The organism is Luteimonas saliphila (genome assembly GCF_016774335.1).
Lineage (GTDB): Bacteria > Pseudomonadota > Gammaproteobacteria > Xanthomonadales > Xanthomonadaceae > Luteimonas > Luteimonas saliphila.
This window is the reverse complement of the sequence record NZ_JAETWA010000046.1, coordinates 302,465-343,748: the sequence shown is the minus strand read 5'-3', so window position 1 is coordinate 343,748 and position 41,284 is coordinate 302,465. Positions and strand designations below refer to the sequence as shown.

44 protein-coding genes and 1 pseudogene are annotated in these 41,284 nt (G+C 66.7%); 33 read left to right on the top strand and 12 right to left on the bottom strand.

Annotation, left to right across the window (positions count from 1 at the left end):
- Nucleotides 1-525: 525 nt before the first annotated feature.
- From JMO03_RS18490 to JMO03_RS21690, 5 genes are all read left to right on the top strand, one after another.
- On the top strand, nt 526-906 hold the full coding sequence (locus JMO03_RS18490; protein WP_202845224.1) for a GFA family protein: 381 nt from the start codon (nt 526-528) through the stop codon (nt 904-906).
- Nucleotides 907-1,345: 439 nt separating this feature from the next.
- Nucleotides 1,346-1,828, top strand: coding sequence for a hypothetical protein (locus tag JMO03_RS18485; protein ID WP_202845223.1), 483 nt, complete (start codon nt 1,346-1,348; stop codon nt 1,826-1,828).
- 21 nt (nt 1,829-1,849) lie between these two features.
- Nucleotides 1,850-2,200, top strand: a complete 351-nt coding sequence (locus JMO03_RS21695) for a DUF3024 domain-containing protein (RefSeq protein ID WP_202845222.1) — start codon at nt 1,850-1,852, stop codon at nt 2,198-2,200.
- 194 nt (nt 2,201-2,394) lie between these two features.
- Nucleotides 2,395-2,937 carry a hypothetical protein gene (locus JMO03_RS18475; protein ID WP_202845221.1) on the top strand — a complete coding sequence of 181 codons (543 nt, stop codon included), beginning with the start codon at nt 2,395-2,397 and terminating at the stop codon, nt 2,935-2,937.
- Nucleotides 2,938-3,498: 561 nt separating this feature from the next.
- The gene (locus JMO03_RS21690; RefSeq protein ID WP_202845220.1) at nt 3,499-3,909 is read left to right on the top strand and encodes a GFA family protein; all 411 of its coding nucleotides are present in this window, start codon (nt 3,499-3,501) and stop codon (nt 3,907-3,909) included.
- 595 nt (nt 3,910-4,504) lie between these two features.
- Here JMO03_RS21690 and JMO03_RS18465 read toward each other — a convergent pair.
- Nucleotides 4,505-5,557, bottom strand: a pseudogene (locus tag JMO03_RS18465) (IS110 family RNA-guided transposase).
- A 182-nt stretch (nt 5,558-5,739) separates the two neighbouring features.
- On the opposite strand from JMO03_RS18465, the gene JMO03_RS18460 reads away from it, so the two are divergent.
- The 22 genes from JMO03_RS18460 (at nt 5,740) to JMO03_RS18350 (ending at nt 21,155) form a co-directional block, all read left to right on the top strand.
- Nucleotides 5,740-6,084: a VOC family protein gene (locus JMO03_RS18460; RefSeq protein ID WP_202845219.1), complete on the top strand. Its 345-nt coding sequence runs from the start codon at nt 5,740-5,742 to the stop codon at nt 6,082-6,084.
- 95 nt (nt 6,085-6,179) lie between these two features.
- On the top strand, nt 6,180-6,875 hold the full coding sequence (locus tag JMO03_RS18455; protein WP_273544289.1) for an ankyrin repeat domain-containing protein: 696 nt from the start codon (nt 6,180-6,182) through the stop codon (nt 6,873-6,875).
- A gap of 76 nt (nt 6,876-6,951) precedes the next feature.
- Nucleotides 6,952-7,449, top strand: a complete 498-nt coding sequence (locus JMO03_RS21685; protein WP_202845217.1) for a DUF2199 domain-containing protein — start codon at nt 6,952-6,954, stop codon at nt 7,447-7,449.
- Nucleotides 7,450-7,616: 167 nt separating this feature from the next.
- Nucleotides 7,617-8,084 carry a hypothetical protein gene (locus JMO03_RS18445; RefSeq protein WP_202845216.1) on the top strand — a complete coding sequence of 156 codons (468 nt, stop codon included), beginning with the start codon at nt 7,617-7,619 and terminating at the stop codon, nt 8,082-8,084.
- Nucleotides 8,085-8,288: 204 nt separating this feature from the next.
- Nucleotides 8,289-9,029 (top strand): alpha/beta hydrolase, encoded by a 741-nt coding sequence (locus JMO03_RS18440; protein ID WP_202845215.1) that lies wholly within the window; start codon nt 8,289-8,291, stop codon nt 9,027-9,029.
- A 590-nt stretch (nt 9,030-9,619) separates the two neighbouring features.
- Entirely contained in the window at nt 9,620-9,976 is a 357-nt protein-coding gene (locus tag JMO03_RS18435; RefSeq protein WP_202845214.1) for a hypothetical protein, read from the top strand.
- 56 nt (nt 9,977-10,032) lie between these two features.
- Nucleotides 10,033-10,404, top strand: coding sequence for a hypothetical protein (locus JMO03_RS21680; protein ID WP_202845213.1), 372 nt, complete (start codon nt 10,033-10,035; stop codon nt 10,402-10,404).
- 40 nt (nt 10,405-10,444) lie between these two features.
- Nucleotides 10,445-10,927 (top strand): hypothetical protein, encoded by a 483-nt coding sequence (locus tag JMO03_RS18425; protein ID WP_202845212.1) that lies wholly within the window; start codon nt 10,445-10,447, stop codon nt 10,925-10,927.
- 110 nt (nt 10,928-11,037) lie between these two features.
- Nucleotides 11,038-11,343, top strand: a complete 306-nt coding sequence (locus JMO03_RS18420; protein ID WP_202845211.1) for a YciI family protein — start codon at nt 11,038-11,040, stop codon at nt 11,341-11,343.
- Between the two features lie 206 nt (nt 11,344-11,549).
- Nucleotides 11,550-11,861, top strand: coding sequence for a carboxymuconolactone decarboxylase family protein (locus JMO03_RS18415; protein ID WP_202845210.1), 312 nt, complete (start codon nt 11,550-11,552; stop codon nt 11,859-11,861).
- A gap of 514 nt (nt 11,862-12,375) precedes the next feature.
- A complete protein-coding gene (locus tag JMO03_RS18410; RefSeq protein ID WP_202845209.1) occupies nt 12,376-12,903 on the top strand; it encodes a Cif family virulence factor in 528 nt (175 codons plus the stop codon).
- 680 nt (nt 12,904-13,583) lie between these two features.
- Nucleotides 13,584-14,294 carry a hypothetical protein gene (locus tag JMO03_RS18405; protein WP_202845208.1) on the top strand — a complete coding sequence of 237 codons (711 nt, stop codon included), beginning with the start codon at nt 13,584-13,586 and terminating at the stop codon, nt 14,292-14,294.
- Nucleotides 14,295-14,374: 80 nt separating this feature from the next.
- On the top strand, nt 14,375-14,842 hold the full coding sequence (locus JMO03_RS18400) for a GNAT family N-acetyltransferase (protein ID WP_202845207.1): 468 nt from the start codon (nt 14,375-14,377) through the stop codon (nt 14,840-14,842).
- Between the two features lie 964 nt (nt 14,843-15,806).
- Nucleotides 15,807-16,160 carry a GNAT family N-acetyltransferase gene (locus JMO03_RS18390; RefSeq protein WP_202845205.1) on the top strand — a complete coding sequence of 118 codons (354 nt, stop codon included), beginning with the start codon at nt 15,807-15,809 and terminating at the stop codon, nt 16,158-16,160.
- Nucleotides 16,161-16,501: 341 nt separating this feature from the next.
- The gene (locus JMO03_RS18385; protein WP_202845204.1) at nt 16,502-17,272 is read left to right on the top strand and encodes an SDR family oxidoreductase; all 771 of its coding nucleotides are present in this window, start codon (nt 16,502-16,504) and stop codon (nt 17,270-17,272) included.
- Between the two features lie 142 nt (nt 17,273-17,414).
- The gene (locus JMO03_RS18380; RefSeq protein WP_202845203.1) at nt 17,415-18,008 is read left to right on the top strand and encodes a class I SAM-dependent methyltransferase; all 594 of its coding nucleotides are present in this window, start codon (nt 17,415-17,417) and stop codon (nt 18,006-18,008) included.
- A 157-nt stretch (nt 18,009-18,165) separates the two neighbouring features.
- On the top strand, nt 18,166-18,690 hold the full coding sequence (locus tag JMO03_RS18375; protein WP_202845202.1) for a GNAT family N-acetyltransferase: 525 nt from the start codon (nt 18,166-18,168) through the stop codon (nt 18,688-18,690).
- A 69-nt stretch (nt 18,691-18,759) separates the two neighbouring features.
- Nucleotides 18,760-19,239, top strand: a complete 480-nt coding sequence (locus JMO03_RS18370; protein WP_202845200.1) for an SgcJ/EcaC family oxidoreductase — start codon at nt 18,760-18,762, stop codon at nt 19,237-19,239.
- Nucleotides 19,240-19,349: 110 nt separating this feature from the next.
- A complete protein-coding gene (locus tag JMO03_RS18365) occupies nt 19,350-19,691 on the top strand; it encodes a DUF1330 domain-containing protein (RefSeq protein ID WP_202845196.1) in 342 nt (113 codons plus the stop codon).
- Between the two features lie 33 nt (nt 19,692-19,724).
- Nucleotides 19,725-20,078 (top strand): DUF2200 domain-containing protein, encoded by a 354-nt coding sequence (locus tag JMO03_RS18360; protein ID WP_202845194.1) that lies wholly within the window; start codon nt 19,725-19,727, stop codon nt 20,076-20,078.
- Nucleotides 20,079-20,208: 130 nt separating this feature from the next.
- Nucleotides 20,209-20,724, top strand: a complete 516-nt coding sequence (locus JMO03_RS18355) for a DUF1993 domain-containing protein (protein WP_202845192.1) — start codon at nt 20,209-20,211, stop codon at nt 20,722-20,724.
- Nucleotides 20,724-21,155 (top strand): VOC family protein, encoded by a 432-nt coding sequence (locus JMO03_RS18350; protein WP_202845191.1) that lies wholly within the window; start codon nt 20,724-20,726, stop codon nt 21,153-21,155. The genes JMO03_RS18355 and JMO03_RS18350 overlap by 1 nt, the downstream gene beginning before the upstream one ends.
- 64 nt (nt 21,156-21,219) lie before the next feature.
- Here JMO03_RS18350 and JMO03_RS18345 read toward each other — a convergent pair whose 3' ends face one another.
- Nucleotides 21,220-22,101 carry a transglutaminase family protein gene (locus JMO03_RS18345; protein ID WP_202845189.1) on the bottom strand — a complete coding sequence of 294 codons (882 nt, stop codon included), beginning with the start codon at nt 22,099-22,101 and terminating at the stop codon, nt 21,220-21,222.
- 328 nt (nt 22,102-22,429) lie between these two features.
- Nucleotides 22,430-24,811: a circularly permuted type 2 ATP-grasp protein gene (locus JMO03_RS18340; RefSeq protein WP_202845188.1), complete on the bottom strand. Its 2,382-nt coding sequence runs from the start codon at nt 24,809-24,811 to the stop codon at nt 22,430-22,432.
- Between the two features lie 295 nt (nt 24,812-25,106).
- On the opposite strand from JMO03_RS18340, the gene JMO03_RS18335 reads away from it, so the two are divergent.
- Nucleotides 25,107-26,351 (top strand): DNA/RNA non-specific endonuclease, encoded by a 1,245-nt coding sequence (locus tag JMO03_RS18335; RefSeq protein WP_202845186.1) that lies wholly within the window; start codon nt 25,107-25,109, stop codon nt 26,349-26,351.
- Nucleotides 26,348-26,734, top strand: a complete 387-nt coding sequence (locus tag JMO03_RS18330) for a hypothetical protein (RefSeq protein WP_202845184.1) — start codon at nt 26,348-26,350, stop codon at nt 26,732-26,734. Before JMO03_RS18335 ends, JMO03_RS18330 begins: the two co-directional genes overlap by 4 nt.
- A gap of 325 nt (nt 26,735-27,059) precedes the next feature.
- Here JMO03_RS18330 and cyoE read toward each other — a convergent pair whose 3' ends face one another.
- The 4 genes from cyoE to JMO03_RS18310 all read right to left on the bottom strand — a co-directional run bounded on the left by cyoE (nt 27,060) and on the right by JMO03_RS18310 (nt 30,766).
- Nucleotides 27,060-27,998: a heme o synthase gene (gene cyoE, locus JMO03_RS18325; protein ID WP_202845182.1), complete on the bottom strand. Its 939-nt coding sequence runs from the start codon at nt 27,996-27,998 to the stop codon at nt 27,060-27,062.
- 265 nt (nt 27,999-28,263) lie between these two features.
- Nucleotides 28,264-29,484, bottom strand: a complete 1,221-nt coding sequence (locus tag JMO03_RS18320) for a COX15/CtaA family protein (RefSeq protein ID WP_202845180.1) — start codon at nt 29,482-29,484, stop codon at nt 28,264-28,266.
- Nucleotides 29,484-30,053 (bottom strand): hypothetical protein, encoded by a 570-nt coding sequence (locus tag JMO03_RS18315; protein ID WP_202845177.1) that lies wholly within the window; start codon nt 30,051-30,053, stop codon nt 29,484-29,486. Before JMO03_RS18315 ends, JMO03_RS18320 begins: the two co-directional genes overlap by 1 nt.
- The gene (locus JMO03_RS18310) at nt 30,050-30,766 is read right to left on the bottom strand and encodes an SURF1 family cytochrome oxidase biogenesis protein (RefSeq protein ID WP_202845176.1); all 717 of its coding nucleotides are present in this window, start codon (nt 30,764-30,766) and stop codon (nt 30,050-30,052) included. The genes JMO03_RS18315 and JMO03_RS18310 overlap by 4 nt, the downstream gene beginning before the upstream one ends.
- A gap of 65 nt (nt 30,767-30,831) precedes the next feature.
- Between JMO03_RS18310 and JMO03_RS18305 the strand changes: the two genes are divergently transcribed.
- Nucleotides 30,832-31,062 (top strand): twin transmembrane helix small protein, encoded by a 231-nt coding sequence (locus tag JMO03_RS18305; RefSeq protein WP_202845175.1) that lies wholly within the window; start codon nt 30,832-30,834, stop codon nt 31,060-31,062.
- Nucleotides 31,063-31,298: 236 nt separating this feature from the next.
- On the opposite strand, the gene JMO03_RS18300 is transcribed toward JMO03_RS18305, so the two are convergent.
- The 5 genes from JMO03_RS18300 to coxB are packed head-to-tail and all read right to left on the bottom strand — an operon-like array spanning nt 31,299 to nt 35,537.
- Nucleotides 31,299-32,198, bottom strand: coding sequence for a cytochrome c oxidase subunit 3 (locus tag JMO03_RS18300; protein WP_202845174.1), 900 nt, complete (start codon nt 32,196-32,198; stop codon nt 31,299-31,301).
- A gap of 25 nt (nt 32,199-32,223) precedes the next feature.
- A complete protein-coding gene (locus tag JMO03_RS18295; protein ID WP_202845173.1) occupies nt 32,224-32,799 on the bottom strand; it encodes a cytochrome c oxidase assembly protein in 576 nt (191 codons plus the stop codon).
- Nucleotides 32,796-32,933, bottom strand: a complete 138-nt coding sequence (locus JMO03_RS18290) for a hypothetical protein (RefSeq protein ID WP_202845172.1) — start codon at nt 32,931-32,933, stop codon at nt 32,796-32,798. Before JMO03_RS18290 ends, JMO03_RS18295 begins: the two co-directional genes overlap by 4 nt.
- 7 nt (nt 32,934-32,940) lie before the next feature.
- Complete coding sequence (gene ctaD / locus JMO03_RS18285) at nt 32,941-34,560, bottom strand: cytochrome c oxidase subunit I (RefSeq protein ID WP_202845171.1); 1,620 nt, start codon at nt 34,558-34,560, stop codon at nt 32,941-32,943.
- A 26-nt stretch (nt 34,561-34,586) separates the two neighbouring features.
- Nucleotides 34,587-35,537, bottom strand: coding sequence for a cytochrome c oxidase subunit II (gene coxB, locus JMO03_RS18280; RefSeq protein ID WP_202845170.1), 951 nt, complete (start codon nt 35,535-35,537; stop codon nt 34,587-34,589).
- 328 nt (nt 35,538-35,865) lie between these two features.
- Between coxB and JMO03_RS18275 the strand changes: the two genes are divergently transcribed.
- The 3 genes from JMO03_RS18275 (at nt 35,866) to JMO03_RS18265 (ending at nt 41,261) form a co-directional block, all read left to right on the top strand.
- Nucleotides 35,866-36,582 carry a helix-turn-helix transcriptional regulator gene (locus JMO03_RS18275; protein WP_202845169.1) on the top strand — a complete coding sequence of 239 codons (717 nt, stop codon included), beginning with the start codon at nt 35,866-35,868 and terminating at the stop codon, nt 36,580-36,582.
- 322 nt (nt 36,583-36,904) lie between these two features.
- The gene (gene putA / locus JMO03_RS18270; protein ID WP_202845168.1) at nt 36,905-40,186 is read left to right on the top strand and encodes a bifunctional proline dehydrogenase/L-glutamate gamma-semialdehyde dehydrogenase PutA; all 3,282 of its coding nucleotides are present in this window, start codon (nt 36,905-36,907) and stop codon (nt 40,184-40,186) included.
- Nucleotides 40,187-40,346: 160 nt separating this feature from the next.
- Complete coding sequence (locus JMO03_RS18265; protein WP_202845167.1) at nt 40,347-41,261, top strand: AEC family transporter; 915 nt, start codon at nt 40,347-40,349, stop codon at nt 41,259-41,261.
- The last annotated feature ends 23 nt before the right edge of the window (nt 41,262-41,284 follow it).

Below are 41,284 nucleotides of genomic sequence, written 5' to 3'. Positions count from 1 at the left end.
AGGCGTTAGCCCCCAATGCGAACATCCCTAGCACTTCTCTTTCTTCTGCTCTTAAGTCCTGGCGCGACGGCCAAGTGTGGCGCAAAGTTCTACGTATTCTCCGGCTCGGTGGAGGACGCAAACGGAGTCCCCTTGCCCAATGCCCTTGTTGGTGTCTCGTGGATAGAGAACTCCGTTCCAAACGGACCCGCCATGACACTCACAGACGGACTGGGCAACTACTCAATCCCCGTTAGGTTTGACACGTTCTCGGGCTACTCATTCTTTAGCGGTGACAAGTGTAAAGGTCGTCTTTCTCTGGTCTCCATCATGGCTTACACAGGCACTCACCGCTCTCAACCCGACTTCATTGATGTAGGCAAATCGCATCAGGTCGCTGTTCCTCCACTTCGGGTCAAGTATGAGATTGACTTTGAGCCGATCTGGCCAGATGAGGTTGGGGGCTAACAATTCATTCAAGCCGAAGCCGCTTCGCGGCTCGGCTTAATTCAGGCGTTAGGCGGCACAGGAAGAATGGCGCATCTCATGAAAAAGAAACCTTCACTATCGCTGGGAGGTTCTTGCCACTGTGGCTCGGTGCGCATTACGCTGCCAGCCGCGCCGGAAACGGCGACGAGTTGCAACTGTTCCCTGTGCCGGCGTACTGGCGGCATCTGGGCGTACTATGAACTTGGCGCGGTCTCCATCCAAGGGCATCCCGAAAATACAGAAAGCTACGTGTGGGGCGACCGCACACTCAGGAATTTCCGCTGCAAGACCTGCGGAATCACCACCCACTGGGAGCCGATTAAACCTGAGACCGGCGCTCGCCATGGCGTGAACTTGCGGAACTTCGAGCCCGATCTACTGCAGTATGTGATGGTGAGGCACTTCGACGGGGCGGACACGTGGAAATTCCTAGATTGAGCTTTCCTGCACTGAGAACGTCGCAGGTGCCGCCTAACAATTCATTCAAGCCGACGCCGCTTCGCGGCGCGGCTTAATTCAAGCGTTAGGCGGCAGGAGGGTTTCTGGTGGCTTTAGACGTGACCGACTTCTTGGACCTCCTACTTGCTCCAAGATTTGCTGTTCCACTTGGCGTTGGCGTCGCAGCTGGTTTCTGCATCTACTTACTCAGCGGCAAAGATCCCTCGTCGGCTGCTGTAGCATTCGGCATAGGGGTTGTCGGTCTTGTCGTCGGTGTCATCTAGCATATCGCTGGTGGCAGCAAGTCGGGTGCCGCCTAACAATTCATTCAAGCCGACGCCGCTTCGCGGCGCGGCTTAACTCAGGCGTTAGGCCGCACCAAAACCGTCATGCCGACATCGCTGCGACCGACATCCCGCGCGAACAACCAGGACCAGACATGCAGTACGACAACAACGATCTTGTAGGAAAGCTTCCGAAGTCACCGCATAAGAATCTGGTAAATCTTGGGACGTTGCTGATTGGGAAGTGGCGCATGCATGGCGACACGATCGACGGCTTTGTTGAATTCGACTGGTTGGAAGGCGGCTTCTTTCTGATCCACCGATTTGACCTCCATGCCAAGGAAGAAAGCCCCAAAGGCGTCGAGTTCATCGGATGGAACGAAAAGACAAACACCCTTCGCTCACAGCTGTACGGCGTCGATGGTTCGCGATTCACGTACACCTGGGAGTTGAAGCGCCAGCGACTGACAACTTGGTTTGGTGAAAAAGGATCTATCGTCCGAAGCATCGGCAAGGTCATCTCGCAAAACAAAATCGAAGCAGCATGGGAAGGTCCGGACGGAGGGTACTCATATACCTTGGATAAGCTGCTGCCTAACAATTCATTCAAGCCGACCCCGCTTCGCGGGTCGGCTTAATTCAGGCGTTAGGCCCCGCATATGGCTCTCAGCGAATTTGAGACAAAAAGGCTGGAGAAGGTCGTCGGTTCCTTCATCCAGAAACACAGGCCATCACCACATATCCGGCCAAAGTTAGACCTCGCATTCCGCATCTCCGGCCAAAGCGTCGAGATCTTTGAGGTTCGTCCCCGCTGGCGGGGTGCGCCGGGCGAAACAATGAAGCATCCGGCTGCAAAAGCGACTTACGTCAAAGCGCAAGATTCCTGGAAAGTCTACTGGCAACGCGCAGACCTCAGATGGCATAGCTATCCTGACGCACCGAGAGTCAGGTCAATCGAGCAATTTTTGGCTCTCGTTGCAGAGGATAAGCACGCATGCTTTTTTGGCTAGGTCCGTGGCTTAACAATTCATTCAAGCCGACGCCGCTTCGCGGCGCGGCTTAATTCAGGTGTTAGGTGATCATGATCCATCCGAGGCGTATCTTGATGATTGCTGGGACGATTTCTCTACTCCTCGGCACCGCGGTTGTCTTGACCTCATACGAGCGACCAGAGCCAAAACCACGTCTCGTATCTTGCGCTCAAATGAGCTACGAAGAGCGATTGGGTCGGGATGAGATTAAGCACATGGCAAGCCCTGAAGTCGGCGGCATGGGCATGTTCCCTTACGAAGTTACGTATGACGCTCCGCCTGGACACACATCGCGGACTGAGGTCGTGCACGCAACAGTTGCGCTTTGGACACCACACGGTCGTCTACTTGGTTCGGATCGTGGCGAGTTTGGCGGAGAGCTGGCGCTTGCCAGCGAGAACTACCCCGCCGAGCAGCCAAAGATCTTGTATCACGCTAATATCGAAGATCTGTTCTTGATGAACTACGGCGTCTTGGCTACAACCGGCTACTTCCATCTATCTTATGACTTTGGCTCTGTTCTCTTGGTTACGTTTTCAAGCGACGGAGCACCCGAGGTCAATGAGATATTCAAACTACCCGCTGGAGTCAGAACCTCTTGGGTAACAACAGATGACAAGGTGCTGGTAACCACAAGTCAAGGAACGTTTGCCATATCCTCACCGACTAGGATTGAGAAAGTTAGGTGCAAGACACGCTGGTGGCAGATCATCTAACAATTCATTCAAGCCGACGCCGCTTCGCGGCGCGGCTTAATTCAGGCGTTAAGGCGCTATGGAAAGATCATGAAATCTCAATATTTCGCAGCAATTGCTATGTCCTTCCTATCCGTCCCACTCTCTGCAGGCAACTCTACTCATATCGTCCCAGAACAGTTCTTGGGTGACTGGGGCACCAGCTTGACAGATTGTGGAACAGAAGCGGATGACACAGCTCTGCACATCGGAAAGAGGCATATTTCGTATCACGAGAGCTCCGGTCCATTGCAAGTCGTTGTTGTACGGGGAACGAAAGAGCTGGCACTAGTCGCTGAGCTTACAATTGAAGGTGAGACTTGGCTCAAAGCGTCAACGTTCATGCTTTCACCAGACGGCAATCAGCTCACCCAAATCTTTGACATGAATGTCGAACCACTCGTTCGTGTGCGGTGCAGCTCCATACTCGGCGCGCGCCCTAACAGTTCATTCAAGCCGAAGCCGCTTCGCGGCTCGGCTTAATTCAGGCGTTAGGCCGCACAGCACACCACAGCCGGCGCTTCAATGTCTCGGAGGTAACAGGTGATCAACGGTCACTGCAATTGCGGCTCCGTTAGATTCGAGTTCGAAGGAGCCGCGGACGGAGTGTTCATATGCCACTGTTCGATCTGCCGGCGGGCAACTGGCGCGAATGGAATCGCTGTCGTTCTAGTTCAGGATGAGCAATTTAGATGGCTGCAAGGCGAAGAGCATATCGTCAAGTGGTCTAAACCCGATTCGCAGTGGGAGACGTGGTTCTGCAAGACCTGCGGTTCGCGGCTTCCTGGCAAGAATGATGGCGAGCGCATATTCATACCAGCAGGGCTTCTGCCCGGGACCGGGATTGGTCTCAGTGTCCGAGCCCATATCTGGGTTGATTCAAAGGCGGAGTGGGACGAACTCGGCGATCAATCTCAGCAACATGCAGAGCGGTACGTCGGAAGTGCGGCCTAACAGTTCATTCAGGCCGAACCCGCTTCGCGGGTCGGCTTAACTCAGGTGTTAGGCGCTATGTGGCAGCAGCGGCAGCTTAAGCAAACCATCATCAGCACTGGCGCTGTCGGAGCCTTCTTTGGCGTCCTGTTTGCCATTGCTAGTGTCGGCTTCTACTCAGAGCAGGGCCGGGCAATTGCGGGCGGCTATGGGCCTGTGCCGTGGACAACTTACGCTGGGCATGCCGCGGTCGCGTTCGTTATTTCTATCGTCGGCTGCATCGTGCTCTTCGGCCTACTGCCAATGGCTCTGCAGTATGCTTTCGCTTGGCTGGTGCGCCTCTGGACGGGGCGCGCCTAACAATTCATGTATGGACTCCTCCTGCAACAGCAGAGTGATCGGTCACTGATCATCGGAAGCGGAACGGTTGCATTCGTGTATTCGGCCTTGGGGTGAGCGCGGCGCGCTCGGGCCATCATGAGATCCGCGGGCTGGGGTCTATCGTTCAAGCCGCGTCGTGCGCCGGAATTGTTATCGGCCTTGCCCAACTCGGGGACCGAACCCTTCGTCATGATCGAGATCGAGTTGCACTCCTGGCGTTGAAGTGCTGATGGTGTTACGCGGGCTTGTGGCTGGTGTGGCGGGGATCGAAGGCGGCCCCGTAGTGATCGAGCGCCCAGAGCCGGCGGGCAAGCTTGTTGGCGAGCGCCACGGCGGCCTTGTTGTGGCCGTGACGCCGGGCAAGTTCGAGTGCCCAGGCCTGCAGCGGATCAAGGTCGCGGCCGGCGCGCTGTCGCATGAGCGCCGCGCGCAACACGGCGCGACCACCATGGATCAGCAGCGTGCGCAGGTACGCGTCGCCGCGTTTGGTGATCCGGCCCAGCCGTCGCTGGTGGCCTGATGAGTGCTCTCGTGCCACCAGGCCGATCCACGCCGCCAGGTGCCGGCCACTGCCGAAGCGCGACAGGTCGCCTGCACCGGCACGCAGGGCCGTCGCGGCAAGCAGGCCAACGCCAGGCACGGTCATGTAGCGCTGGACCGCGACATCCTGTGCGGCTTCCGTGGCCAACCGCTTCTCGATCGCAGCCATGTCGGCCTGAAGCGTGGCGATGCGATCGAGCTGTTCGGCCAGCGTCGCGCGCAGCGGCATCGGCACGTCGTTGTCCGCATCCTCCAGCGCCGCACGCACGGCGGCGGGCACCTTGGCGGCACCCTCGGGAATCGCCACGCCGTACTCGCGCAGCAGGCCGCGCACCAGGTTGATGGCCGCGGTGCGGTGCGCCTTGAGCTGCTCGCGGACACGGTGCAGGGCCTGCAGCCCTTGCTGGCGCGGGGTCTTGACCGGCACATGGGCGATCTGCGCGCAGCGCGCCGCCTCGACCAGGCCTGCGGCATCGGCGCGATCGGTCTTGTTGCGGCGCACTTACGGCCGCACGTCACGGGCCGGTAGCAGCCGCACCACGTGTCCCTGTGCCTGAAAGCGGCGCCCCCAGTAGTGCGCGCTGCCGCCGGCCTCCATCACCACGGTCAATGGCAGGCGGTTGTCCATGACCCGAGAAAACGCACGACGCGTCAGTCGCTTGCGCTCCAGGATCCGGCCGGCCGTATCGGCGAAGGCCAACTCGAACACCTCTTTTGCCAAATCGATCGCGACAGTCGTAGCATGCACGGCGTGGACTCCTCTCGTGCTCCCGTTGACTGAAACCCGCAAAGTTCAGTGTGGCCCACGAGGCCGAGTGGCGACGCGGGAGGAGTCCATTTCATCATTCAAGCCGACGCCGCTTCGCGGCGCGGTTTAACTCAGGTGTTAGGCCGCAGCATGATGTTCGTCATCAACCCGAGGTAGGAGCCATGCAGATCCAGTATCTCGAGATAGTGACCAAGGACGTAGACGCGGTATGTGCCGCATATGCCGCAATGGGCGGCGTGAAGTTCGGCGAGCCTGACGCCGGGCTCGGCAACGCCCGTACCGCGGCGTTGGCGGGCGGCGGACTTGTGGGTGTACGCGCGCCCTTGCGCGAAACAGAGGATCCGGTAGTGCGTCCCTACTGGCTAGTAGAAGACATCGAAGCGGCTGTTGCCGCTGTAGTTGAGGCAGGCGGACAGGTCGCCGTTCCGCCCATGGAGATACCCGGCCACGGGACCTTCGCTATCTACCTCCAAGGCGGCAATGATCATGGGCTGTGGCAGCTCTAGTCGCGTACAGGCCAATGCAGCAGCGGCCTAACAATTCATTCAAGCCGAACCCGCTTCGCGAGCCGTCTTAACTCACGCGTTTGGGTGCTGATGCCATGACACGAGCTCTCCTAGATCGCATTGCTACGGGTAGGACAGACCTCGTCCTTGACTTCGTCGCTGCAGGTGGCAGCGCTTCGGCCACCGATTCTGGTGGCGTCTCCCTTATTCAGTGGTGTGCCTACTATGGCGACGTGAGCGCACTGCGCTACCTCCTCACACAAGGCGAAAACCTGCGCCAGTTCGGTCCTGATCTCGGCCTCAACGCTGCAGCCTTTCATGGTTACTGGCAACTTTGTCAATTTCTGCTTGAGAATTCCGCGCCAGCAAGCCCGGCACTGCCTACCACGGGCGAAACGCCATTGCACTCCGCGCTTTGCTCGGAGGACCGAGTTCGCTATGACCCTGTAGTGAGAGTGCTACTTTCCGCTGGTGCTGATCCAAACGCTACTACTGTTCCCGGCGCTGAGACCGGTGCTTTTATGCGGGATTGTCGCACCAAAGGAGAAACACCTTTGCATCGGGCCGCAGCGTTTGGAGCAGCTGATACAGTCCAGATTCTACTCAATGCTGGCGCCCGGCCAGAAGTCCAAGACACGAACGGTGATACGCCGCTCGCCTGGGCCAGTTGGTATCGCAGACCAGCGGAGATCCTCCGCTTGCTGTGCTACGGCCCTTTTAGCATCCACCCGCAGTATCAAGGGCTGCGTGCAAACCTTGTCGGCGACCCATTGCCCAAGGACGCACCCTGACAGTTCATTCAAGCCGACCCCGCTTCGCGGGTCGGCTTAACTCAGGTATCGGCCGCCACCCGGCTATTTAGTAAGCATGAACTGGAAATGCTCGACCTGCGGAGAGAAACTCGCTAACCAGCCACTCTGCTTTGGCTCCGAGGCGCCTTGGCGCACTCTCGTGCCAGAGAGTGAGTTCTCGTTACGTGTCGATCTCACGCGGGATCAGTGCGTCGTAGATGAGAAGGCGTTCTTCATCCGCGGCCACATTGAGATACCAATCCATGACCAACCGGGGTCTCTCTCTTTCTCTGTATGGTCATCGCTTAGCGAGAAGAGCTTTCTGCACTTGTCAGACCGTTGGATGGACCAGTCGAGGGCTGGCGACCCGCCTTACTTTGGCTGGCTATCTAGCTCAATCCCAACCTACCCCGACACTATCAACCTCAAACTTTCTGTACAGTCCCGAGCACTTGGACTTGTACCGTTGTTCACCGTGGAGCCTTCTGACCACCCGCTTTCACTTGATCAGCAACACGGCATCAGCGTGCAACGCTGGCACGAGTTGGTACATGGCCTGCAGCATGACGGCTAACAATTCATTCAAACCGACGCCGCTTTCCGGCGCGGCTTTATTCAGGCGTTAGGCCTCGTATGACAGTTCAATCAGTCTTTGCGGATGCGAGAGATAGGTAGCATCACCATTACCTTCATGCTTTGGTCTCATACAAGGAGCAGTACCGACCAAGCGCCCCCGAGGTCATGTTTGAGCTTGGCGGCAATGGCCAGCCGCGGGTCTTCCGCCTCTATCGCGCGGATATGGCTTCTGGTGCAACTAACCCGTCCAACATGACTGACGTCGATCTGGAGCCAGTTGTGGACACTGGCTCCAGAGAGTTTTCCTTGCCTTCTGGTCTGGTCGTGCAACTGCACCCCATCCATTGGAACGGCGTGGAGTTCTTGGTAGACGATCTCCCGGATGACACCGCTCAGTTGCAGGAGTGGTGCTCCAAATGGCTCGATCTTGATGAGGCGCGGCCCGTCAACGAGCACGGCTTACTTGGTGTCATCCATCATGTGACAGCGCCGGAGCCACAAGGTGATGGCATCATGTTCTCTGTTGATTTTGGTTCTGCTCCCATAGGCGCTGTAGACGAGCTACTTGCTGTTCTGCATAGCGGTGGAGCTAGTCATGTTCGGGCCTCGTCGCCTTGGGGCTACGAGGCCTAACAGTTCGTTCAAGCCGAACCCGCTTCGCGGGTCGGCTTTACTCAGGCGTTAGGACGCACACCCACTTTAAGGACGCTCATGAGAATGTTTCGTACCTCCCTCATCGCCTTACTGTTCAGTCTGTCAGGTGGTGGACGCGCAGCCGAAGATAACGCTCTACGCACTGAGCGCTTCGAAAGCAACGGGGTAGGAATAGGTGCTCGCATGCTGGCGCCTGAGGGGTCGACGCAGAGCGGCCGGCCGGCGGTGGTGTTGTTCCACGGTGGCGGTTGGAGCGAGGGTGAAGCAAGCTGGATGGATGCAATTGCAAAGCAGTACGCTACCCTGGGTTTCGTAGCGGTCTCGGTCGAGTATCGGCTTTCACGAGACGGGGTTACGCCGTTCGATGCAGTCGCAGACGCGCGGAATGCCATACGTTGGGTACGTCGAAATGCTGCTCGCTTCGCGATTGATCCTGAGAAAGTGGTAGCCCTCGGCACCTCTGCGGGCGCCCACCTTGCGGCATCGACCACAGTCTTCAGCGAAGACTCGGCAGGCTCGCACTCTTCCGTTCCGAATGCTTTGATCTTACGGTCCCCAGCCGTATCAGTTGAGTCTTCGCAATGGTTCCAAAAGCTCACGGGTGGCTCTGCTCAGGCGGCGGCCATTTCGCCCACGCTTCATGTCCGCGCTGGCCTTCCGCCCATGCTTCTGCTCCAGGGCGCAGAAGACAACATTACCCTTGCATCCGACGCCCGCACTTTCTGTGAGCGCATGCACAAGCAGGGAAATGTGTGCCAGCTCAAGATCTATCCTGAGGTCGGCCACTTGTTCACGCGCAACCTCGCCAACCGAGAAGTGCCTGACTACAGTTCTATTGATCGAGCCGTGAGCAAAGACGCTAGTCAGGCGACTATGGGTTTCCTCATGGAGCTTGGGCTCATCGAGAATGCAGGTGCGCCTTGACATTTCGTCCAAGCCGACGCCGCTTCGGGGCGCGGCTCAATTCGGCGTCAGGCGCCACGAGAAGATTATGAAACGTCCTACCCTCCTTCTTGCAGCAACGACTATTTCGGCATGCTCAGTGGCCTCGGAGCCAAGGAGCCCCCCATTGTCTTGCATCCCCGCTAGTTCATGTGGGTGCAGCATTATCGTGTCCGGGAACAACTGCCCGGGCGGAGGCGCGCATTTCTTCCACGAGCTGGCGGATGGCTCACCGCTGCAGTTTGACTTCGGCCAGGGTGCCGTCACCGCCACTTCAGCACGGGCTCGGACAAACATCTTTAGCCCCGGTGCAGGCGAGTATTGGACTGAAACCTATCGCTATAACGACGGCAGCATCGAGATTCGCTACTCTCCCGGACTCAACACGTGCCCTAAGCTCGTACAGGGGGAGCGGTGTGAGTACTTTGATGTACGTGCCCGGGTGCTCATCTCTAAGCCGCAAGGCACGCAAAGCTATTCCGGAGTAGGCGCATGTGGCTGCTAGTGGCGCCTAACAATTCATTCAAGCCGAAGTTGCTTCGCGGGTCGGCTCAGTTCAGGCATCAGGCGGCATGACCGACTGTCCCCTTTGCTCGACAGAACTGCAACGCATCAACGTCGCTCCGTGCTTTGACTGCGGCCATTTGCCCACAGAGCTCGAGCACCTCGCGCAAGGACAACACGAGTATCACGTGTTCGAGATCTGGGGGCACGAGATCGTGCTGTGCGACTTTTGCGACGCAGACTTTGGATCGTACTTCCCAGAGTACTGGGGCATGCCGCAAGGCCCGCATCCTGACTACCCACTCCGCCTGATCTGCAAACTCGACAACCTTGGCATTAGTCAGGACCTGTATTGCGGCTCTTGCAACCGTCGCTTGGCATTCTTGCTGTTCCGGCAGCATGTGTTGGCGCACAATGCCGCCTAACAAGTCATTCGAGCCGAGTCCGCGTGCGGGCCGGCTCAACTCAGGCGTTAGCCCGTATGAAAAGCGATCTCGTTGCCGCGGTTCAGATCGATGGGCACGGCCGCTTGCACATTGCACCGGCCGCGCAAAGTTTCCCATTCGCGTATCGTGAGGCAATGGGGATTGCTTGGGATCCGGATAGGAACTCGTCGAGCACGCCGCCTCCTCGGGAATGGAGTTATGGCCGTTGGTTCCAGCAGGTTCAATCTATGGCGGCAGCCCAAGGCACCCGCTTGCTGCTCGGACCAGGAACCCGATGGCTCAATGCGCCGGCCAGCATGAAACTAGAAGTCCTGGAGGCGGCGTCGCATGCCGCCCAATATTTCCTTCGAATCCAACGCCGCTTCGCTACACAAACACATGGCATGTACAGCTGGACGTATGCTTAGCTCCACTACGCGGCGCGGGTAGACTCAGGCGTTAGGCAGCATGGGAAGGACCTCCGAACTCCGGAACGAGCTGAAGCGGGCCTTCTTCCCGTTTGCGGAGTCTCACGGGTTTTTGATCGATCGGCGGGACGAGCCAACATTCACCACGTTCCGACGCATCGTGGCGGGGTCTTTGCATGTGTTCGACGTGCAATGGGACAAGTACGACCGGCCACGCTTCGTCGTCAACTTCGGCATTTGTCCCGCATCCGGTCTGCATCTTTCTGGCAAGGACGTTCCGCCGGATCAAGTGCTTGCCGGCTGGACGCCTCGGGGTGGCCGCTTGCAACCGCGTCCGGGCGCTTCCGAGGCCAGCTGGTTTCGTCAGGACAGACCTCTCTTGGCTCGCCTGTTCCTGGGCGCTGCTCTTCGCCCAGCACCCGAGGTGGTGGCGCAACCGACCCGGCTATTCCCGGAGTTGGAGGCATACTGGTCGACGGGAACCGTCGGTAAGCATGTCAGGGTTACCCGGCATGCCGTCTAACAGTCATTCAAGCGCAGCCCGATTCACGGGTCGACTCAACCCAGGCGTTAGGCCACAAAAAAGGGAGCGATACGGTGCCTCGATATTTGATTTCGTTTGATGACGGCTCCATGGACCACATTCCTGAAGAAGATTGGCCGTTGGTGGGCGAGGTATCACATGAGGTGGTTCGGGAGGCGAAGGCCGCAGGGGTCTGGATCTTCGGCGGTGGTGTCCGGCGCCAGCAATCGACCGTTGTCGCGACCGACGGGACCATCACAATCGGACCGGTACCCGAGCAGAAGGCGGTTATCGGCGGGTTTTCGATCATCGAGGTGTCTTCGCACGAGGAGGCACTCGCTTGGGCTGCCAGAATCGCCGCTGGATGTCGCTGCGCGCAGGAGGTTCGCGAGATCATGTTCGACCCGGAGTCCTGATAGGAGATTGCTGGACCGTGCGTGGTGAATCGACACCTCAAGTGAAGGAATTGCGAATTCGTCCACCTGAAGCTGGAACCAGCAGGCTGGATCACTTGTACTGGGGTCGATGCGTTGGCGATGACAGTACAGCCTGAAAGCTCGTTCAAGTCCACAACGCTTCGCGGTTCGGCTTATCCAAGCGTTATGCGCCAAGGGAGTTTTCCATGAGTGTTTCAAAAGCATTTTCTATGTTCATGCAGGAGGCCCCTGCTCATGCCGAGGCTTGGATGCAGGTTGCGAAGTCACTCGACGCTGCCAGTGCCTTGGACAGGAAGACCGAGGAATTGGCCTATGTTGCGGTACTCGCTGCCACCGGCAATGCCTCGGGCATTCCGTTTCATGTACTTTCCGCGAAGTCGCACGGCGCGTCGAGGCAGGAGATCTTGAGCGCCGTTCTGATCGGCCTACCTGCCGCAGGCGCAGTCGTCATTGGTGCACTTCCTGTAGCTCTGGAGGCCTATGACGAGAACAAATAAACTTTGGCACGAACACAACCGCATGCCGAAGAATCCGACTGCCCAGCAGCGGATTGAATGGCATCTTGCACATGCGAAGGCGTGTGGGTGTCGACCAGTTCCGCAGTCCATACTCAGGTTGCTTGAAGAGCGCAAGTCTACGCCTGGTATCTAACCCATCATTCCTACGTACGCACCGCGGCAAAGCTCCATCGCACTGAGCTCGTGAGCTTGGAGGTCAAGCCTCATGGACTCACCTCGCTTGAACTTGTTGTCGAAGTGCTCGGCCGCATCGCGCTACCGGCTGGTCCGATCATTGTCTGTTCCGGGCGATCGTAGACTCACCCGGCACGCTGTGGACCCGGTCGGGAGGACTGGTGTGGGGAGAGCGGGAAGGTGTTCGGCGTGGGCGTTCGGTCCTCACTTGGCCTGTCCCTGATGCGGGATGGCTGGTGAGATAAGGCCCAACGATGCGTTCAGGCCGAAACGGCTTCTTTACGGCTCAACCCGGGTGTCACGCCACAGGAGAATTCACATGGTAACTCTGAAGATGCTCGCCCTCGTCGCTCTGCTCTCGCTGTCAGCCGGCCTGAAAGCCGCACCAAGTGCTCATAACGACCCCCAGGACGTGGCGGCCGTTCGCGAAGTTGTGGAAGCATTCCGCTTGTCGATCCTCAACAAGGACAAGGCAACCTTCGTCGGGCTTTTCTACTCCGATGACCCTGAACATGTGACTTGGCAGATGGTAGACGACGATGCTCGGGTTGCTCGGCTCAAGGAGTTCGTACCCGAAGCGCGTCGGGTGGTCTGGTGGCCGGACAACAACTACCTGACGATGATCGACAGGACCGTCGAAGCTGGTTCAGAGCGGATCGAAGTGGCGTTCCGGGACGCCATCATAGACACGGACGGCGAAATCGCTTCCGTGAACTTTGACTACTCCATGTTGCTCGATGGAGAGGAGCAACACTGGGGCCGCGAGATGTGGCACCTGGTTCGCACCGACGACGGTTGGAGAATCATCTCGGTGATATGGTCGCAGAGGGACCCTGTCGCCAACTAGCGGGCGGGGTCCGACAACGCATGTATGGGTTCTTCTCGCAGGAGCAGCACCCGATCGGTCGTTGATCATTCGAAGCGGATCGGCTGCATTCGTGTATTCGGCCTCGGTGTGAGTGCCGCGCGCGCGCCATCATGAGATCCGCAGGCTGCGGCCTGTCGTTCGAGGGGCGTCCTGCGCCGGGATTGTCATCGGGCTCGCGCAACCCGGGACCGAGCCCTCGTCATGATCGAGATCGAGCTGCACTGCTGACGTTGAAGCGTTCAGGCGGTTAAGCGCGCTCGTGGCTGCTGTGTTGGGATCGAAGGGGCACCGCGTGATCGAGCGCCCGGAGCCGCCGGGCAAGCGGGTTGGCGAGGGCCACGGCGGCCTTGTTCTGGGCCTGGCGCCGGGCCAGTTCGCGCGCCCAGGCCTGCAGCGGCTCGAGGTCCCGGCCCTCGGCGGATGCGATAGAACTGTTCGGCCAGCGTCGCACGCAGCGGCATCGGCGCGTCGTTCCCCGCCTCTCGCCGGGTTGGCGGGGACCGCAGGCGTTCGTGTCAGCCGGGCGCTGTCCTTTTCGTTAAGGCATGTGCCCGGATGGTTCCTGCACGCAAGTCACGCCAACCGGCACACGCGATCCAGCCGGCGGTACGTGCCCGCCTCGCAGAGTCCGTCGATTCCGACACGGGGCTACGTTGACGATGCGCCCCTACCGCAATCTTGGATTCTTCTTCCTGCTGCTGCTGGCGCTGGTGCTGGCCGGCTTCACGCCGGCGGTACCGGGCACGCCATTCTTCGGATACTTCAGCCAGGCCCCCGGATTCGCCGACGTGCCGGCGGTGATCCACTGGCATGCGTGTTTCGCGGTGGCGTGGTTCGTGCTGTTGTCCGTCCAGCCATTCCTGGTCCGCGCCGACCGCCTCGACCTGCACCGCCTGCTGGGCCGGATCTCGCCGGTGCTGGTGGCACTGTTCCTGTTCACCGCGTTGCAGGTGATGAAGCACTTCTATGCGCATGCCGTGCTCAGGTTCCCGCGCGACACGGTGCTGTCGCTGCTCGCAGTCGTTCACCGGGATCACGCTGTTCACCGCGTTCTACCTGTTCGCGATCCTCAAGCGCCGCAGGCTGCATCACCATGTCGCCTTCATGGTCGCCGCCGCTTTGGCCTCCGCGACGCCAGGCCTGGCGCGGCTGGGGCTGTACGTGGTGGGCGGACTGCCGGGCATTCTCACCGTGATGGCGCTGATCTTCGCGACGCTGGTCGGCTTCGCGCTGTACGCGAAGTTCCGCTGGCACCAGCAGGTGCTCGAAAGTCCGTACCCGGCGATCATCGCGTTGTTCCTGCTCGGGCACGCGATGGATTTCGTGGGCAGCCGCTGTGGCTGGCCGACAGGATCGTATCGGTCCGTTAGGTTGCCAGCGCCCGGGGCGCATGGACGGCCCGCCGACCCGCCCAGATCGTTCCACCCGCCGACCACCACGCCCGACCACCATGCACATCCGCGACTATATTCCCGGCGAAGCGGCGGAACTGCGGCGCGTGTTCGCCTCGTCCGTCCATACCCTGGCCCGCGGGGTCTATACGCCCGAGCAGCTCGACGCCTGGGCGCCTGCCGCCTACGACCAACAGGCGTGGGCCGACAAGCTGAATGCGATGCGCCCTTTCGTGGCGCTGATCGAAGGCCGTGTCGTGGGCTATGCCGACCTGCAGGCCACTGGCCATGTCGGCCACTTCTTCGTCGCCGGCGATGCGTCAGGACGCGGCGTCGGCGGCGCGCTGATGCGGCACCTGCACAACGTCGCGGCCGCGCGCGGCATAAGCCGGTTGTCGGCCGACGTGAGCCTGGCGGCGGAGGGGTTCTTCGCCCGCCACGGCTTCGTCGTGGAGCAGCGCCGCACGGTCGTGGCACGCGGCGTGCCGATGGCGAACGCGCGGATGGTCAAGGCGATGGATGGATAGCGCTTTCCCGGATCGGGCCGGCGCAGTGGAGAGCGCATCGGCGCGACGCGGCGGTTGCCCACGGACCTTCGGGAGCGTGCGGTTGCGTCGAATCGGAGATGGCGCGTATGCGATGCATCGCATGAGCCGGCGGCTGGGCAGGTCGGCGCAAGCGGGTCGGCCGCCGCCTGCCGGAAACCGCGCGGTTGCGGTCGGAAGCGGCTCGCGCCACGCCGGGCCCTGCCGGTTGACGCTACCTTCCAGCGCGCGCAAAGTCCGGGCGACACGCGGTTTCCTGGACGCCCCGGCGTCAACGGCCATGGAGGTTGCAATGCGACTCGTTGCCGGCATCCTGCTTCTGCTGGCCGCGTCGCCGGCCATGCCGAGCAGCACACTGTGCATGTTCGAGTCGCCCCCGACCGCGCCCGTGCCGACCGTCGAGTTTCTTGGGTACGAGGAGATTGGCCCCGTACTGATTCACGATACGACAGGACCGCGCCGCCTTCCGCATGGATCGTGGAAGTTGCTGCACTTCGATCGCCAGTCCGTCAGGGTCCACTTCACCTATACCAACCCAGAGGATGCTTCCCTGCCTCCCAGCTTTACGCTTCAAGGTCAGGGCCGGCACACGCGGTTGGCCGTAGGCGGACGGACATACATGGGGACGCTCGAATGCGGCCTGTGGTAGCGTCGCCCGCTCCAGCACCGTGCCAGGAAAAATCCATGGCCGGGACAAGCTACCCTGCCCCTGGGGCCGCATCCCTGATCGCCGCCATCCGCGATGCAGCGCGCCCGGGAGTGCCCGGCCATGACATCGAATGACATTCGATGGATGCGGCGCCAGACGCGCCCTCCCGATGCTGGAGCCGGCAATGCACATCCGCCCTGCCTGCGCTGCCGATCGCGAAGCGATCCTCATGCTGGTGCCACGCCTGGCCGAGCACGGCACGCCCCCCCAGGACGCGACCGGCAGCGGGTCGAGGACGTGGACCGGGATGCGATCGCGGCTGTCGTCGTGGATCGGTCGCCGGAGGTCGAGCTGCTGGTGGCGGAAGAGGATGACGAGGTCGTCGGCTTCGTGCATGTGAGGACCGTCACCGACTACTACACGCAGACCCCGATTGGGCACGTTTCCGACGTCGTCGTGGCCGCGATGGCGCAAGGAAAAGGCGTTGGCCATGCGCTCATCGAGCGCGCGCAGGCATGGGCGCGGACGTGTGGCTACCCGATGATGCAGCTGTTCGTGCTCCCCGAGAACGTGGGCGCCAGGACGCTGTACGAACACATGGGCTATCGCGCGGAGCGGCACAAGTACGTGAAGATGCTTTCCCGGGAGTGACCGCGACATCCGACGGCGTCCCCTCCACCACGCGATGCGTGCCGGGGACTGCCGGAATCGGGCCGGGCCATCGCCGGCGGACAGGATCGAGCCGGATGCGGCCGCCATCGGTTCCAGCGGTAGCGCTTCGTATCGCGGCTGGCGTGATGCGCCGGACCGCGAGCAAGGCGCACCTGCGAGCAGCCCGTAGCATTGCGGCAGTGCTCCGCGACCTCGACGGCAACCGGCGGGACCTGCTGCGGTACGTCGCCCGGACGCGCAGGCGTTTTACCGATGCTTGACCCTGCGTTCACGCGATCCCAAGCCGCACTCCGGATATTCGGTCCGGTGCGATCGCGGACGTGGAGGTGCGTGTGGACGCGGCCGAGTTCGCAGGCAAGGTGGCGCTGGTGACCGGCGCCGGTACGGGCAATGGCGAGGCGATCGCGGAGCGGCTGTTCGCCGGTGGCGCGTCGGTGGCGCTGGTGGGGCGTCGGCTGGCGCCGTTGCAGGAGGTGTGCCGCAGGATCGATCGCGGGGGCACGCGCACACTGGCGATCGAGGCGGACGTGCGCGACCCGCGGGCCATGGAGGCGGCCGTGGCGCAGGCCGTCGAGCGCTTCGGAAAGCTCGACCTCGCGGTGAACAACGCCGGCGTCACCGGCCCGGCCGGCGTGACGGTGCAGGACTTGGATCCGGACGTCTGGCACGAGGTGATCGAGACCGACCTGGGCGGCATCTTCCACTCGATGAAGTTCGAGGTGCCGGCCATGCTGGCGAACGGCGGCGGCGCGATCGTCAACATGTCGTCGGCCAATGGCATGGTCGGGCTGGCCGGCATGTCGGCCTATACCGCGGCCAAGCATGGCGTGATCGGGCTGACGCGTTCGGCGGCACTGGAACTGGCCGAGTCCGGTGTGCGCGTGTGCGCGGTGGCGCCGGGCTACGTGGCCACGCCGCGCATCCTGGCATCGGGCCGGGAGACCACGGATGCCATGGCGGACGCGCATCCCGTCAAACGCCTCGCCACGCGCGAGGAAGTCGCCGACCTGGTCGCCTATCTGCTGGGCGAGCGGGCGGCCTTCATCACCGGCAGTGTGCATGCCATCGATGGCGGGTTCACCGCGCAGTAGCGGGATCGCGTCGGCACCGCGTGCCGCCGCGATCCCCCCGCGGCTGTCGCGCGGCGGCGCCATGGTTCATCATCCGGCTGGCCCGCGTTCGCGGGCCAGCCGGATGGCCACGCAACCGGCCAGGACGAGGGCGAGCATGCCGATGGCCGCATCCGACGATCGCGATCCCTCCAACGGCTACGAGGCGGTCGCCTCGGCGTTCATGGCGCGGCGCGGGCAGTCCGCGATCGGCGTGGCGACGGTGCGTGCGTGGGCGCGGTCGCTTCCGCCGAGGGCGTCGATCCTGGACCTGGGTTGCGGCGATGGCGTTCCGATCTCGGCGGCGTTGCTGGAAGACGGATTCGACTTGCATGGCATCGATGCCTCGCCGAGCCTGGTCGCCGCTTTCGCACGTCGCTTTCCGCGCGCGCCGGTGGCCTGCGAGGCGGTGGAGGATTCGCGCCTGTTCGGCCGCACGTTCGACGGCGCGATCGCGGTAGGGCTGGTGTTCCTGATGCCGGGCGATGCGCAGGCCGCGCTCATCGACCGCGTGGCGCGGGCCCTGGCGCCGGGCGGACGCTTGCTGTTCACCGCGCCAGCGCAGGCCTGCACCTGGACCGACATCCTGACCGGAGCCCCTTCGCGTTCGCTGGGCGCCGCGGTCTACGCAGCGCTGCTTTCCGGCGCCGGGCTCGAGCTGGCCGCCGAGTTTCGCGACGAGGGACAGAACCACTACTTCGACAGCCGCAGGCGGTGAAGCCATGGGTCGCGCGTGCACAGGACGGTCTGCGCGCGGCATCCCGGGAGGTCCCGTTGGCCGACACGTTCGTCCTGCGTAGCATGGCCGTGCGGCCGCCGCCTCTTCCGGCCCTTGCGGCCGCACGACGCGCGCCCGTCGGGCACATGGGGTTGGCATGCTCACCATCGAACAGGTTCGCCACCAAGACCTGCCGCACGCGCGGCGCGAGCAGTTGCGCCTGCTGGCGAGCGAGGCCTTCGACCAGTTCGCCATCGTCCGCGAAACCCGATGGGCCGCGCCGGACTGGACATTCCTCGGCAAGGCCGACGACGGTGGGCTGGCGTGCTTCTATCACCTGGTGGAACGCGCGGTTCGCATCGATGGTCAGCCGGTGGCGGTGGCGGGGCTCAACAACCTGATCACCACCCGGGCGTACCGCGGGCGTGGACTGGCGTCCGAACTGCTGGCCGCCAGCGAACGCGCGTGGTTCTCCTCGCTGGACGCACGTTGCGGGTTGCTGCTGTGCGCCGAGGCGCTGGTGCCGTTCTACCAGCGCCTGGGCTGGCAGCGCGTCCGGTCCGAGGTGCGATTCGAGCAGCCCGCCGGGGTCCGCACCTGGACGGCCGAATGCATGATGTTGGACCCGACCAGGGCCGCGATCGATCCGACCGTCATCGACCTGTGCGGGCTGCCCTGGTAAGCAGTGCATTGGCCGGGCGACGTCGCCCATCCCGTCAGAACACACAGGGGCGCACACACGGAGGCGCGCATGACGCACAAGCCGACGACCTCGCGGCTGCTCCTGGCTGCGCTCCTGCTCCTGCCCTGGCTCGCGCACGCGCAGGAGGCGACGCCCGACGCGGCCAACCGCGCGCTGGCCTCCGAATTCGAGGCCGTGTGGAACGCGCACGACATGAACCCCCTGGGCGAGCTGGTCACCGGGGACGCGGACTGGGTGAACGTCGATGGCTATCGGGGCCAGGGTCGCAAGGCCATCGTCGACGGGCATGCGCGCGTCCACGCGGGCAAGTTCAAGGACAGCGTGCTCACCGTGCAGGCGGTCGACGTGGCCGTGGTCCGGCCCGGTGTGGCGGTGGTCCATGTGCAGTGGGGGCTGCAAGGCGACCGCAACGACGACGGCACGCCACGCCCGCCGCGGGAGGGCCTGTTCACCTGGCTCACGATCGAGGAGGATGGCAGATGGCGGATCCGGGCCAGCCATAACTCGAACAAGGGCGTCGTGCGCTGACACGGCGCGTTGGTCCGCTGCGATTGCGCCGCGTCGGCCGCGATCGTTTCGCTGCGCCGCATTCCGGCGCGCCCGGGCACGCGTTGCCGCCGATCAACCTGGAGGAAGAGATGACCGCCTATGCCATCGCCATGATTCGCGAGACGCATTTCGGACCGGAGATCCGCGAGTACCTGCAGCGGGTCGACGCCACGCTCGCGCCGTTCCAGGGAAAGTACCGCGTGCACGGCGGCGGCTGCGAGACGATGGAAGGCTCCTGGAGCGGCGACGTGGTGGTGGTGGAATTCCCGTCGATGGCGCTGGCGAAGGCCTGGTACGCCTCGCCCGCCTATGCCGCCATCCGTCCGCTGCGCATGGCGCACACGCAGGGCGACCTGCTGCTGGTCCAGGGCGTCGCGGAGGGACATCGCGGCGAGGACCTGCTGGCCAGGCTCGGCGTAAAGGGCGGCTGACGGCACCACCCCACACGACGACGGAGGCAGGTCATGGCCGGACACCGCATCTTCACCACGAAATTCTCCAGCGTGTACCCGATGTACGTGCACAAGGCGCAGCGCAAGGGCCGCACCCAGGCCGAGGTGGACCAGGTGATCCGCTGGCTGACCGGCTACACCCCGGCAGGCCTGCAACGCCAGCTGGCGCAGGGCAGCGATTTCGAAACGTTCTTCGCGAAGGCGCCGAAGCCCAACCCTGCCAGCGCGCAGGTCACCGGCGTGGTGTGCGGGGTGCGCGTGGAGGAGGTCGAAGATCCGCTGATGCGCAAGATCCGCATCCTCGACAAGCTGGTCGACGAGCTGGCGAAGGGCAAGGCGATGGACAAGATCCTGCGCGGTTCGTAGCGTCGCCTCGTGCTGCGCGGAATCGGCGCGAATGCGCGGGTGCGCGCTTGCCGCGGATAAGATGCCGGCTGCCGCAGGCACGTTTCGCCAGGCATCCTGACCCCCTCGACCATCACCCCAGGACCCACGCATGGGCAGCACCGAAATCGCCGAAATCCAGCGCATCTTCAGCACCCGCCTCGACACGCTCGACCACATCCTCGATGTCGGCCAGGCGCACCTGCCCGACATCGATGCCGCGCTGGGCGAGCGCCTGGCGCCGGACATGTTCCCGCTCGGCACCCAGGTCGCGTTCGCCTGCAACCAGCCGCTTGGATTCTCGCAGTGGTGCGCCGGCCAGCCGATCGAACTGCTCGACCCCGAGGTGACCGGCATCGCGACGGCGCGGGACTACATCCGCGACACGCGCGTGCGGGTGGCCGCGATCCAGGCCGACGACGCGCGGCTGGACGAATCCAAGCGTACCGGCCTCGGCCCGGGCATCTACTGCGAGACCCCGGCGCGGTTGTACGTGAGCGATTACCTGCTGCCGAACTTCTATTTCCACATCGCCATGACGTACGCGATCCTGCGCAGGCTCGGCGTGCCGGTCGGCAAGGCCGACTACATGCGTTTCCTGATGCCGCACGTACGGCAGGCCGGCTGATGGCGGCCGCCCCCACGCTGGCGCAGGGGGTGGTGCCGATGCTGTCCTACGAGGATGGCGTGGCGGCGATGGACTGGCTGGTGGCGACCTTCGGCTTCATCGAGCGCACGCGCATGACCGGGCCCGACGGGCGCCTGGCGCATGGCGAACTCGAGACCGGCGGCGGGCTGGTGATGCTGGCCTCGCCGACGCCGGATTACGAGAGTCCGCGGCGGCATCGCGAGCACTGCGCGCAGGCGCGCCGCTGGTCGGCGGTGCCGTGGGTGATCGACGGCGTGCTGGTGTACGTCGACCGGCTCGACGCCCACTTCGAGCGCGCGCGGGCCGCGGGCGCGACCGTGCTGTCGGGGATCGAGGACGGCCCGCCCGGGCGCCGCTACCGCGCGGAGGATCTCGAGGGCCATCGCTGGTTCTTCATCGAACGCGCGTAGGCCAGGCCTGCGCACGGCTGCTCCCGCCGCCGTGGCGCGAGACGTTCAAGGCCCGGGCGAACGCTCAATCCAGCGGCAGCACGTCCACCGCCTGGGTGCCGGTCTGCGCGCCGGTGGTCTTGAGCACGCCGGCGAGCGGCGAGACGTCGGCGTAGTCGCGGCCGTAGGCGATGGTGATGTGGTCGTCGCCGGCGGGAATGCCGTTGGTGGGATCGAATTCGCGCCAGCCCATCTGCACGCCGCACCAGGCGCGCACCCAGGCGTGGGTGGCGTCGGCGCCTTCCAGCCGCGGCCGGCCCTGCGGCGGCACGGTGCGCAGGAACCCGCTCACGTAGCCGGCGGGAATGCCGAGCCCGCGCAGGCCCGCGATCATGATGTGGCTGAAGTCCTGGCAGACGCCGGCGCGCATGTCGAAGGCTTCGCCGACGGGGGTGTCGACCTCGGTGGCGTCGGGATCGTAGGCGAAATCGCCGCGCAGGCGCATGCCCAGGTCCTGCACCAGCGACAGCACGCTGCCGCCCTGGCGCACGCTGCCACGGGCATAGTCGGTGAGCCGCGACAGCAGTGGCGCGCGCACGCTGGCGGGCAGGAAGTGGCAGGGCGCGTCCGGCGCCAGTGAGCGCAGGGTCGCGAGTTCGGCCTGCAGGCCCGCGGGATCGGGCGAGAGGTCGAGGTGCGACTGGGTGTCGCGTTCGACCCGCACATGCGCGCGCATCTCCACGTCCAGGGTCTGGTGCGGCGGGCGCAGCGCGATCGCCAGCACCGGGTTGCCGAAGAAGTCCTCGAACATGCTGCGCTCGGACGGCTGCGGCTCGATCCGCACGCGCAGGTCCTGCACGTGCTGGATGCCGGGCAGCTCGCGCGGCTGCACCCGCACCAGGTGGCGCGCATCGCCCACCGGCCGCTGGTAGGCGTAGCTCAGGCGCAGGCGGATGTCATAGCGCATGGCGGGCCTGGAACTGCGATAGGCATGCGGCGGATCGGGGTTGCGGCACGCGCCTGCGGCGCGTGCCCATCCGCCTTCGGCACCTTCCCCCGCAAGCGGGGGAAGGAACGGCGGATGGCTCGATCCACGGCCCCTGTCCTGCGTGCGGGAGAGGGTTGGGGTGAGGGGCGGGACGTCGCGCGGACAACGCGCCTGCGGCGCGCCCCCATCCGCCTTCGGCACCTTCCCCCGCGGAGCGGGGGAAGGAAAAACGTGCCTTGCCTCCGGACGCATGCGGGAGAGCGTTGGAATGCGGGTCGGGTCTCGCGTGGGCCACGGGCATGCGGGGTCAGTGGAAGTACGCGCGGGAGACGCCGTTGTAGAGGCCGGCGATGTCGCGCGCCAGGCCGGCGAGGCAGGCGGCGTCGACGGTGCCGGCGTCTCGGATCGACATCTCGGTGTGCAGGCGCATCGCCTGCTTGGCGAAATCGGGCATCGCGTGCGGCGCGCCGGTGACGGGCAGCTGCGCGAAGGCCTCGCGCAGCACGTCCACCTGGAACATCACCGAACGCGGGTTGGCGCCGTCGAGCGCGAGCAGGTCGAGCACGCTCTGGGCCCCGGCGTTGACGCCGTAGCGGTTGCGATGGGTCATCACGCTGTCGGCGATCTCCAGCAGCGCCTGCTGCAGGCCAGCGGGCGCATCGGCATGGAACAGCAGGCCGAGCAGCTCGGCGATCTGCACGCCGCGCTCGATGCGGCGGCCGATCTCGAGGAAGTGCCAGCCGGTGGAGCGGTACATGTTCTCGTGCAGCAGACCGGAGAAGCCGGCGAGCTTGCGCAGCAGCACGGTGACCGCGCGGCTGGCGTCGTCGCCGGGCGAGACGCGTTCGGCGAAGCGGTTGGCGGTGGTCGACAGGTCGTGCAACGCGCCCCAACCGTCGGGCGAGAAGCGGTCGCGGATGCGGCCGGCGCTGGTGGCGGCGCCGTCGAGGCTGCGCAGCAGGCCGGAGGGGATCGGATCGATCACGTCGATGCCGATGCGGTCGAGGTACTCGCCGAGTACGTCCAGCAGCGGCAGCGGGTGGTCGCCGATCTCGGCCAGGCGCACATGGTAGGCGCGCAGGATGCGGGCGATCGCCTCGCTGCGCTCGGTGTAGCGGCCGAGCCAGAGCAGGTTTTCGGCGGCGCGGCTGGGCAGCGCGGCGGGGTCGCGGCGTTGCAGGTAGCCGCCGGACAGCAGGGTCTCCTGCACCACCGGGCGTTCGCCCACCACCCACACGTCGGCGGCCTGGCCGCCGAGCTGCATCGCGATCGCGCGGGTGTCGGCCTGCGCGCCGATGCGCGCGAAGCCGCCGGGCATCACCTCCCAGCCATCGGGGGTGCGCGCCACGAACGCGCGCAGCACGAACGGACGCGGTTCGAGCCGCCCGTCGAGGTACACCGGCGTGGTCGACAGGGTCACCGCTTCCTGCGCCACCCATTGCGCACCCTCGACCTGCAGCCGCTGCAGCAGGCGCTGGCGTTCGTCGGGATCGAGCTGCGCACCCGGCAGGGTGGCCTGCGGATCCTCGTACGGCAGGCGGGTGGAGAACGCCGGACCGATCAGCATGCGGTCGGCCTGCGCCACCGCCAGTTCGCGCCCGGCGGCCAGCCCGCACCACCATGTTGCGATGCCGGGCAGCTGCAGCCCGCGGCCGGTGAGCGCCTGGCAGATGCGCGGCATGAAGGCCTGCATCGCCCGCGTCTCGACCACGCCCGAGCCCAGCGCGTTGACCATCGACAGCGCACCGGCACGCAACGCGGCGACCGCGCCGGGCGTACCGATCCAGGAATCGGCGCGCAGTTCCAGCGGATCGACGAAGGCGGCATCCACGCGTCGCCACAGCACGCTCACCGGCTGCAGGCCGGACACGGTGCGCACGTGCATCGCGCCGTCGCGCACGGTGAGGTCGTCGCCTTCCAGCAGCAGGAAGCCGAGGTAGCGCGCGATCCACGCGTGCTCGTAATAGGTCTCGTTGTTCGGCCCCGGGGTGAGCACGCCGATCGCGCCCATGCGGCCGTCGGCCAGGTCCAGCAGCGCGTCGCGGAAGCGGCGGAAGAAGCCGGCGAGGCGATGCAGGTGCATGTCCTCGGGCAGGTCCGGGAACGCGCGCACGGTGGCGACGCGGTTCTCCAGCGCGAAGCCGGCACCGGACGGCGCCTGGGTGCGGTCGCCGAGCACCCACCAGCGCCCGTCGGGCCCGCGCCCGAGCTCGAACGCGCAGAAATGCAGGTAGTGCCCGCCGCGCGGCGGCACGCCCACCATCGGCCGCAGGAATTCGGGATTGGCCGCGATCAGTTCCGGCGGCAGCAGGCCGTCGGCGACCAGCTGCTGCGGGCCGTGCAGGTCGGCGACCACGCGTTCGAGCAGTTCGGCGCGCTGCACCAGACCGGCGCCGATGTCGCGCCATTCGGCGGCATCGATCAGCACCGGCAGCGGCGACAGCGGCCACTCGCGCTCGCGCGGGCCGCCGAGGTGGTCGTAGGCGCGGTAGTACACGCCGGCATCGCGCATGTACTGGTGGGCCCGGGCGAAGCGCGCGGCCAGCTCGGTCTCGGTCAGGCCGTCGAGCATGTGCACGAAGCGGCGCCAGACCGGGCGCAGGCTGCCGTCGGCATCGAGCATCTCGTCGACCCCGCCCCACAGGGTGCGGTAGCGCGAGTGCAGGCCGTCGCCGACGGAACCCGACATTGGCGGTGCTGCGGACATCGCGGGTAGGCCCATCCGGTGATCGACCGCGCCTGCGCCGCTCGGGATGCGGGCACGGCAGTGGCGCGGTTCGGACTGCAGAGTATAGGCGCGGGGGGATGACCCCCGGTTCGCCACGGACATCGGGCAGACGGCATAGGCACGGGGTGGCTCCGGGCGCCTGCGCGGCCGGGCGTGCCGCCGCGGCCCCCGGGTTTTCCCCAATGTTGCCGCCGGCGGCCCCCGGGTAACCTGCGCTCCCGAGGGTGCCGTACGGCACCGGATGCCCGGCCCGCGCATGAGCTACGAGACGACCCGCCTCCCGCCCCCGCTGCCGCCGCCGGTGTTCCAGTGGCCCGGCCTGCCCGCGCTGCGCCCCGATGCCGGCCAGGCGCCGGGGTTCGATCCCGCGCTGCTCGCCGCCGACCCGGCCGAGGTCGGGTTCAAGCTGGATCCGGCCTCGCTGCGCATCACCGGCGAGAACACGCAGCAGTGGAATACCACCTACTCGGCCTCCGGCGAGATGCAGGTGTCGGCGCCGGGCGTCGAGGCGCAGACCGTGCCGGTGCGCTACGACGTCACCATCCGCAACGAGAATGCGTCGCCTGCGCAGCTGCGCGAGGTCAATCCCTTCGACCCGGCGACGATCCCGCCGCGCACGCGGATCGAGGTGTTCGGCCGCGATTACGCCGGCACCGCGCTCGAAGCCTCGTTCCGCGCGCTGGCCGATGCCAACGACCTCGCCTCGATCGACGAGCTGCGGCTGTCGCTGGAAATGACCGAGGACGGCGAGCTGCGGGTGATGACCGGCGACAACCGGCTGTTCGATGCGCCGCGCGACGGCGGACCGGCGTCGTATCCGGCGCAGCGAGAGGATTTCACCCGCCATACCGCGATGCTCGACGACCCGGCGGGCGCCGACCGCGCCGGCTACAGCCGCATGCTGCTCGACGGCACCGTGCCCGATGGCAGCGTGCGCATTGTCGAGGACGTCGAGGGCCCGGAAATCACCGGCATCGTGACCCAGATCGGCAGTGGCGAGACCAATGAAGTGGTTTGGACGCTCGACGCCGAAGGCCGCCCGGTCTCGGCCGACGCCACCCTGACCTGGGAGCCGGGCAGCGGCGGCCGCGATTCCGACCGCATCGAGGGCAATGCGCAGAGCCGCTTCCGCACGGACAACGACATGAAGGGCAGCGGCGACGACGTGGGCCACATCATCGCCTACCGCTTCGTCAACGGCCATGGGCCGGTCAACATGTTCCCGCAGGAGAGCCACTTCAACCAGCGCGTGTTCGCCGGCCTGGAGCAGGAATGGGCCGACTGGCTGGCCGAGGGCATGGACGTGCGCATCGAGATCGCCCTGGGTCCGGCGAACGTGCAGCGCCCGGACCAGGTGCGGGTGGACTACGAGGTGATCGACCCGGCGACCGGCAGCACCGTCTATGATCCGCAGCTGATCGTGTTCGACAACGAGGCCGGCCAGGTGTTCGACCGCATCGCGCGCGACGAGATGGACGAGATGATCGGGATGCGCTCTTGAGCGCCGACAAGGACGCGCTGATCCGCGGCATCGGCGAACTGCTGGTGCGCGACATCGCCACCGCCGGGCACGACCTCGACGGCTACGCGCTGATCGCCTCCTACGCCGATGGCGCGCGCCGGATCAGCGGTTTCGGCTATCGCGATGGCGAGCCGCCACGCGCGGCCACGCCGCAGACAGGTCTCGACACCATCGGCGCGCGCCTGGACGAACTGCGCGAGGCCACGCGCGCCGACGACAAGGTGCCGTGGACGGTGTGCGTGATCCAGCTCAGGCGCGCCGGCGGCAGGCTGCACGCCGAGTTCGTGTACGAGGACGCGGAACGGTGGGAGATCACGCCCGCGACCCTGGCCGAAGTGGCGGAGCGCGCGCGGCCGGCGTGATTCGCGTCGATCGGACCCGGGCGACGTTGTCGCACCCTCCGCTGGAGCGTCTTCAGCCGCGACCATCGCTTGCGCGCCGTCGCCATCCGTCGCGCCTGAAGGCGCTCCTACGGGGGGGCGATCGTGGGGGCAGCTGTCGCGCTGGAGCGGCTTCAGCCGCGACCATCGCTTGCGCGCTGTCGCCTTCCCGTCGCGCCTGAAGGCGCTCCTACAGGGGCGGCGATCGCGGGGGCAGCGGTCGTAGGAGCGGCTTCAGCCGCGACCATCGCTGCGCGCCCTCGCCATCCGTCGCGCCTGAAGGCGCTCCTACAGGACGGGAAACCGGTCAGTCGACGCGCTGCAGTTCGAATGCCTGCATCGGCGCCGGGTCCAGCCACGGCAGCAGCCAGTGGTCGACCAGCAGGAAGGCGAACAGCGCCATCAGGTAGACCACCGAGTAGTTGAACACCTTCATCGCGAACAGTTCGTCCGGCGGGTCGAGCAGCCGCCACGCGTACCAGAGGAACGCCAGGCCCAGCACCACCGCGCCGCCGAGGTAGAACAGCCCGCTCATGCCCACCGCGACCGGCAGCAGGGTCACCACGCACAGCAGCACGGTGTAGAACAGGATCTGCCAGCGCGTGTATTCCACGCCATGGGTCACCGGCAGCATCGGCACCAGCGCGCGCGCGTAGTCGTCGCGGCGGAAGATCGCCAGCGCCCAGAAGTGCGGTGGCGTCCACACGAAGATGATCAGCACCAGCAGCAGCGCGTGCGCCCAGTCCCATTGCCCCTGCATGTTGGTCACCGCCGCCCAGCCCAGCAGCGGCGGCGCGGCGCCGGCGATGCCGCCGATGACGATGTTCTGCGGCGTGGCGCGCTTGAGGAAGCCGGTGTAGACCACCGCATAGCCGATCAGCGAGGCGAAGGTGAGCGCGGCGGTGAGCGGGTTCACCAGCGCGATCAGGATCGCCATCGACAGCGCGCCGAGCGCCACCGCGAACGCCAGCACCTGCGCCGGCCTGAGCGCGCCGGTGGCGAGCGGGCGGTCGGCGGTGCGGACCATGACCTTGTCGATGCGCTGGTCGATCAGGTGGTTGATCGCCGCCGCGGACGCCGCCGCCAGCCAGATGCCGAGCAGGCCGAACACCGTCGGCCGCCATGGCGGCAGTCCCGGCACGGCCAGGAACATGCCCACCAGCGCGGTGAACACGATCAGCGCCACCACGCGCGGCTTGGTCAGCGCCCAGTACTGGCGTACGTCGTTGGAACTGGAGGAACTCATCGATCTCCGTGGGGCGGGCGCCGGCCCGCCATGAAGCAGGGTCCGATTGTCGGCGCTGGGCGGGGTTTCTGCAGCCGGGCGCGGCAGGAGGGAGGTGCCTGCCAGCCGGTCATTGTGCATGCTCGGCTTTGCCGGCCTGGCGTTCTGCGCGATGGATCCGGGCTCCCGGGCATTGTGTGTGGTGGGTCCTGGCGGCGTCGCGCCGTACGCGGCGTGGTTCGCCAGGCAGGCATTGTCTCGTGCGTCATGCCGGGCCGGGACGGTCCTAGGGCCGCCGCAGGCGCGCGAGCAGGGACACCAGCACGAACAGCAGCAGCGCGGCGCCGCCGTTGTGCATCACCGCCACCGGCAGCGGCAGCGACAGCTTGACGTTGAGCACGCCCAGCAGCACCTGGATCAGCGTGAGCAGCGCCAGCAGCAGCGCCCAGCCGCGCAGGCCGGGCATGCGCGCCAGGCGCCACGACGCCGCCAGCAGCATGGCCGCCGCCACGATCGCGAACAGCCGGTGCGCCATCTGGATGGCGATGCGCGAGGCGCCGTCGAGCACGCCGCCCTCGTAGTCCACGCCGACGCCGCGCCACAGCACGAAGCCCTCGCGGAAGTCGGTCGGCGGCCACCACTGGCCGACGCACTTCGGGAAGTCGGCGTAGTGCGGCTGCGCCGTAATCCAGCCGCCGGCGCCGCAGGCGAGCGCGGCGTAGTTGGCGCTGACCCAGCCGCCCAGGGCGATCTGCACGCCGAGCGCGGCGACCCCCGCCAGCAGCCAGCGGCGCAGCTGCGCGGCATCGGCGTGCACGATCGGCAGGTGGGTCGCGCGCCACGCCATCCACGCCAGCAGCGAGAAGGTGAGCATGCCGCCGAGCAGGTGACCCATGACGATCACCGGCTTGAGCAGCATCGTCACCGTCCATTTGCCGAGCAGCGCCTGGAAGATCACCACCGCCAGGGTCAACGCCGCCACGTTCGCGAGATCCGGCGCTGCTCCCGCGCGCGCGTCCGTGCCACCCATGCCCGACCAGCGCATTGCCGCGACCAGCAGCAACGCCTCCCCGAGCCCGGCAACCAGCAGCGCCGGCAGCACCTGCCCGCGCATGTACAGCGGGATCGCGGCGGCCACCAGCGCCGACGCCACCAGCACGGTGGCCACGCCGAACCTGCGCCGGCGCGCCGCCAGCAACGCCAGCACCAGCACCAGCACGCCGAGGGTGGCGGCGAGGTGGCGGTGCACCTGCTCGCGCCAGGCCTTGGCCGTCTCGAACGGGCGGATCGCGCTGGCGGCATGGTCGCTCACGTCCTGCGTGGCCTGCGGCCAGGCGGCGCGGCCGTAGCAGGTCGGCCAGTCCGGGCAGCTCAGGCCGGCGTCGGACAGGCGCACGAAGGCGCCGAACACGATCACGCCGAAGGTCAGCGCGACCGCCAGCCAGGCGATGCGATGGAAGTGGCGGTAGACCTGCGGACGCGACGGGGCGGGGAGCGGGGTGGCCATCATTTCAGCTTCAGCAGGCGGGCCATGTCCTGGCGCAGGTGTCCCGGATCGAAACCGGGCGCGTAGCGCAGGATCACGAAACCGTTCGGGTCGATCACGTACACCGGCGTGCCGGCGGCGGCATCGCGCCGCGGCAGGGCGGCCAGCAGCGCCGGATCGGGCGCGATCTCGCGCCAGGCCGCATTGCGCACTGCGCCATCGGGCGGCGTGCCGATCCAGAGGATGTGGACGTGGTCGGCGCGATGGCCGAACAGTTGCCACACGGTGTCGAGCTGGCGCGAGAGGTCCACGCAGGGTGCGCCGCAGCCCTCGGCCGGCGCGAGCGCGATGCGCCAGGTGCGCTCGCCGGGATTCCAGGCGTACTCGCCGCCGCCCTGCAGGCGCGGCACCACCCCGCGCAGGTCGCCGGGCGGGTCGAGCAGTTCCCCGTGGTTCTTCGTCCCCGCGGGCCGCCAGCCGGAGAACCGCAGCGCGCCGGCAACGACCGCGCTGCCGAGGAAGATGACGACGATCAGGACCAGCATGCCGCGGTTGCGGTTGCGCTGCTGTGGCGGGACGGGAGCGTTCATCGGCGGCGCCGGCGGAAGGTCAGGATCAGGGCGGTCGCCAGCACGGCGAGCGCGAGCCCGAACCATTGCACGGCGTAACCGAGGTGTTTTTCGGGAGGCAGGGTATTGGGCAGCACGTCGAGGTCGCGCGCATGGCCCAGGGGGAGCGCGGGATCGAGCTTGAGCACGCGCGGCGGCAGCGCGTCCACGCCGAGCCTGGACGGCAGCGCCGCGCCGTCGAGCCGGATCGCCAGCAGGTCGCCGTGCGCGGTGGGTGTCGGCGTCGCGTCGGCCAGGCCCGCCGAAGGCGGTGGCGCGAGCAGGCCCTGCACGCGCTGTACGCCCTCGATCGGCGCCACCTGCGGCATGGCACGGTCCGGCGGCACCGGCAGCCAGCCCAGCTCCACCAGCAACGGGGCCGCGCCGACCGGCTGGAACAGCCGGTACACGCGCACGCCGGGGCGGCCGTCGCGTTGCTGGTTGTCGAGCAGCACCGCGGGCCCCGGGAGGAACCCGCCCTCGCCCGCCGCCCAGTCGTAGTCGCGTGCGCGGTCAGGGTCGGCGGCGGCCGACAGCGGCCGCGCGATGCGCGCGTCAAGCGTCGCCGCCACCGCATCGAGCATCGCCTGCTTCTGGTGCATGCGCGCGAGCTGCCAGCGGCCGAGCGAGGCGAACGCGGCGATCGCCAGCAGCGCCAGCGCCCAGCCGGCGATGCGGGTGGTGCGCGGGCTCACGCCGCAGCTCCCGCGGGCTGCGATAATGACGGCCACATGCGCGCGCTGCGCCTGCGGAGGCGGTGATGAACGATTCGCTCAAGACCCTGCTGATCGTCGCCTTTCTGGCGCTGATCCTGTGGAACCTCGGCGCCGGCCTGTACTACATGCTGGTCGACAAGGGCCAGAGCAAGCGTACGGTGAACGCGCTGACCAAGCGCATTGCGCTGTCGGTGGCGCTGATCGGGCTCGTGGTGCTGGCCAACTACATGGGCTGGATCGAGTTTCATGGCGTGGGCCGCGACCCCAATCCCTGAGCGGCCGTGGTGGAACAGGCCATCGCCGTCGCCACGACTGTCATTCCGAACGCAGTGAGGAATCCCTGCATCATCAGCTCCGGCCAGTAGATTCCTCGCTACGCTCGGAATGACAGGCCAGGCGAACCGCGGGGCCGGAAAAGCGGAAAGCGCCGGCATGCCGACGCTCTCCTGGAGGGCGATCCCGTGCTCGGCCGCTTTCCCGAATCCCGATTCCCGATTCCGGACTTCCGGCTTCAAAGCACGTAGACGAACAGGAACAGCCCCAGCCACACCACGTCGACGAAGTGCCAGTACCAGGCCACCGCCTCGAACGCGAAGTGGTTTTCCTTCGTGAAGTGGCCCTTGGCGCAGCGCAGCCAGATGATCGCCAGCATCAGCGTGCCGAGCGTGACGTGCAGGCCGTGGAAGCCGGTGAGCATGAAGAACGTCGAACCGTAGATGCCCGAGCCGAGCGTCAGGTTGAGGTCGCGGTAGGCGTGGATGTACTCCTCGGCCTGGAAGAACAGGAACACGCAGCCCAGCAGCACGGTCAGCCCCAGGAACACCAGCAACCGGGTGCGCTGCCCGGCCTTGAGCGCGTGGTGGGCGATGGTGACGGTGACGCCGGACGTGAGCAGGATCAGGGTGTTGAGCAGCGGCAGGCCCCACGCAGGGATGGTCTGGAACGCGCCGCCGACCTCGCCCGGGCCGGCTGTCGGCCAGGCCGCGCTGTAGCCGTCCCACAGCAGGTAGTTGGTCGCCACGCCGTCGCCGGCGCCGCCCAGCCACGGCAACGCGTACTGGCGCGCGTAGAACAGCGCGCCGAAGAACGCCGCGAAGAACATCACTTCGGAGAAGATGAACCACACCATCCCCATGCGGAACGACACGTCGACCTGCTTGTTGTAGTAGCCCGACACCGATTCGAGGATCACGTCGGCGAACCACTTGAACAGGATGAACGCCAGCGCCGCGACGCCGATGAAGAACGCCGCCCTGCCCCAGCTCACGTCGTTGAGCCAGCTGGCGAAGCCGAGCATGGCCACGAACAGCGCGACCGACGCGAACACCGGCCACCTGCTGCCGTGCGGCACGTAGTAGGTGTTCGGGTCGCTGCCGTGATGGGCGGTGGTGTCGGCGTGGGCCTGGGCCATGGCGAAAAGTCCGGATTGCGGTGGGTCAGGGTGCCGAATGCGGCACGGTGGACGACGGCGCCGCCGCGGCGAGGCGGTCGGTGAGCGCGTCGTTCTTGAAGAACGTGTACGACAGGGTGATGGTGTTGACGTCCGGCGGCAGCGCCGGATCGACGATGAAGCGCACCGGCAGGTCGCGGGTCTCGCCGGCCTGCAGGGTCTGCGCGGTGAAGCAGAAGCACTCGGTCTTGCTGAAGTAGCCCGAGGCGCGCGCCGGCGCCACCGACGGCGTGGCGCTGCCGACGATCGCGCGGTCGCCGCTGTTGTGCGCGGCGTAGATCGCCTCGTACTGCTCGCCCACGCGCACGCGCATGCGGGTGGCGTTGGGCCGGAAGCCCCAGGGCAGCTTCGAGTTCACGGTGCCGTCGAATTCCACCGTCACCCAGCGCTCGTCCGGCACCGCGGAGGCCACGGCCGAGGCGTCGGCCGCGGTGTTGTCCAGGCGGATGCCGAACACCTTCTCGCAGGCGATCCGGTACAGCGGCACCAGCGAGAAGGTGAACGCGAACGCGGCCAGCGAGATGCCGACCAGCTTGGCGATGCCGAGCCTGCCCGCGCTCATCGACCGATCGCCCCGGACGCGATGAAGGCGATGTAGATCGCCACCGCGATGCCGCCCACGACCATCGCCGTACGCACCGCGCGCCTGCGGCGCAGGGCGGTGTCGTCGTCGGGCCGGGTCGGGGGATTGGCCATCGCGGCGTCAGTGGGCCACGTCGTCGTGCGCCAGGTCGCCCGGGCGGATCACCGGCGGCGTGCCGAAGGTGTGGTGCGGCGCCGGCGAGGGCACGGTCCACTCCAGTCCGCGCGCGCTGTCCCAGGCCCGCGCCGCGGCCGGCGCACCGTGCCTGAGCGAGTGGTACAGCACGGCGAACATCATGAACGGGGTGACGAACATGCCGAACGCGCCGATCGAGCTGATCAGGTTCCAGTCGGCGAACACCACGTTGTAGTCCGGGATGCGGCGCGGCATGCCGGCCAGGCCGAGGAAGTGCTGCGGGAAGAACAGCAGGTTCACGAACACCATCGTCCACCAGAAGTGGACCTTGGCCCAGGTCTCGTTGTACATGCGCCCGGTCCACTTCGGCCACCAGTAGTACACCGCGGCGATGATGCCGAACAGCGCACCGGTCACCAGCACGTAGTGGAAGTGCGCGACCACGAAGTAGGTGTCGTGGTACTGGAAGTCCGCGGGCACGATCGCCAGCATCAGACCCGAGAAGCCGCCGATGGTGAACAGGATCACGAACGCGATCGACCACAGCATCGGCGACTCGAAGCTCAGCGCGCCGCGCCACATGGTCGACACCCAGTTGAACACCTTCACCCCGGTGGGGATCGCGATCAGCATGGTCGCGAACATGAAGTAGATCTCGCCGCCCAGCGGCATGCCCACCGTGAACATGTGGTGCGCCCACACGATGAACGACAGGAACGCGATCGAGGCGGTCGCGTACACCATCGCCTGGTAGCCGAACAGCGGCTTGCGCGAGAAGGTCGGGATGATCTCGCTGACGATGCCGAACGCCGGCAGGATCATGATGTAGACCTCGGGATGCCCGAAGAACCAGAAGATGTGCTGGTACATCACCGGGTCGCCGCCGCCGGCCGCGTTGAAGAACGAGGTGGCGAAGAACTTGTCGGTCAGCAGCATGGTCACCGCTCCGGCCAGCACCGGCATCACCGCGATCAGCAGGAACGCGGTGATCAGCCAGGCCCAGCAGAAGATCGGCATCTTCAGCAGGTCGATGCCCGGGGCGCGCATGTTGAGGATGGTGGCGATGACGTTGATCGCGCCCATGATCGAGCTGATGCCCATCATGTGGATGGCGAAGATCACGAACGCGACGTTGTAGCCGCCCTGCAGCGACAGCGGCGGGTACAGCGTCCAGCCGCCGGCGGGGCCGCCGCCGGGCAGGAACAGCGTCATCAGCAGCAGGGTGAAGGCGAACGGCAGGATCCAGAACGACCAGTTGTTCATGCGCGGCAGCGCCATGTCCGGCGCGCCGATCTGCAGCGGGATCATCCAGTTGGCCAGGCCGACGAAGGCCGGCATCACCCCGCCGAAGATCATCACCAGCGCGTGCATGGTGGTCATCTGGTTGAAGAACTCGGGGCTGACGTGCTGCAGGCCCGGCACCGCCAGCTCGGTGCGGATGATCACGCTCATCGCCGCGCCGACGATGAACATCACGAACGAGAACAGCAGGTACAGCGTGCCGATGTCCTTGTGGTTCGTGGAGAAGAACCAGCGTTCGACGAACGACTGGCGATGGCCGTGGTCGTCGTGGTGGTGGTCGGCAGTGGCGGTATGGGTGGACATAGGACGATGGGCCTTTCGGAATTCGGTCAGCCGGCGCTGGGCGCGTCGGCGGGAGCGGCGGCGGCGGGCTCCTCGCCCTGCTGCGCGTCTTCGATCATGTCCGGGTCGAGCGAACGCGGCGCGGTGCCGTCGCCGCCCTCGGGCACCAGCGACGGATCGGCCGGCGGCGCCGTGCTGGCCTTCTTCGCGGCCAGCCACTGGTCGAACTCGGCCCGCGGCACGGCGCGCACCACGATCGGCATGAAGCCGTGGTCCTTGCCGCAAAGTTCCGCGCACTGGCCGCGGTAGGTGCCCGGCTCCAGGATCTCGGTCCAGGCCTCGTTGATGATCCCGGGGATCGCATCCTGCTTCCAGCCCAGCGCCGGCACCCACCAGGCGTGGATCACGTCGTCGGCGGTGATCACGAAGCGGATCTTGGTGTCGGTCGGCACCACCAGGGCGTTGTCGACGTCGAGCAGGTAGTGCGGGCTGGTCGCGGCGTCGGGGCGCTCGCCGCTCTGGCGGATGCGGTCGGATTCGCGGTCGAGGCGGCTGGTCAGCACCACGTCCTCGCCCAGGTACTCGTACTTCCACATCCACTGGATGCCGGTGACCTTGATGGTCATCTCGGACTCGCGGGTGTCGTACATCGCGATCAGCTTGGCGGTCGCGGGCACCGCCATGATCACCAGCAGGATGATCGGGACGACGGTCCAGACGATCTCGAGCCTGGTGCTGTGGGTGAAGCCGGTATCCGGCACCGCGCCGCGCGAGTGGCGGAACTTGAACATGGCGTAGGCCATGGCGCCGAACACGATGATGCCGATGACCACGCAGATGATCAGCGCGAGCATGTGCGCGTCGTAGGCGTGCTGGGAGGACGCGGTGACGCCCCGTCCCATGTTGAGCTGCCACGGCTTCGGATCCGCGGCCAGCGCCGCAAACGGCAACGACGCCAGAACCGCCAACCCCCACCGCGAGAAACGCGCCTGCATCATTGCCTAGACCCCAATGTCATCGGTTGCGGCCTGCCGGCCGCCAGCGAACTGGTAACGAGTTCAATCTCGGCGGCGCCCCACGTCCGGAGGAAGCCGCCACGAATACCGCCTGCGAACGTCGCGAGCCCGCCCTGCGGGCACGCGAAAACTTCCAAATGGTAGCGGCCGCAGGGGTTTAGGGGCAAGCCGAGACCGTTCGCACGCCGGCGCGGGCGCGGCGCGACGGATAGAATCCGGGCTTGCTCCGACCACGGTCGCGATCCCGGTCCCGCGGGTCGTGGCGCCCATTGCCCGCCGGCGCGGCGGGCGCGCAGGACGCTTGCCCGACATGAACAAGCCCGCTCCGCCCGCGCTGGACGCCGCCGAGGTCGAGGCCCTGTTCGATGCGATCCCCGAGGTCCTGTTCTTCATCAAGGACCGCGAAGGCCGCTACACCCATGTCAACGCCACGATGCTGCGACGGCTGGGCCTGCGTTCGCGGCGCGACATCATCGGCAAGCGCGCCGGCGACGTGTACCCGGGCGGGCTGGCGGCCGACTACGGCCTGCAGGACCAGCAGGTGCTGGCCGGCGCGGTGATCGACAGCCTGCTCGAGCAGCACCTGTTCTCCGACCAGGAGCCGGGCTGGTGCCTGACCTGCAAACGGCCACTGCGGGTGGCCGGCGCGGTGGTCGGGCTGGTCGGCATCTCCCGCGACCTCGCCAGCCGCGAGGGCCTGGAGGACGACTACCGCTCGCTGCGCGAGGCGCTGGTGCACATGAACCGGCATTACCCGGGCAACGTCCGCGTCCGGGACCTGCGGGCGGTCACCGGCTTCTCCGAGTCCAAGCTCGAGCGCAGCTTCCAGAAGGTGTTCCAGCTGACCCCGCTGCAACTGCTGTCCCGGATCCGGATCCAGGCCGCGATGCACCGGCTGCAGGGCCCCGGCAGCATCGCCGGGATCGCGCAGGCCTGCGGCTTCAGCGACCAGAGCGCGTTCACGCGGCGCTTCGTGGCCCTGGTGGGGATGACGCCGGGCGCGTACCGGAGGTTGCGCGCCGACTGAGCGCGCCGCGGCAGCGTCCGCCTTCCCGCCCCCGCGCCGCCTTGCGCGCACCGCGCCGGGCTGCATTGGTCGCGCCATCCGCGGACGGCCGCCGGCCCGCACAGGCGGGTCCACCCGGCCGACTTGGCCGTGTCCGGGACCATTCGCCCGGGCGTCCTGCGCCACACCCGGCGCGGTTGTGCCGGCGCCCGCGGACCCGGCGCGGGAATCGTTCAATCCGCGCACACGCCCTGGCGGCGACAATGGTCCGGTCCCGCGCCTCCAGGCGTGCCGTTGGCCCGGTGCCTCCGGCCCGACGCCCCGGCGCCCTCCTGGCCCGTCCATGCCTCCTTCGAACGACCCGCCCGCCCCGGCGACCGACCCCTCCGGCCCGTCGGACGCCCCGCCGCCCCCCTCGCCCCTGCGCGCGGCGATCACCGCCGGCTGGGCCCTGGACGAATCCGCGCACGTGCGCGAGTTGCTCGCGGTCGCACGCCAGCCCGTCCCCGGCTGGGGCGACGCCGACCGCGCGGCGATCCACGCCACCGCCACCGACCTCGTCCGCCGTGTGCGTGCGCGGACCCGGGACCAGGGCGCGATCGAGGCCTTCATGCGCCAGTACGACCTGGGCAGCGAGGAAGGCGTGCTGCTGATGTGCGTGGCCGAGGCGCTGCTGCGCATCCCCGACCAGGACACCGCCGACAAGCTGATCCGCGACAAGCTCGGCGAGGCGGACTGGAAGAAGCACGTGGGCCAGTCCGATTCGGTGCTGGTCAACGCCTCGACCTGGGGCCTGATGCTGACCGGACACCTGGTGGATCTGGCCGACGACACCCGGCGCGACGTGCACAACGCCTTCAAGCGGCTGGTGGGCCGCGTCGGCGAGCCGGTGATCCGGCTGGCGGTGCGCCAGGCGATGCGGATCATGGGCCACCAGTTCGTGATGGGCCGGACCATCGGCGAGGCGCTGGCGCGCTCGCGCAAGGGCGCCAATGCCGCCTACCGCTACTCGTTCGACATGCTCGGCGAGGCGGCGCTCACGCAGGCCGACGCCGATCGCTATCTCAAGGCCTACAGCGAGGCGATCGATGCGATCGGCGCCAGCGGACGCGCTTCCGGAGGACACGTTGCCGACGAGATCGCCGCGCCGTCGATCTCGGTCAAGCTCTCGGCCCTGCACCCGCGCTACGAGCATGCGCAGCGCGGCCGCGTGCTGGCCGAACTCGCGCCGCGGCTGCTGAAGCTGGCGCGGCAGGCCAAGGGCCACGACATCGGCCTGACCATCGACGCCGAGGAGGCCGACCGGCTGGAGCTGTCGCTGGACGTGATCGAGCGCGCGTGGAGCGACCCGCTGCTCGAGGGCTGGCACGGCTTCGGCATCGTGGTCCAGGCCTACCAGAAGCGCGCGCCGTTCGTGATCGACTGGATCGCCGACCTCGCCCGCCGCCACGGCCGCCGCATCCCGGTGCGGCTGGTCAAGGGCGCGTATTGGGACAGCGAGGTCAAGCGCGCCCAGGTCGACGGGCTGCCGGGCTATCCGGTATTCACCCGCAAGCCCAATACCGACGTGAGCTACCTCGCGAACGCGGTGCGGCTGCTGTCGAACACCGATGCGATCTACCCGATGTTCGCCACCCACAACGCGCAGACCATCGCGGCGATCCACACGATGGCGGCTGCCTTGCTCCCGCGCGCGCGCGGAACGGAGCGGGCGCACCCCTACGAATTCCAGAAGCTGCACGGCATGGGCGACGATCTCTACGCCGAGGTGATCCCCGCCGACCGCCTCGACGTGCCGTGCCGCGTCTACGCGCCGGTCGGCTCGCACGAGGACCTGCTGCCGTACCTGGTGCGCCGGCTGCTGGAGAACGGCGCCAATTCCAGCTTCGTCAACCGCATCAGCGACGAAGACGTGTCGATCGACGACCTGGTGCGCGATCCGGTGGAGGTCGTCGCCGGCTTCGACGCCATCGCGCATCCGCGCATCCCGTTGCCGGTCGACCTGTACCGCAGCCACGCGGCATCGAACGGGCACGACGAAAGGAGCAATTCCATGGGTCTCAACCTCGCCGACGACGACCAGTTACGCACACTTGCCGAACGGGTCGACGCCGCCGTCGCCGATGCCGGCGAACGTGGCTGGCGCGCCGCGCCGCTGGTGCCGGGCGCGACCACCGCCGGCCCGGACATCGCGGTCACCAATCCTGCCGATCGCCGCCAGCGCATCGGCCAGTGGCAGGCCGCCGACGGTGCGACGGTCGAACAGGCCCTGCGCAATGCGGTCGCCGCCCAGCCGGCGTGGGACGCGACGCCGGCCGCATCGCGCGCGGCGATCCTGGAGCATGCCGCAGACCTGCTCGAGCAGCGCATGCCGCAATTCATCGCGCTGTGCACGAAGGAAGCCGGCAAGACCATCCCCGACGGCGTCGCCGAGGTGCGCGAGGCGGTGGATTTCCTGCGCTACTACGCCGGCCAGGCCCGCCACGATTTCGCGCCGATGCCGCTGCCCGGCCCGACCGGCGAATCCAACGCGCTGCAACTGGCCGGCCGCGGCGTGTTCGTGTGCATCAGCCCGTGGAACTTCCCGCTGGCGATCTTCGCGGGGCAGGTGGCCGCGGCGCTCGCCGCGGGCAACAGCGTGATCGCCAAGCCCGCCGAGCAGACCAACCTGGTGGGCTGGCATGCGGTGAAGCTGCTGCACGAGGCCGGCGTGCCGGAACCTGTGCTGCAGTTCGTGCCGGGCGACGGCGCCACCGTCGGCGCCGCGCTGACCGCCGATCCGCGCGTGGCGGGCGTCGCCTTCACCGGCTCCACCGAGACCGCGCGCGCGATCAACCGCGCTCTGGCCGCGCGCGAGTCCGGGCCGATCGCCACCCTGATCGCCGAGACCGGCGGCCAGAACGCGCTGATCGCCGACTCGTCCGCCCTGCCCGAGCAGCTGGTGAAGGACGCGCTGGCGTCCGCGTTCACCTCCGCCGGCCAGCGCTGCTCCGCCGCACGCGTGCTGTTCGTGCAGGCCGACATCGCCGAGAAGGTGATCGGCATGCTCGCGGGCGCGATGGCCGAGCTGCAGGTGGGCGACCCGGCGCGGCTGTCCACCGACGTCGGCCCGGTGATCGACGACGACGCGAAGTGTCAGCTCGACGCGCACGCCGCGCGCATGCAGGGTGCCGCGAAACCGATCGCGCAGGCGGCGCTCGGGCCTGCCACGGAGCACGGCACCTTCTTCGCGCCGCGCGCGTGGGAGCTCGCATCGCTGTCGCAGCTCACCCGCGAGAACTTCGGGCCGGCGCTGCACGTGATCCGCTGGAAGGCCGATGCGCTCGACGCCGTGATCGATGCGATCAACGCCACCGGGTACGGACTCACGCTCGGCATCCATTCGCGCATCGACGAGACCGTGGAGCGGATCGTGCAGCGCGCGAAGGTCGGCAATATCTACGTCAACCGCAACCAGATCGGCGCGGTGGTCGGCGTGCAGCCGTTCGGCGGCCAGAACCTGTCCGGCACCGGCCCCAAGGCCGGCGGCCCGCACTACCTGCCGCGCTTCGCCACCGAGAAGACGGTGACCATCAACACCACCGCGGCGGGCGGCAACGCGAGCCTGCTCACGCTCGGCGAATAGCGGCGTCGCCGCGAATCGCGTCGACCCCGCGCACGACCGGACTGCGCGGGACCGAATCCGGGCATGCGCGCCGCACGGCCACGGGTGCGCCGAAGGACGGATGGCGCACCCGACGGCACTGCCTATGATGTCGCTTCCCCACCCGGAGTGACGGCCACCGATGGCCTTCGACGCGTTCGCACTGATGCTGGCGATGCTGGCCCTGGGCATGGCGTTCGCGCGCCTGCGCGTGCTGCCGGGAAACGCGGCCGAGACGCTGAACCTGGTGGTGCTGTACGTGTGCCTGCCGGCGGCGATCCTGATCCACGTGCCGCGGCTGCGCTTCGATGTCTCGCTGCTGGGCCTGGTGCTGGTGCCGTGGGCGCTGGCGGGCGCCACCTGGGCGCTGCTGCGGCTGCTGTCGCCGCGGCTGCGGCTGCGCCGCGACGAGTTCGCGGTGCTGCTGCTGTGCACGATGCTCGGCAACACCAGTTTCATCGGCTACCCGATGGTGCAGGCGCTGCTCGGCGCGCAGGCGTTGCCCTACGCGGTGGTCTACGACCAGTTCGGCACCTTCGTGATGCTGTCCACGCTCGGACTGGTGGTGCTCGCGCGCTACGGCGGCGAACATCCGCCGACGAAACGCGAGGTCGCGCTGCGCATCGCGCGCTTTCCGCCGATGTGGGCGCTCGCGTTCGGCCTGACTCTGATGCCCGAACAGCCCCCGGACTGGATCGCGTCCGCGCTGGAGCGGCTGTCGGGCGTGCTGCTGATGCTGGTGATGCTGGCGGTCGGGCTGACGATCCAGCTGAAGCTGCCGCGCGACGAGATCGCGCCACTGGCCACCGGCCTGCTGCTCAAGCTGGCACTGCTGCCGGCGCTGTCGCTGGCACTGGCGCTGGGTGTCGGCCTGCGCGGCGACGTGCTGCAGGTGGCGGTGCTGGAATCGGCGATGCCGCCGATGATCACCGCCGCGGCGCTGGCGATCTCGCATGGCCTGGCGCCACGCCTGGCCGCGGCCATGGTCGGCTACGGCATCGTGCTGGCGATGGCGACGCTTCCGGCATGGGCGTACGTGCTGCAGCGGCTCGCGTGATTCGGGGGCGCCGTGGTCGCGCC

Excerpts from the sequence above, each read along its gene's own strand:
- JMO03_RS18490 (WP_202845224.1), top strand. The coding sequence starts at position 526 with ATGAAAAAGAAACCTTCACTATCGCTGGGAGGTTCTTGCCACTGTGGC.
- JMO03_RS18485 (WP_202845223.1), top strand. The coding sequence starts at position 1,346 with ATGCAGTACGACAACAACGATCTTGTAGGAAAGCTTCCGAAGTCACCG.
- JMO03_RS21695 (WP_202845222.1), top strand. The coding sequence starts at position 1,850 with ATGGCTCTCAGCGAATTTGAGACAAAAAGGCTGGAGAAGGTCGTCGGT.
- JMO03_RS18475 (WP_202845221.1), top strand. The coding sequence starts at position 2,395 with ATGAGCTACGAAGAGCGATTGGGTCGGGATGAGATTAAGCACATGGCA.
- JMO03_RS18460 (WP_202845219.1), top strand. The coding sequence starts at position 5,740 with ATGCAGATCCAGTATCTCGAGATAGTGACCAAGGACGTAGACGCGGTA.
- JMO03_RS18455 (WP_273544289.1), top strand. The coding sequence starts at position 6,180 with ATGACACGAGCTCTCCTAGATCGCATTGCTACGGGTAGGACAGACCTC.
- JMO03_RS21685 (WP_202845217.1), top strand. The coding sequence starts at position 6,952 with ATGAACTGGAAATGCTCGACCTGCGGAGAGAAACTCGCTAACCAGCCA.
- JMO03_RS18445 (WP_202845216.1), top strand. The coding sequence starts at position 7,617 with ATGTTTGAGCTTGGCGGCAATGGCCAGCCGCGGGTCTTCCGCCTCTAT.
- JMO03_RS18440 (WP_202845215.1), top strand. The coding sequence starts at position 8,289 with ATGCTGGCGCCTGAGGGGTCGACGCAGAGCGGCCGGCCGGCGGTGGTG.
- JMO03_RS18435 (WP_202845214.1), top strand. The coding sequence starts at position 9,620 with ATGACCGACTGTCCCCTTTGCTCGACAGAACTGCAACGCATCAACGTC.
- JMO03_RS21680 (WP_202845213.1), top strand. The coding sequence starts at position 10,033 with ATGAAAAGCGATCTCGTTGCCGCGGTTCAGATCGATGGGCACGGCCGC.
- JMO03_RS18425 (WP_202845212.1), top strand. The coding sequence starts at position 10,445 with ATGGGAAGGACCTCCGAACTCCGGAACGAGCTGAAGCGGGCCTTCTTC.
- JMO03_RS18420 (WP_202845211.1), top strand. The coding sequence starts at position 11,038 with ATGGACCACATTCCTGAAGAAGATTGGCCGTTGGTGGGCGAGGTATCA.
- JMO03_RS18415 (WP_202845210.1), top strand. The coding sequence starts at position 11,550 with ATGAGTGTTTCAAAAGCATTTTCTATGTTCATGCAGGAGGCCCCTGCT.
- JMO03_RS18410 (WP_202845209.1), top strand. The coding sequence starts at position 12,376 with ATGGTAACTCTGAAGATGCTCGCCCTCGTCGCTCTGCTCTCGCTGTCA.
- JMO03_RS18405 (WP_202845208.1), top strand. The coding sequence starts at position 13,584 with ATGCGCCCCTACCGCAATCTTGGATTCTTCTTCCTGCTGCTGCTGGCG.
- JMO03_RS18400 (WP_202845207.1), top strand. The coding sequence starts at position 14,375 with ATGCACATCCGCGACTATATTCCCGGCGAAGCGGCGGAACTGCGGCGC.
- JMO03_RS18380 (WP_202845203.1), top strand. The coding sequence starts at position 17,415 with ATGGCCGCATCCGACGATCGCGATCCCTCCAACGGCTACGAGGCGGTC.
- JMO03_RS18375 (WP_202845202.1), top strand. The coding sequence starts at position 18,166 with ATGCTCACCATCGAACAGGTTCGCCACCAAGACCTGCCGCACGCGCGG.
- JMO03_RS18370 (WP_202845200.1), top strand. The coding sequence starts at position 18,760 with ATGACGCACAAGCCGACGACCTCGCGGCTGCTCCTGGCTGCGCTCCTG.
- JMO03_RS18365 (WP_202845196.1), top strand. The coding sequence starts at position 19,350 with ATGACCGCCTATGCCATCGCCATGATTCGCGAGACGCATTTCGGACCG.
- JMO03_RS18360 (WP_202845194.1), top strand. The coding sequence starts at position 19,725 with ATGGCCGGACACCGCATCTTCACCACGAAATTCTCCAGCGTGTACCCG.
- JMO03_RS18355 (WP_202845192.1), top strand. The coding sequence starts at position 20,209 with ATGGGCAGCACCGAAATCGCCGAAATCCAGCGCATCTTCAGCACCCGC.
- JMO03_RS18350 (WP_202845191.1), top strand. The coding sequence starts at position 20,724 with ATGGCGGCCGCCCCCACGCTGGCGCAGGGGGTGGTGCCGATGCTGTCC.
- JMO03_RS18345 (WP_202845189.1), bottom strand. The coding sequence starts at position 22,101 with ATGCGCTATGACATCCGCCTGCGCCTGAGCTACGCCTACCAGCGGCCG.
- JMO03_RS18340 (WP_202845188.1), bottom strand. The coding sequence starts at position 24,811 with ATGTCGGGTTCCGTCGGCGACGGCCTGCACTCGCGCTACCGCACCCTG.
- JMO03_RS18335 (WP_202845186.1), top strand. The coding sequence starts at position 25,107 with ATGAGCTACGAGACGACCCGCCTCCCGCCCCCGCTGCCGCCGCCGGTG.
- cyoE (WP_202845182.1), bottom strand. The coding sequence starts at position 27,998 with ATGAGTTCCTCCAGTTCCAACGACGTACGCCAGTACTGGGCGCTGACC.
- JMO03_RS18320 (WP_202845180.1), bottom strand. The coding sequence starts at position 29,484 with ATGGCCACCCCGCTCCCCGCCCCGTCGCGTCCGCAGGTCTACCGCCAC.
- JMO03_RS18315 (WP_202845177.1), bottom strand. The coding sequence starts at position 30,053 with ATGAACGCTCCCGTCCCGCCACAGCAGCGCAACCGCAACCGCGGCATG.
- JMO03_RS18305 (WP_202845175.1), top strand. The coding sequence starts at position 30,832 with ATGAACGATTCGCTCAAGACCCTGCTGATCGTCGCCTTTCTGGCGCTG.
- JMO03_RS18300 (WP_202845174.1), bottom strand. The coding sequence starts at position 32,198 with ATGGCCCAGGCCCACGCCGACACCACCGCCCATCACGGCAGCGACCCG.
- JMO03_RS18295 (WP_202845173.1), bottom strand. The coding sequence starts at position 32,799 with ATGAGCGCGGGCAGGCTCGGCATCGCCAAGCTGGTCGGCATCTCGCTG.
- JMO03_RS18290 (WP_202845172.1), bottom strand. The coding sequence starts at position 32,933 with ATGGCCAATCCCCCGACCCGGCCCGACGACGACACCGCCCTGCGCCGC.
- ctaD (WP_202845171.1), bottom strand. The coding sequence starts at position 34,560 with ATGTCCACCCATACCGCCACTGCCGACCACCACCACGACGACCACGGC.
- coxB (WP_202845170.1), bottom strand. The coding sequence starts at position 35,537 with ATGATGCAGGCGCGTTTCTCGCGGTGGGGGTTGGCGGTTCTGGCGTCG.
- JMO03_RS18275 (WP_202845169.1), top strand. The coding sequence starts at position 35,866 with ATGAACAAGCCCGCTCCGCCCGCGCTGGACGCCGCCGAGGTCGAGGCC.
- putA (WP_202845168.1), top strand. The coding sequence starts at position 36,905 with ATGCCTCCTTCGAACGACCCGCCCGCCCCGGCGACCGACCCCTCCGGC.
- JMO03_RS18265 (WP_202845167.1), top strand. The coding sequence starts at position 40,347 with ATGGCCTTCGACGCGTTCGCACTGATGCTGGCGATGCTGGCCCTGGGC.